At 59.1% G+C, this 54657-nt stretch carries 54 protein-coding genes and 3 tRNA genes (2 of these 57 running past the window's edge); 43 read left to right on the plus strand and 14 right to left on the minus strand.

The window, feature by feature from the left end; all coding sequences use genetic code 11:
• A protein-coding gene (locus ACTG2S_RS02820) for an outer membrane protein assembly factor BamD (protein ID WP_019446583.1) crosses the window boundary here: on the minus strand, positions 1–102 show its 5' portion. It extends 654 nt beyond the left edge of the window; the window shows 102 of its 756 coding nt (coding positions 1–102); it begins with the start codon at positions 100–102; its stop codon lies beyond the left edge, outside the window.
• A 117-nt stretch (positions 103–219) separates the two neighbouring features.
• On the opposite strand from ACTG2S_RS02820, the gene rluD reads away from it, so the two are divergent.
• The 3 genes from rluD (at position 220) to clpB (ending at position 4826) form a co-directional block, all read left to right on the plus strand.
• Entirely contained in the window at positions 220–1200 is a 981-nt protein-coding gene (gene rluD / locus ACTG2S_RS02825; RefSeq protein WP_005339771.1) for a 23S rRNA pseudouridine(1911/1915/1917) synthase RluD, read from the plus strand.
• A 112-nt stretch (positions 1201–1312) separates the two neighbouring features.
• A complete protein-coding gene (gene pgeF, locus ACTG2S_RS02830) occupies positions 1313–2050 on the plus strand; it encodes a peptidoglycan editing factor PgeF (protein ID WP_274160759.1) in 738 nt (245 codons plus the stop codon).
• 202 nt (positions 2051–2252) lie between these two features.
• Entirely contained in the window at positions 2253–4826 is a 2574-nt protein-coding gene (gene clpB / locus ACTG2S_RS02835; RefSeq protein WP_005339779.1) for an ATP-dependent chaperone ClpB, read from the plus strand.
• A 285-nt stretch (positions 4827–5111) separates the two neighbouring features.
• On the opposite strand, the gene asnA is transcribed toward clpB, so the two are convergent.
• The gene (gene asnA / locus ACTG2S_RS02840) at positions 5112–6104 is read right to left on the minus strand and encodes an aspartate--ammonia ligase (RefSeq protein ID WP_021231465.1); all 993 of its coding nucleotides are present in this window, start codon (positions 6102–6104) and stop codon (positions 5112–5114) included.
• A 154-nt stretch (positions 6105–6258) separates the two neighbouring features.
• Here asnA and asnC point away from each other — a divergent pair, with 154 nt between their 5' ends.
• Entirely contained in the window at positions 6259–6720 is a 462-nt protein-coding gene (gene asnC, locus ACTG2S_RS02845) for a transcriptional regulator AsnC (RefSeq protein WP_005339783.1), read from the plus strand.
• 7 nt (positions 6721–6727) lie between these two features.
• On the opposite strand, the gene ACTG2S_RS02850 is transcribed toward asnC, so the two are convergent.
• A complete protein-coding gene (locus tag ACTG2S_RS02850) occupies positions 6728–7492 on the minus strand; it encodes a substrate-binding periplasmic protein (protein WP_274160760.1) in 765 nt (254 codons plus the stop codon).
• 87 nt (positions 7493–7579) lie between these two features.
• Here ACTG2S_RS02850 and ACTG2S_RS02855 point away from each other — a divergent pair, with 87 nt between their 5' ends.
• Positions 7580–8116, plus strand: a complete 537-nt coding sequence (locus tag ACTG2S_RS02855; RefSeq protein WP_005357578.1) for a DUF2301 domain-containing membrane protein — start codon at positions 7580–7582, stop codon at positions 8114–8116.
• On the opposite strand, the gene ACTG2S_RS02860 is transcribed toward ACTG2S_RS02855, so the two are convergent.
• Entirely contained in the window at positions 8113–8517 is a 405-nt protein-coding gene (locus ACTG2S_RS02860; RefSeq protein ID WP_274160761.1) for a CBS domain-containing protein, read from the minus strand. The genes ACTG2S_RS02855 and ACTG2S_RS02860 overlap by 4 nt on opposite strands.
• A 161-nt stretch (positions 8518–8678) precedes the next feature.
• Between ACTG2S_RS02860 and ACTG2S_RS02865 the strand changes: the two genes are divergently transcribed.
• The gene (locus tag ACTG2S_RS02865; RefSeq protein ID WP_088870349.1) at positions 8679–9383 is read left to right on the plus strand and encodes an SDR family oxidoreductase; all 705 of its coding nucleotides are present in this window, start codon (positions 8679–8681) and stop codon (positions 9381–9383) included.
• On the opposite strand, the gene ACTG2S_RS02870 is transcribed toward ACTG2S_RS02865, so the two are convergent.
• Positions 9309–9884: a 2-amino-4-hydroxy-6-hydroxymethyldihydropteridine diphosphokinase gene (locus tag ACTG2S_RS02870; protein WP_274160762.1), complete on the minus strand. Its 576-nt coding sequence runs from the start codon at positions 9882–9884 to the stop codon at positions 9309–9311. The two genes, ACTG2S_RS02865 and ACTG2S_RS02870, sit on opposite strands and share 75 nt — an antisense overlap.
• Positions 9885–10008: 124 nt before the next feature.
• Between ACTG2S_RS02870 and cydH the strand changes: the two genes are divergently transcribed.
• The 4 genes from cydH (at position 10009) to ACTG2S_RS02890 (ending at position 13406) form a co-directional block, all read left to right on the plus strand.
• Positions 10009–10101 carry a cytochrome bd-I oxidase subunit CydH gene (gene cydH, locus ACTG2S_RS02875; protein ID WP_005339800.1) on the plus strand — a complete coding sequence of 31 codons (93 nt, stop codon included), beginning with the start codon at positions 10009–10011 and terminating at the stop codon, positions 10099–10101.
• A 103-nt stretch (positions 10102–10204) separates the two neighbouring features.
• Complete coding sequence (locus ACTG2S_RS02880; RefSeq protein WP_274160771.1) at positions 10205–11605, plus strand: sensor histidine kinase; 1401 nt, start codon at positions 10205–10207, stop codon at positions 11603–11605.
• 5 nt (positions 11606–11610) lie between these two features.
• Entirely contained in the window at positions 11611–12129 is a 519-nt protein-coding gene (locus ACTG2S_RS02885; RefSeq protein ID WP_040070048.1) for a hypothetical protein, read from the plus strand.
• Positions 12126–13406 (plus strand): sigma 54-interacting transcriptional regulator, encoded by a 1281-nt coding sequence (locus tag ACTG2S_RS02890; protein WP_005339807.1) that lies wholly within the window; start codon positions 12126–12128, stop codon positions 13404–13406. The genes ACTG2S_RS02885 and ACTG2S_RS02890 overlap by 4 nt, the downstream gene beginning before the upstream one ends.
• 1 nt (position 13407) lies before the next feature.
• On the opposite strand, the gene ACTG2S_RS02895 is transcribed toward ACTG2S_RS02890, so the two are convergent.
• Entirely contained in the window at positions 13408–13890 is a 483-nt protein-coding gene (locus ACTG2S_RS02895; RefSeq protein WP_005339809.1) for a DUF1097 domain-containing protein, read from the minus strand.
• Positions 13891–14258: 368 nt separating this feature from the next.
• Here ACTG2S_RS02895 and msrP point away from each other — a divergent pair, with 368 nt between their 5' ends.
• Entirely contained in the window at positions 14259–15260 is a 1002-nt protein-coding gene (msrP, locus tag ACTG2S_RS02900; RefSeq protein ID WP_005356348.1) for a protein-methionine-sulfoxide reductase catalytic subunit MsrP, read from the plus strand.
• Positions 15251–15877: a protein-methionine-sulfoxide reductase heme-binding subunit MsrQ gene (gene msrQ, locus ACTG2S_RS02905; RefSeq protein ID WP_439981954.1), complete on the plus strand. Its 627-nt coding sequence runs from the start codon at positions 15251–15253 to the stop codon at positions 15875–15877. Before msrP ends, msrQ begins: the two co-directional genes overlap by 10 nt.
• Here msrQ and ACTG2S_RS02910 read toward each other — a convergent pair.
• Positions 15874–16122 (minus strand): PepSY domain-containing protein, encoded by a 249-nt coding sequence (locus tag ACTG2S_RS02910; RefSeq protein ID WP_013724184.1) that lies wholly within the window; start codon positions 16120–16122, stop codon positions 15874–15876. The two genes, msrQ and ACTG2S_RS02910, sit on opposite strands and share 4 nt — an antisense overlap.
• A 63-nt stretch (positions 16123–16185) precedes the next feature.
• Here ACTG2S_RS02910 and ACTG2S_RS02915 point away from each other — a divergent pair, with 63 nt between their 5' ends.
• The 4 genes from ACTG2S_RS02915 to ACTG2S_RS02930 are packed head-to-tail and all read left to right on the plus strand — an operon-like array spanning position 16186 to position 19051.
• A complete protein-coding gene (locus ACTG2S_RS02915; protein WP_021231456.1) occupies positions 16186–16524 on the plus strand; it encodes a PepSY domain-containing protein in 339 nt (112 codons plus the stop codon).
• Positions 16525–16545: 21 nt separating this feature from the next.
• A complete protein-coding gene (locus ACTG2S_RS02920; protein ID WP_005339826.1) occupies positions 16546–17202 on the plus strand; it encodes a response regulator transcription factor in 657 nt (218 codons plus the stop codon).
• Complete coding sequence (locus ACTG2S_RS02925; RefSeq protein ID WP_005339828.1) at positions 17199–18548, plus strand: sensor histidine kinase; 1350 nt, start codon at positions 17199–17201, stop codon at positions 18546–18548. The genes ACTG2S_RS02920 and ACTG2S_RS02925 overlap by 4 nt, the downstream gene beginning before the upstream one ends.
• Positions 18549–18589: 41 nt before the next feature.
• On the plus strand, positions 18590–19051 hold the full coding sequence (locus tag ACTG2S_RS02930) for a hypothetical protein (protein ID WP_005339830.1): 462 nt from the start codon (positions 18590–18592) through the stop codon (positions 19049–19051).
• 82 nt (positions 19052–19133) lie between these two features.
• Here the strand turns inward: ACTG2S_RS02930 and torA are convergent, their stop codons facing one another.
• The gene (torA, locus tag ACTG2S_RS02935) at positions 19134–21614 is read right to left on the minus strand and encodes a trimethylamine-N-oxide reductase TorA (RefSeq protein ID WP_439981956.1); all 2481 of its coding nucleotides are present in this window, start codon (positions 21612–21614) and stop codon (positions 19134–19136) included.
• Positions 21615–21637: 23 nt separating this feature from the next.
• Positions 21638–22768: a NapC/NirT family cytochrome c gene (locus tag ACTG2S_RS02940; protein WP_005339847.1), complete on the minus strand. Its 1131-nt coding sequence runs from the start codon at positions 22766–22768 to the stop codon at positions 21638–21640.
• A 276-nt stretch (positions 22769–23044) separates the two neighbouring features.
• Here ACTG2S_RS02940 and ACTG2S_RS02945 point away from each other — a divergent pair, with 276 nt between their 5' ends.
• The 3 genes from ACTG2S_RS02945 to ACTG2S_RS02955 all read left to right on the plus strand — a co-directional run bounded on the left by ACTG2S_RS02945 (position 23045) and on the right by ACTG2S_RS02955 (position 27606).
• On the plus strand, positions 23045–25012 hold the full coding sequence (locus ACTG2S_RS02945; RefSeq protein WP_439981958.1) for an ATP-binding protein: 1968 nt from the start codon (positions 23045–23047) through the stop codon (positions 25010–25012).
• 55 nt (positions 25013–25067) lie between these two features.
• Positions 25068–25565 carry a response regulator gene (locus tag ACTG2S_RS02950; RefSeq protein WP_047440341.1) on the plus strand — a complete coding sequence of 166 codons (498 nt, stop codon included), beginning with the start codon at positions 25068–25070 and terminating at the stop codon, positions 25563–25565.
• Between the two features lie 67 nt (positions 25566–25632).
• Positions 25633–27606 (plus strand): DNA topoisomerase III, encoded by a 1974-nt coding sequence (locus tag ACTG2S_RS02955; protein WP_439981960.1) that lies wholly within the window; start codon positions 25633–25635, stop codon positions 27604–27606.
• Positions 27607–27646: 40 nt separating this feature from the next.
• On the opposite strand, the gene ACTG2S_RS02960 is transcribed toward ACTG2S_RS02955, so the two are convergent.
• Together ACTG2S_RS02960 and ACTG2S_RS02965 are read right to left on the minus strand one after the other, a co-directional pair.
• A complete protein-coding gene (locus ACTG2S_RS02960; RefSeq protein WP_439981962.1) occupies positions 27647–28087 on the minus strand; it encodes a DUF417 family protein in 441 nt (146 codons plus the stop codon).
• A 13-nt stretch (positions 28088–28100) separates the two neighbouring features.
• The gene (locus tag ACTG2S_RS02965) at positions 28101–28634 is read right to left on the minus strand and encodes a carboxymuconolactone decarboxylase family protein (RefSeq protein WP_439981963.1); all 534 of its coding nucleotides are present in this window, start codon (positions 28632–28634) and stop codon (positions 28101–28103) included.
• Positions 28635–28735: 101 nt separating this feature from the next.
• Here ACTG2S_RS02965 and ACTG2S_RS02970 point away from each other — a divergent pair, with 101 nt between their 5' ends.
• Positions 28736–29566: a cupin domain-containing protein gene (locus ACTG2S_RS02970; protein ID WP_439981964.1), complete on the plus strand. Its 831-nt coding sequence runs from the start codon at positions 28736–28738 to the stop codon at positions 29564–29566.
• 40 nt (positions 29567–29606) lie between these two features.
• On the opposite strand, the gene ACTG2S_RS02975 is transcribed toward ACTG2S_RS02970, so the two are convergent.
• A complete protein-coding gene (locus ACTG2S_RS02975; RefSeq protein WP_439981966.1) occupies positions 29607–30962 on the minus strand; it encodes a TrkH family potassium uptake protein in 1356 nt (451 codons plus the stop codon).
• Positions 30959–31612 (minus strand): potassium channel family protein, encoded by a 654-nt coding sequence (locus ACTG2S_RS02980; RefSeq protein ID WP_005339863.1) that lies wholly within the window; start codon positions 31610–31612, stop codon positions 30959–30961. The genes ACTG2S_RS02975 and ACTG2S_RS02980 overlap by 4 nt, the downstream gene beginning before the upstream one ends.
• A 127-nt stretch (positions 31613–31739) precedes the next feature.
• Between ACTG2S_RS02980 and murB the strand changes: the two genes are divergently transcribed.
• Together murB and birA are read left to right on the plus strand one after the other, a co-directional pair.
• Complete coding sequence (murB, locus tag ACTG2S_RS02985; RefSeq protein WP_439981967.1) at positions 31740–32777, plus strand: UDP-N-acetylmuramate dehydrogenase; 1038 nt, start codon at positions 31740–31742, stop codon at positions 32775–32777.
• Complete coding sequence (birA, locus tag ACTG2S_RS02990; protein ID WP_100647047.1) at positions 32774–33739, plus strand: bifunctional biotin--[acetyl-CoA-carboxylase] ligase/biotin operon repressor BirA; 966 nt, start codon at positions 32774–32776, stop codon at positions 33737–33739. The genes murB and birA overlap by 4 nt, the downstream gene beginning before the upstream one ends.
• Positions 33740–33819: 80 nt before the next feature.
• Here the strand turns inward: birA and coaA are convergent, their stop codons facing one another.
• Positions 33820–34758 carry a type I pantothenate kinase gene (coaA, locus tag ACTG2S_RS02995; protein ID WP_005339877.1) on the minus strand — a complete coding sequence of 313 codons (939 nt, stop codon included), beginning with the start codon at positions 34756–34758 and terminating at the stop codon, positions 33820–33822.
• 263 nt (positions 34759–35021) lie between these two features.
• On the opposite strand from coaA, the gene ACTG2S_RS03000 reads away from it, so the two are divergent.
• The 21 genes from ACTG2S_RS03000 to tuf (ACTG2S_RS03100) form a co-directional block, all read left to right on the plus strand.
• Positions 35022–35106 (plus strand) — tRNA-Tyr (locus ACTG2S_RS03000).
• Positions 35107–35144: 38 nt separating this feature from the next.
• Positions 35145–35219: transfer RNA gene (locus ACTG2S_RS03005), tRNA-Gly, on the plus strand.
• Positions 35220–35387: 168 nt separating this feature from the next.
• Positions 35388–36572: an elongation factor Tu gene (gene tuf, locus ACTG2S_RS03010; protein ID WP_005339879.1), complete on the plus strand. Its 1185-nt coding sequence runs from the start codon at positions 35388–35390 to the stop codon at positions 36570–36572.
• Between the two features lie 53 nt (positions 36573–36625).
• Positions 36626–36702, plus strand: a tRNA-Trp gene (locus ACTG2S_RS03015).
• A 60-nt stretch (positions 36703–36762) separates the two neighbouring features.
• Positions 36763–37134, plus strand: coding sequence for a preprotein translocase subunit SecE (secE, locus tag ACTG2S_RS03020; RefSeq protein WP_005306322.1), 372 nt, complete (start codon positions 36763–36765; stop codon positions 37132–37134).
• A gap of 9 nt (positions 37135–37143) precedes the next feature.
• Positions 37144–37695, plus strand: a complete 552-nt coding sequence (gene nusG / locus ACTG2S_RS03025) for a transcription termination/antitermination protein NusG (protein ID WP_005306318.1) — start codon at positions 37144–37146, stop codon at positions 37693–37695.
• Positions 37696–37829: 134 nt separating this feature from the next.
• A complete protein-coding gene (gene rplK / locus ACTG2S_RS03030) occupies positions 37830–38258 on the plus strand; it encodes a 50S ribosomal protein L11 (protein ID WP_005339887.1) in 429 nt (142 codons plus the stop codon).
• A 4-nt stretch (positions 38259–38262) separates the two neighbouring features.
• Positions 38263–38964: a 50S ribosomal protein L1 gene (rplA, locus tag ACTG2S_RS03035; RefSeq protein ID WP_005339888.1), complete on the plus strand. Its 702-nt coding sequence runs from the start codon at positions 38263–38265 to the stop codon at positions 38962–38964.
• Positions 38965–39220: 256 nt separating this feature from the next.
• Positions 39221–39721: a 50S ribosomal protein L10 gene (gene rplJ / locus ACTG2S_RS03040; RefSeq protein WP_005339895.1), complete on the plus strand. Its 501-nt coding sequence runs from the start codon at positions 39221–39223 to the stop codon at positions 39719–39721.
• Between the two features lie 51 nt (positions 39722–39772).
• On the plus strand, positions 39773–40138 hold the full coding sequence (gene rplL, locus ACTG2S_RS03045) for a 50S ribosomal protein L7/L12 (RefSeq protein WP_005306304.1): 366 nt from the start codon (positions 39773–39775) through the stop codon (positions 40136–40138).
• A gap of 224 nt (positions 40139–40362) precedes the next feature.
• Positions 40363–44391, plus strand: coding sequence for a DNA-directed RNA polymerase subunit beta (gene rpoB / locus ACTG2S_RS03050; protein WP_005339897.1), 4029 nt, complete (start codon positions 40363–40365; stop codon positions 44389–44391).
• Between the two features lie 91 nt (positions 44392–44482).
• Positions 44483–48787: a DNA-directed RNA polymerase subunit beta' gene (gene rpoC, locus ACTG2S_RS03055; RefSeq protein WP_005339899.1), complete on the plus strand. Its 4305-nt coding sequence runs from the start codon at positions 44483–44485 to the stop codon at positions 48785–48787.
• A gap of 194 nt (positions 48788–48981) precedes the next feature.
• Positions 48982–49698, plus strand: a complete 717-nt coding sequence (locus ACTG2S_RS03060) for a helix-turn-helix transcriptional regulator (RefSeq protein WP_005339902.1) — start codon at positions 48982–48984, stop codon at positions 49696–49698.
• Between the two features lie 24 nt (positions 49699–49722).
• Positions 49723–50103 (plus strand): RidA family protein, encoded by a 381-nt coding sequence (locus ACTG2S_RS03065; protein WP_005339904.1) that lies wholly within the window; start codon positions 49723–49725, stop codon positions 50101–50103.
• An 84-nt stretch (positions 50104–50187) separates the two neighbouring features.
• The gene (gene tusD / locus ACTG2S_RS03070; RefSeq protein ID WP_274160770.1) at positions 50188–50580 is read left to right on the plus strand and encodes a sulfurtransferase complex subunit TusD; all 393 of its coding nucleotides are present in this window, start codon (positions 50188–50190) and stop codon (positions 50578–50580) included.
• A gap of 8 nt (positions 50581–50588) precedes the next feature.
• On the plus strand, positions 50589–50948 hold the full coding sequence (tusC, locus tag ACTG2S_RS03075; protein ID WP_139472497.1) for a sulfurtransferase complex subunit TusC: 360 nt from the start codon (positions 50589–50591) through the stop codon (positions 50946–50948).
• A gap of 7 nt (positions 50949–50955) precedes the next feature.
• On the plus strand, positions 50956–51234 hold the full coding sequence (tusB, locus tag ACTG2S_RS03080; RefSeq protein WP_005339909.1) for a sulfurtransferase complex subunit TusB: 279 nt from the start codon (positions 50956–50958) through the stop codon (positions 51232–51234).
• A 182-nt stretch (positions 51235–51416) separates the two neighbouring features.
• The gene (gene rpsL, locus ACTG2S_RS03085; RefSeq protein ID WP_005306278.1) at positions 51417–51791 is read left to right on the plus strand and encodes a 30S ribosomal protein S12; all 375 of its coding nucleotides are present in this window, start codon (positions 51417–51419) and stop codon (positions 51789–51791) included.
• A gap of 93 nt (positions 51792–51884) precedes the next feature.
• On the plus strand, positions 51885–52355 hold the full coding sequence (gene rpsG / locus ACTG2S_RS03090; protein WP_005339911.1) for a 30S ribosomal protein S7: 471 nt from the start codon (positions 51885–51887) through the stop codon (positions 52353–52355).
• A gap of 75 nt (positions 52356–52430) precedes the next feature.
• Positions 52431–54536, plus strand: coding sequence for an elongation factor G (gene fusA, locus ACTG2S_RS03095; protein WP_439981969.1), 2106 nt, complete (start codon positions 52431–52433; stop codon positions 54534–54536).
• Positions 54537–54590: 54 nt separating this feature from the next.
• Positions 54591–54657: the beginning of an elongation factor Tu gene (gene tuf / locus ACTG2S_RS03100; protein WP_005339879.1), read on the plus strand. It continues 1118 nt past the right edge of the window; only the first 67 of its 1185 coding nucleotides appear in the window; it begins with the start codon at positions 54591–54593; its stop codon lies off the right edge, out of view.

A 54657-nucleotide genomic window follows, 5' to 3' on the forward strand; every position in this document is an offset into this window, starting at 1 on the left:
CTCCGGCGGTTCGTCGGGTACCTTGGGTTTGGTGCTGGAACAGCCTGTGATCAAGGTAGCGACCAAGGCGAGCGACATCAGCAGGTGAGACTTCTTTCCCATCAACAACATCCGGTCCATTTCCACGAAATTGGCAAAGTATCCGTTATGCTTGGCTAAAAGAAAAGCTAGAATACCCGGATTATTTCGAATTGATACCCCCCGCTCAAGAGACCATACATGAGCCAGCATATTGAACTGACAGGCGAATTCCAGGATCACCAATTCGGGCAGCGACTCGACCAGGCCCTGGCCGAATTGTTTCCAGACTACTCCCGCACCCGCATCAAGGAGTGGATTTTACAGGACAGAGTGACCCTGGACGGTCAGGTTGCCAACACCCCGCGCGAGAAGATTCTGGCCGGGCAGCAGGTGCATGTGAATGTCGAGCTGGAAGATGATACTCGCTGGGATGCCCAGGATATCGAGCTCAACATAGTTTACGAAGATGAACACATTCTGGTGATCGACAAACCGGCCGGTCTGGTGGTTCACCCGGGCGCAGGCACGCCGGATGGCACCATCCTCAACGCCCTGCTGCACCGCTACCCCGGCATTGCCGAGGTGCCTCGTGCCGGTATCGTGCACCGTCTGGATAAAGACACCACAGGTTTGATGGTGGTTGCCAAAACCGTACCCGCCCAGACCCATCTGGTGGAAGCGTTGCAGGCGCGCCAGATCACCCGTGAGTACGAAGCGATCGCCATCGGTCACATGACCGCAGGTGGTACCGTTGATGCGCCCATCGGTCGTCACCCGACCCAGCGTACCCATATGGCCGTGGTGCCCAATGGTCGTCCTTCCGTAACTCACTACCGGGTTCACGAGAAGTTCCGTGGCCATACCCGTCTGCGTCTGCGTCTGGAAACCGGTCGTACCCACCAGATCCGTGTCCACATGGCGCACATCAAACACCCGCTGGTGGGCGATCCCGCTTACGGTGGCCGTCTGCGCCCGCTGCGCAACGCGACTCCCGAGCTGACTCAGGCACTGCGCAACTTCAACCGTCAGGCGCTGCATGCCACCATGCTACAACTGGCTCACCCCATCACGGGTGAAGTGATGCAGTGGCATTCAGCTACACCGCAAGACATGGTGGAGCTGATGGAAGTGCTGCGCGCGGATACGCTCGCCAATCCGGATGATTTAGTCTGGAACTGATGCGATAGGGCCTGCTGCGTCGGTTTCTGGCGTCATCCGGCCCGAATAGATGCCAATCGGGGTTCCCTTGCAGGAGCCCCGTTTTTATATCGGTGAATTGAAGGAGTCACAGATGAAATGGATCGAACCCGACTGGCCAGCCCCGGCGTGTGTCAGGGCGTTGTCGACCACCCGGGATGGCGGCGTCAGTGAAGGGGTCTTTACCGGTCTCAATCTGGGCGCCCATGTGGGTGACGAACCGGCGCGAGTCGAGGCTAACCGGGCCCGGCTGCAGCAGGTGGCAGCCATCCCGGGGCCCCTCAACTGGCTCAATCAGGTGCACGGCACCGTGGTCCATCCAGTCAGCAGCCATTATCAGCAGGCGCCGGATGCCGATGCCGCCTGCGCCCATGAGGCGGATCAGGCCTGCATCGTGATGACCGCCGACTGTCTGCCAGTGTTGTTTTGCGATCGGGCAGGTACCGTGGTCGCAGCGGCCCACGCAGGCTGGCGTGGACTGAAAGAGGGGGTGCTGGAGGCAAGCATCGCCGCCATGGGCTGCGAGCCGGGCGAGCTCCTGGCCTGGATGGGCCCGGCCATTGGCCCCACTGCATTTGAAGTGGGGGGAGAGGTGCGCGAGGCCTTTATGGCTGAGCAGGCTGAAGCAGAAGCGGCGTTCGTCCCTTCGTCCAACGACGGCAAATGGTTGGCGGATATCTACCAGCTGGCGCGGTTGCGCCTCGCCCGTGCCGGCGTTACCGCCGTCTATGGCGGCGAATACTGCACCTTCAGCGATAGCGAGCAGTTCTACTCCTATCGTCGCGACGGCCAGACCGGCCGGATGGCCTCCCTCATCTGGTTGGCCCGCTAAGCAATCACCCGCCAAGTAATACCCCGTCTCTCTCAAGAGCAGAGCCGTATGAGAGAGGCGGGGCTCCTGCCCTCTCCCCGCTTTGCAGAAAAAATAACCAGTCCATGCCCTTGAAATAGCCCGTACGGGCCTCATCTTTCATCTCAGAAAGTTATGTTGTTTGCCGCGCAAGCGGCGTCTGCCTGTTTGAAGGGGGAGTGCAATGCGCCTCGATCGCCTTACCAGCAAATTCCAGATTGCTATTTCCGATGCCCAGTCTCTTGCGCTGGGTCGTGACCACCAATTCATCGAACCCGTTCACCTGATGACCGCGTTGGTCAATCAGGATGGCGGCTCTATCCGTCCGCTGCTCACCCTGACCGGGATGGATATCAACGCCCTGCGCTCCCGCCTTGGCGAGGAGCTGGATCGCCTGCCGCGCGTGAGCGGTGTGGAAGGGGACGTGCAGCTCTCCAACGGCCTCGGCCGCCTGCTCAACGTCTGCGACAAACTGGCCCAGCAGCGCAAGGATCAGTTCATCTCCTCCGAACTGTTCGTGCTGGCTGCCCTCGACGACAAGGGAACGCTGGGTGAGCTGCTGCGCGCCCAGGGGCTGACCAAGGAGAAACTCGAAGCGGCCATCGACAAGGTGCGGGGCGGCAAGAAGGTGGAAGATGCCAATGCCGAGGAGAACCGTCAGGCGCTGGAGAAGTACACCATCGATCTGACCGAGCGGGCCGAAATCGGCAAACTTGACCCGGTGATCGGCCGCGATGACGAGATCCGCCGTACCATTCAGGTACTGCAACGCCGTACCAAGAACAACCCCGTGCTGATCGGTGCTCCCGGTGTCGGTAAAACCGCCATCGTCGAGGGGCTGGCCCAGCGCATCATCAACGGTGAAGTGCCGGAAGGGCTGAAGAACAAGCGGGTGCTGTCGCTGGACATGGGGGCGCTGGTGGCCGGTGCCAAGTATCGCGGCGAGTTTGAAGAGCGGCTCAAGGCCGTGCTGACCGATCTCGCCAAGGAGGAGGGCAACGTCATCCTCTTTATCGACGAGCTGCACACCATGGTCGGCGCCGGCAAGGGCGAAGGGGCCATGGACGCGGGCAACATGCTCAAACCTGCGCTTGCCCGTGGTGACCTGCACTGCGTCGGCGCCACCACCCTGGATGAGTACCGTCAGTACATCGAAAAAGATGCCGCGCTGGAGCGCCGTTTCCAGAAGGTGCTGGTAGAAGAGCCGAGCGTGGAGGACACCATCGCCATCCTGCGCGGCTTGAAAGAGCGTTATGAGCTGCACCACCATGTGCAGATCACCGACCCCGCGATTGTGGCGGCGGCCCAGCTGTCGCACCGCTACATTGCGGATCGTCAGCTGCCGGACAAGGCTATCGACCTTATCGATGAGGCGGCAGCCAGCATCCGGCTGCAGATCGACTCCAAGCCGGAGGCGCTCGATCGCCTCGAGCGACGCATCATCCAGCTCAAGCTGGAGCAGCAGGCGCTGATGAAGGAGGACGATGACGCCAGCCGCAAGCGTCTGGAGCTGATCAATCAGGAGATTGGCGAGAAGGATCGGGAATACAACGAGCTGGACGAGGTATGGAAGGCCGAGAAGGCCGCCCTTGCCGGCACCCAGCATATCAAGGCTGCGCTGGAGCAGGCCCGTCAGGATCTCGATGTGGCGCGCCGGGCAGGCGACTTGGGTCGGATGTCCGAGCTGCAATATGGCCGCATTCCGGAGCTGGAGAAACAGCTGGATCTCGCCACTCAGGCCGAGATGCAGGAGACCAGCCTGCTGCGCAACCGGGTCACCGATGTGGAGATCGCAGACGTCCTGGCCCGCTGGACCGGTATTCCGGTCGCCCGCATGCTGGAAGGGGAGCGCGACAAGCTGCTGCGGATGGAAGATCAGCTGCACAGCCGGGTGATTGGTCAGGAGGAGGCGGTCGATGCGGTCTCCAACGCCATTCGTCGCTCCCGTGCCGGTCTCTCCGACCCTAACCGCCCCATCGGCTCCTTCCTGTTCCTGGGGCCCACCGGGGTGGGCAAGACCGAGCTGTGCAAGGCGCTGGCCGAGTTCCTGTTCGATACCCAGGATGCCATGGTGCGGATCGATATGTCCGAGTTCATGGAGAAACACAGCGTGGCCCGTCTGGTGGGGGCGCCTCCCGGATACGTGGGTTATGAAGAGGGTGGTTATCTGACCGAGGCGGTACGCCGTCGTCCCTACTCGGTGATCCTGCTGGACGAGGTGGAGAAGGCACATCCCGATGTGTTCAACATCCTGTTGCAGGTGCTCGATGATGGCCGCCTGACCGATGGTCAGGGTCGCACCGTCGATTTCCGTAACTCGGTGGTGATCATGACCTCCAACCTCGGGTCGGATCTGATTCAGGAGCACCACTCCGAGAAGGACTACGACGAGATGAAGGCCATGCTGATGGATGTGCTGACCCGCAGTTTCCGGCCGGAGTTTATCAACCGGATCGACGAGACGGTGGTGTTCCATCCCCTCGGCGAGGATCACATCAAGTCCATCGCCCGCATCCAGCTCAAGAGCCTGATGGGCCGACTGGAGGCTCAGGGCTACGAGGTGGAGGTGAGCGAAGCGCTGCTCGAGAAGCTGGTGCATGCCGGGTTCGACCCCGTCTACGGGGCGCGTCCCCTCAAACGGGCGATCCAGCAGAAGGTGGAGAACCCGCTGGCGCAGGCCCTGCTCTCCGGTCGCATCGTGCCGGGCAAAAAACTGGTGCTGGGGGCCGACAGCAATGGCCTGACCATGACCCAGTAACCAGTCTCGCATCTATGTTTGCAACGCCAGCCTTCGGGCTGGCGTTGTCATATCTGGTGGCGGGGATTCGGCAGAAAAAAACGGCAATCCGAAGATTGCCGGGAGGAATGTAGTGAAGCGACCTGACGTGGGTTGAGCGGGTCGCAGGGGCAAGCCCCCGATTTCGAAACAAAGCCGCTAACGGCCTTGCGTCTTACAGCCTGCCGGGGATGCGCTCGCTCAACCCCGACGGCCACCTGCCTGTTGCCATGCCGGCTGCGATGGCGCCGGCATGGCCTTCATTCGTTACAGCATGCCTTGCACGGCAGCTTTCATCTCGGCTGGCCAGACACCAACCTGCACCTGACCGATATGCTCTTTTTGCAGCAGCAGCATGGCCAGACGAGATTGGCCGATGCCGCCGCCGATGGTCTGCGGCATCCGTGCGGCCAGCAGATCCTGGTGCCAGTCGTACTGCAGGCGATCCTCGTCGCCGGTGATGGCCAGCTGGCGGCGCAGCGCCTCGGCATCGACCCGGATCCCCATGGAGGAGATCTCGAAGCTGTCTTGCAGCACCGGGTTCCACACCAGAATGTCGCCGTTCAGGCCTGCCAGACCCAGCTCGCTGTGGCTGCTCCAGTCGTCATAGTCCGGGGCACGCACATCGTGACGCTCACCGTGGGAGAGGGCACCGCCGATGCCGATCAGGAACACGGCCCCCAGCTCTTTGGCGATGGCACGCTCGCGCCCCTTGGCATCGAGGTCCGGGTAACGGGCCAGCAGCTCTTCGCTGTGCAGGAACTGGATCTCGGCCGGCAGGAAGGGGGTCAGCTCATGCTCGGCACAGACCGCGCGCTCGGTGGCCTTGATGGCGGCCCAGATGCCGCGCACGGTTTCCTGCAGATAGGCCAGATCGCGGCGCTCGCTCGGCATCACTTTCTCCCAGTCCCACTGATCCACGTAGACGGAGTGGATGGGGGTGAGCTTGTCTTCATCCGGACGCAATGCCTTCATGTGGGTGTAGATCCCTTCGCCCGGGCCGAACCCGAAGCGACCCAGGGTCTGGCGCTTCCACTTGGCGAGTGAATGGACCACTTCGTAGCTGTGCTCCGGCAGGGTTTTCACTTTGACCTGCACTGCATTCTCGTGGCCAGAGAGGTTGTCCTGAGTGCCATCACCGACCCGGCTCAGAATGGGGGCTTGCACCTCCATCAGACCCAGTTGCTGGGCGAGTTGGCGGGAGAACATCTCTTTGACGAAGCTGATCTGCTGTTGGCTGCGAATGTAGTGCTGTTTCATGCTGAATTCCTGTTTCAAACCCCGTTGGATGTGGTGATTCTTCAACGGAATGCCAACTAAATTCAATATTCGATAATAGAAATAGGCTTTGTGTATTTTTTTCTTCAAAATAAGCCGTTTTTTAATGAGGTATCGTCAACGGGAGTGCAAAAAAATGCCGGAAAATTACCGGATCGATAATCTCGATCAGGCCATCCTCACCGCTCTGATGGAGAATGCGCGGATCCCTTACGCCGAACTTGCGAAACAACTGGCGGTCAGCCCGGGCACCATCCATGTGCGGGTGGAGAAGATGAAACAGGCGGGGATCATCGAGGGGACACGGGTGCAGGTTAACCCCAAGAAGCTGGGTTACGACGTCTGCTGCTTTATCGGGATCAATCTGAAGAGTGCCAAGGATTACCCCTCGGCACTGGCCAAGCTGCAGGCGCTGGACGAGGTGGTGGAGGCCTACTACACCACGGGCCACTACAGCATCTTCATGAAGGTGATGACCCGCTCCATCGACGAGCTGCAGATAGTGCTGATCAACAAGATCCAGACCATCGACGAGATCCAGTCCACTGAAACCCTGATTTCACTGCAAAACCCGATCCTGCGGGATGTGAAACCCTGACCCCTGATCAGGGGTCGATATAGGGGATGGCGTACTTGTCGTAGAGGGCTTTGAGACTGCCGTTGCTTTTCATGCGCAGCAGTTCGGCATCGTAGGCCGCCATCAGGGCCGGCGTCTGTGCATCCGCTCGTGCGCGGGCCCAGGTGTTGAAGTAGGGGCTGCTCTTGAGCGGTTTGGGCAGGTAATCGACCTTGCCTGTCAGCCCCTCCTCCTTGATCTGGGTGAAGGCGGTGACCAGCGGCATGGGCACGGTATCGATCCGTCCGGCCAGCAGTTTGCGCAGTTGCAGCTGGTTCATGGTGATCTCCTGAAACTGATAGGCCGGGTCAGTCATGGCCGCTGCCAGTTCAGGGGTATAGGAGAAATCCTTGGTCACGCCGATGCGCCAGGGTTTGAGATCGGCCAGCGTTTCGTAGCGGATCTTCATCAGGTCCGCCTTACGCACGAAGAAGTGCCAGCTGTGGCGAAGATGGGCCTGTTGGGGATAGATGAGATAACTCTCCCGCTCTGCCTTGTAGGAGTGGGTCATCACCAGGTCGCAGGCGCCGGTTTCGGCGTTGCGGGTGAGGCGGGCGCCGGAGTCGGCCAGTTCGATCCGAAAGGGCGTCTCCAGCTTGTCGAAGATGGCGGTGACGATGTCGATATCGAGTCCGCGGGGTTTCTGATCGACATCGATAAACTTGAGCGGGGGCTCCATGGTGCCGCAGATCACCAGCTCTTTGGCGGGCAATCCGAGTGGAAACAGCAACCAAAACAGGGGGATCACACGCAAACTACGTCTCCTGAGCCCGTTTGAAGATATTCCAAGACCTGATTCCAGTATATTGGATGGCACCTGATCCGTTAGAAGCGACTGTTTATGGCAAATCCTGAAATCGAGAGCCCGCTGGACGGGATCGACAAGTTGACCGTCTCGCTCTACCGCCTTGGCTTGAGTGCAGCTGCCCTGTTGCTGCTTTGCCGCGGTGCGGCGCTGCTGAGCGGGATGGCACTGCTCCCGTCGGCACAATGGTTGATGTCGCTGGCAGTGGCAAGCGCAATCTGCGGCTTCTCGCTGCATATCTACGACAAGCGGATTCGCCTGATTCTGCAGGGGTTTGGTTGGGGCGCACTGGCCCTGGCTGCGGTAGGGGCGCCGGATGCGCTGGTGCTGGGAGCTGCGTTGGCGACCCTCTCCGGGCTGGCGTTCAAGGAGCAGTTTTGTTTCGCCATTCCCGGCATCAAGCTGGTGCCCGTATTGCTGCCGGCGTTATGGCTGCTGGAGTGGTTGCGGGTGGAGTGGGCCGCCGCACTGGTGGCGCTGGTTTGCGGGGCCCTGTTGACCTTGCTGGCGCTGGCCAAGTGGCGAATGCCCCTGCACTTCGATATCGGTGACAAGGGGCGTTACCAGATCTAGGTCTGCTGGCACACCTTCATCTGCTGATTGAGGGCCTGCATTACCTGACGGCGACTGATGATGCCGATCACCTTGCCCTGTTGCAGCACCGGGTAGATCTTGGGCTTGGCGTCGGCCATCTGGCGAGCCAGATCCAGAATGCTCTCATCCGGCCCGACCGAGAGGGGCGAGCGGTTCATCAGATCCTCCACCCGGGTGCGGGTATCGCAGTGGTAGCTGCCGGTGAGCAGGCTGGGGATGCAATCTTGTTCGGAAAGAAAGCCGATCAGCCGTTTCTGCTCATCCAGTACCGGCAAGCCGCCAAGACCCGATTGATGCAGGCGATCCAGCGCTTCTGCCAGGCTGAGTCCGGCAGTGAGGGAGTGGGTCAGGCGACCCATGTGGTGGTGTACTTTCAGCATGGTGGTGACTCCGCAAGAGGGGATGTCGCCACTATGACGCGGGCGAGTGGCCCGTGACCAATGGCTTGTGCCGCAGGGATTGATAGGCACAAGCCATCGGCGGTGATCCGCTGGCAGGCGGGCTTCGTTCATGCAAGACCATGAAAGGGAAAGGAGATCGTATGCGTGCATTGGTTACGGGCTGCGGCCGTCGACTCGGATTTTATCTCTGTGAACAGCTGGTGGCGGCGGGTTGGCAGGTGACGGGCAGTTATCGCAGCGAGCGGCCGGAGCTGGCCACGCTGGCGGCACTGGGGGTCGAGCTGGTGCAGGCGGATTTTGGTCGGGAAGAGGACGTTGGCAAGCTGATCGATGTGCTGGCGACCCATCAGGATCTGACGCTGGTGATCCACAACGCCTCGGCCTTCGAGCCGCAGGCAACTGATCCGGCTGCGCAACTGGCCCAGTTCGAGCAGTTCTACCGGGTGCACATGGCGGCCCCCTTCCAGCTAAACCGGGCGTTGGCCCCCCGGCTGGCCAGCAACCCCAACGCCAGCATCATTCACATCACCGATATCTATATCCATGCCCCGGCCCCCCGTTTTGCCAGCTATGTGGCCACCAAGGCGGGAGCCCATTCGCTGGCCATGAGCTTTGCCCGGGAGCTGGCGCCTGCGGTGCGAGTCAACACCATAGAGCCGGGGCCGATCCTGTTTCTCGATGAACATGACGAGGCATGGCGCCAGCAGGTGCTGGCGAAAACGCCGCTGGCGCGGGAGGGGGGGCTTGAGCCCATCTGGCAGGCGGTGCAGTTACTGATGGGGAACAGTTATATGACGGGGGCCAGCATCAAGGTAGATGGCGGGCGCGCGCTGGCCACTCTCTGAAGATTTGCCAAGCACCAGCGGCTCCAGCCCGACCTGCCGGGTCAGCAAGCCCTTGCCGGGTTTGAGCTTGCCCGACGGGGCGGGGAGCATCACTTGCAGCGCCACCTTGGGGTCATGCACCTCGCCATGGCCATAGAGCTCTGCCAGCAGCTCCGCCAGATAGGAATCGACCTCTGCCGAGGCAAAGTCACCGCTCCTGTTGCTGGCCAGAATATCGATGTCGAGCGGCCGATCGTGCACCTTGCAGAGCGGATCGCTGCGATCCCGGCCGTGAGCCACTTCAAGGGCGACAAAGTGCTGCTTGAGGCGGGTGGCATCGAGCGGGCTCTCCACCACCAGCAGGCAGTTGAGAAAGTCGTGGCTGGAGTGCATTCCCACCGGCTTGGTGCGGATCACCGAGCTCAGCCGCAGGGGGCCGACGTTCGCAAGCAGCTCGGCCAGCGCGTGGCTGACATGGATATGCGGGTCAATATTGGAACCAATGCTACACAGATAGAACATGCTCACCTTCCCGGGGTTGGGCTCATCTGAAATGTATACGCAGCTCACGGTTATCGGATTAACTATGGCTTAACATTGTCTTATCTATTGTGATCCGGCACTGATTGGCAGAAAGGAGGTTTGCATGAGTGTGGAGCTGAAATGGGCGCTGTTGACCGCCTCGGGCGCGCTGGCGATGATCATGATTATCTGTCTGGCCTCTGTCGCGTTGGCGTGAATCACCACAATCCAGATAATACAAACCGGCCTGTTGGCCGGTTTTGTTTTTTGGGGCGGTGCGGCTATGCTGGCGCACCGGTGAGAATGCAAGAGAAGAGATGATGACCAAGGTTCGCCCACGCTCCCTGCTGCAGGTGGTATTGATGGGATTTGTGCTGGTATTGATGCCGCTGGGCGGCATGATCTGGCACAACAGCACCTCCCTTGCCCACCTCAGTCAGCTCACCAGCGACGAGATGGAGCGGGCGGTCAAGGATACCCGCCGCGCCACCCTGCTGACGGCGCAAGCCATCGATATCGAACGCACTTTGCGCCGCTTCGCGGTGCTGGGGGATCGTCGTAGTCTCACCAGCTACCAGCAGCAACTCGACGGGTATCGGGTGTTGCTGGCGGAACACCGTAACTCCATCACCGACGGCCAGCTCTACAGCGGGCTCGATCAGGGGCTGGCCTGGCTCGATAGCCTGCAGGATGCCGCGCTGGCCCGGGCGGCGGTAGCGGGGGACAAGCTGGAGCAGTTCAACGATGCCAACAAGCAGCTCGAAATAGTCACCCGCAGCCGGGTTGACGAACACATGGATCGGGTGCAGCTCACCATCGCCGGACTGACCAGCGAGCTCTGGTGGGTGAGCGGAGCGGTGGCGGCACTCAGCCTGCTGATGGTCTTTATCTTCACCTACCTCATCATCCACCCGGTACGACAGATTGAGTCGCGCATCTTGAGTCTGGGTGCCGGGGTCGAACCCGATCCCAAGCCGGTTGACGGCCCTGCCGAGCTGGTATTGCTGGGGGAGCGGATCGTCTGGCTGCACGACAAACTCAAGGAGCTGGAGCTGCAGAAATACCAGTTTCTACGCCATGTTTCCCACGAGCTCAAGACCCCGCTGGCGGTGCTGCGGGAGGGGACGGATCTGCTCTGCGAGCAGCTGGTCGGGCCTTTGACGGCGGATCAGCTGGAGATCTGCCAGATGCTCGATGAGAACAGTCGGCGTTTGCAGACCCTGATCGAGCGGCTGCTCGACTTCAACCGGCTCAGTCAGCAGGAGGCCTTCGAACTGGAGCCCGTCCCCCTGCTGCCGATGTTGTCGGAACTTTCTGCCGAGTACCGGCTGGCATTGGAGTCCAAGCAGATCCGTGTACACTTGCCGACCGTGCCGGTTACCCTGTGGGCGGAGCCCTACCGGCTACGACTGATCCTCGATAACCTCTTCTCCAACGCCGTCAGTTACGGCGCCAGCGGGGGCAATATCTGGATCAGGGCAGGGCAGGATGAACAGATAAGCTGGCTGGAAGTGGCCAACGAGGGGCCCAAGATCCCCGTGGCCGATCAGCAACGCATTTTTGAACCCTTCGAGCAAGGCAGCACAGTGCGGCAAGGTCTCTTGAAAGGCTCGGGCATGGGCCTCTCCATCGCCCGCGAGTCTGCCAACAGCCTGGGGGGGGAACTGGTTCTGGTAGAGGATGAACAGGCGGATGTCTGTTTCAGGTTGACGTTGAAATGAGGACTATGAAGATACAACGCGTATTTCCAGCTCTGATGGCAGGGCTGCTCGCGGGTTGCTCCTTGCTGCCGCAACAGGCACAGCGGGAGTCCTCCGATATCGCTTTTGCCAAGCGGATGGAGTTTGCCAACAAGGAGATGCAGGTGCGTCTGCAATACTCCGACTGGCTGCTGGCCAGCCACCCCCAGCAACGGGTGCAGGAGCGTCAGCGTCTGAAAGGGGCCGACGATCTGGAGAGTCGGGTCAGTCTGGCGATGGTGGACTCCCACCCCGCCGAATCGGTGGCCAATCGCACCGCCGGTCTGGCGCGCCTGAAGCAGATGCTGCCCGAGCTGGGTCTCGATGCGCAGGCCTTTTTGCGCAGCTGGATCGCCCTCGGCGAACAGCTGCTGGCTCGCGACAGCCGTCGCGATGACCAGAGTCAGGAGATCCAGCGGCTGCGCCGCCAGATCGAGCAGCTGACCGCTATCGACGACCAGCTCAACCAGCGCAAGCTGAACGAGAATCGTGAGGTAATACCATGAGCCGGATCCTGTTGGTGGATGACGACGTCAGCCTGCTCAAACTGATGAGCATGCGGCTGCGCAGTCAGGGTTATGAAGTGGATACCGCCGACAGTGCGGAAGGGGCCCTCGACCGGTTGCGTCAGCAACGGGCCGATCTGGTGCTGAGCGATCTGCGGATGGCTGGCATGGACGGTCTGGCGTTGTTCGAGCGGATCCAGGCCCAGTGGCTGGGTTTGCCGGTGATCATCATGACCGCCCATGGCACCATCCCGGACGCCATTCAGGCGACCCGCTCCGGGGTCTTCAGCTTTCTGACCAAACCCATCAACAAGGATGAGCTGTTCGCCACCATCGAACATGCGCTGAGTCTGACGCGGCCGAAACAGCAGCAGGAGTGGCAGTCGCTGATCCTGACCCGCAATCCCCAGCTGGAACAGCTGCTGATCCAGGCTCACAGCATTGCCACCATGGAGGTGCCGGTGCTGATCATGGGGCCGTCAGGCTCCGGCAAGGGGGCGATGGCGCAGGCGCTGCATCAGGCCAGTCAGCGGCGCGACAAGCCGCTCCATACCATCAACTGCGCCGCCATTCCGTGGGCGTCACTCGACTTGCAGCTGTTTGGTGAAGATGGCCAGTCCGGGCTGTTCGAGCAGGCCAAGGGGGCGACTCTGTTTCTCGACGAGATTGGCAGCCTCTCCGAATCCCTGCAGGCCAAGCTGCTGCAGGTGATGGAGGAGTATGGTCAGGGCACGCCGGAGGTGCGGGTGCTCAGCTCCAGCCATCAGGATCTGGTCAAGGCGATGGAGGAGGGACGCTTTAGGGAAGATCTCTTCTATCGTCTCAACGTCGCCAATATCACCTTGCCGTCTCTCAGTGCCCGCAGCGAGGATATCCCCCTGCTGGCCCGACAGGCGCTCGACGATTACCGTAGCCGCCACAGCGACTGCGCCGCCATGGGTTTTTCGCCCGAATCGCTGGCGATGCTGGCGGCCGCTGCCTGGCCCGGCAACGTGCGCCAGCTCTGCAACGTGGTGGAGCAGCTCGCCAGCCTCTGTTGCAGCCCGGTGATCGGAGTATCCATGGTGGAGTCCGCCCTGAGCGGCGGTGGCGGTGGCATCCCCTCGTTCAACGAGGCGCGGGCCGAATTCGAGAAGGAGTATCTGATCCGTTTGCTGCGCACCACCGAGGGCAACGTGACCCTGGCGGCCAACATGGCGGGCAGAAACCGTACCGATTTCTACAAGTTATTGAATCGGCACGGTATCGAAGCTGCAAACTTCAAATCGAAGGGATAAATCAGGCGGGATCAACCACCGCCGGAGCGGCATCGGCTTTTTGAGTTTTATGGGAGAGCCAGAGGCCGCTCGCCTTCATCAGGTAACCGAACAAGGCGCCAATGATGAGGGAGGGCAGGATCAGCCGCCACTCGCCAGCCGCCCCGAAGGTGGCACAGCAACCGGCAAAGGTGCCGGGAATGTAGCCGAGCCACTGCTGCTTGGCCTGCACGCACATCAGGGTTGCGACTACCCCCGTCATCACATAACCCGCCACGCCCGCTCCCCACAGGCTGTCGCCATGGATCAGCAGCAGTGCCCACAGCATGCCGCTGGTGTTGCAGAAGATGGTCTGCAGCAGTGCCTTGTAGCCGCCGCTTGACGCGAAATAGCTGGTGCAGCCGAGAAAGCCGACCCAGGAGATAAGGCCGAACGCGACGGCAATCCAGCCCCAGACGGCGGAGAGAATTCCAGTGGTGATGGCGATGGCGATCAGTGGGCTCATGGGGCGACTCTTCAGTTGGCTTCGCAAAATGGGCAGCCTACCCCCGGCAATCGGGGCGGCAAGCGGGGGCCGAATTGTGTGTGATCTGCATCACCCTTTTCAACTCAGGAATACGCTTGCGCTCGCGAAAAAAATTCATTGGTGACCGGCCTGACAGTCGGCCATAGTTAGAGGCCCTGTCCTGCTCATGGAGTGAGTCTGATGGCGCCAAATGTGATCGTTCCCCTGCTGGTGTTCGTAGTCCTGTTTCTGGTCGGCACCATGGCCAAGGCACTGCCCCTGCACCACATGATGTAAATTTGTGTGAAATAAAAATCTGCCGGGGCGGGTCTTATCCATACTGCCTCACTCAGCCCCGGGAGTTTTTCATGTTGATCAAGCGTCGTACCGCCCACCCCCTTACCGAACAGGATGTCACCCCGGAAGCCGTCTATCAGGACCGCCGCCTTATTCTCAAAGGGCTGGGTCTGGGCGCAGCCACCCTGGCATTTCCCACTCAGGCCGGTGTACTCGATCTGCTGCGCGGTAAAGAGGATGCTCCCCAATTAGCCACCAAGCCGCTCAACAGCAAGCCTGCGGAGCGCCCGGCCAATCTGGTGCTGACACCGGAAGAGAAGGCAACCAGTTACAACAACTTCTATGAGCTGGGCACCGACAAGTCCGACCCGGCTCGCAACGGCCATTACCTCAAACCCGAACCCTGGACCCTCAAGGTGGAGGGGGAGGTGGCTAAGCCCTTTACCCTCGATGTGTGGGACCTCATCAACAAGAGCGAGCTGGAGGAGCGGATCTACCGGCTGCGCTGCGTTGAAGCCTGGTCCATGGTACTGCCCTGGAACGGCATCTCGCTGGCAGAGATCATCCGCCGTGCCGAGCCCACCAGTCGTGCCAAGTTTGTTGCCTTCGAAACCCTGTTTGATCCGAAACAGCTGCCGGGTCAGGCCTCCAGTCTGGGGGGCGGTATAGAGTATCCCTACGTCGAAGGGTTGCGTATCGACGAGGCGATGCACCCTCTCTCTTTCCTTGCGATGGGGCTCTATGGCAAGACCCTGCCCGCCCAGAATGGCGCGCCGATTCGGCTGGTAGTGCCGTGGAAGTACGGTTTCAAGAGCATCAAGAGCATCGTCTCGATCCGGCTGGTGGAGGAGATGCCGCCGACCACCTGGAACCTGCTGGCTCCCAACGAATATGGCTTCTACGCCAACGTCAATCCGCAGGTGGATCACCCGCGCTGGAGTCAGGCAAGCGAGCGTTTCATCGGTGAGGGCGGAGTGTTTGGCGCCAAGCGTCAGCCGACCCTGATGTTCAACGGCTATGGTGACGAAGTCGCCTCGCTCTATCAGGGGATGGATCTGCGCCAATGGTACTGAGATTGAAACCAGCCCATATCAGCGGTTTGCGGGCGCTGGTGCATCTGGGCTCCCTCGGCTTCCTGCTTTGGCTGGTTTTTGCCATTCCGGCAGGACTGCTGGGGGGGGATCCGGTGCCCGAGCTTATCCACTACCTCGGCAAGGGGGCGCTCAACCTGCTGCTGCTCACCCTGCTGGTGTCACCGCTGGCCAAGCGCTGGCGGCAGGGGCAGCTCATCAAGCTGCGCCGCCCCCTCGGGCTCTGGTGTTTTGCCTGGGCGCTGCTCCACTTTATGGCGTGGCTGGGGCTGGATCTGCAGTTTGACTGGGGCCTGATTGGCGGCGAGCTGGTCAAGCGCAGCTACATAGTAGTGGGGATGGTGGCACTGTTGCTGCTGGCCGCCCTCAGCATCACCTCGCTGCCCGCATTGCAGCGCCGCATGGGTGCCGCATGGCAGAAGCTGCACAACTGGGTCTATGCCATCGCCCTGCTGGTGCCGGTGCATTACTGGTGGTCGCTCAAGAGCGGTTGGGGGGAGCCTCTCATTTACCTGCTGCTGGCCTGCACCCTGCTCTGGCCGAGGCGGGAGAAGCTGCTGCGCCCCATGCGGGGACGCTGGAATGCAAAAGAGGCCTAATCGGCCTCTTGTTGTTTGATCTCGCCAGTGTAGGCATCGACGATGAGATGCACCTTCTGATCCTGGCGATTGAGGGTTTTGACCTCGAATTTGTCCCCTTCCAGCTCCACTTCCCGAATGTCGTGATACCCTTGCGCCAGCAGGAGTTTGACCAGCCCGGCCATGTCGAGACGGCTCTGGGCCGCCCAGCTTGTGGCACTCAACAGGCAAAGGATCAGCAGGAAACTGCGCGGGATCATATTCATTCCGGATTCATGGCTGGCAGACTATAAACGCCATTATGTTAGGTTTTTGGAGATGAATCATCCATGAATAGAGCGCTCCCTCTGCTTGGGTTATTGCTGCCGTTGCTGGCACAGGCGGTCACGCCTGATGAAGCCCAGCTGCAGCAAGCTGTCCATGAGGGACGGGTTCGGCCCTTCCATGAAATGATGGCGGTGGCGGCCAGATTGCCGGTGCGGGTGTTGCGGGTGGATCTGGGGGAAGAGGATGGTATCTGGCTCTATGAACTGCGAGTCATCGATCGGGAGAACAGCGTAATCAAGGTGGCCTATCGGGCTGACAACCTTGAGCTGGTGTGGGCCAAGGGCCACCATCTGGAGCGGTTGTTCGAACCGCCAAAGCCCCCGGTCGAGGATGATGAATAACCCCTGTGTGGAAGCCTGTTCATGCGAATTCTGATTGTTGAAGACGAAAAAATTCTGGCTGGCCAGCTGGCCGAACAGCTGCGCCTCTCCGGCTTTGTCACCGACCTCTGCCACGACGGCAACGAGGCCGGTTTCCTCGGTGAGACCGAACCCTACGACGCCATCATTCTCGACCTCGGCCTGCCGGGGCGCGATGGCCTGAGCGTGCTGAAAGAGTGGCGCAGCAAGGGGATCGATACCCCGGTGCTGGTGCTGACCGCCCGTGGCCAGCTGCACGAGAAGATCGAGGGGCTCAACGCCGGTGCCGATGACTACCTCACCAAGCCGTTCCAGGTGGCCGAGCTGGTAGCGCGGGTCCATGCACTGGTGCGCCGGGCAGCGGGCAACGCCAGCTCCATTCTGGAGATCGGCGGGGTGCGGCTCGACATGGCGGCGTCGCAGGTGTGGTACGAAGGGACTCCCATCAAACTGACCGCCCACGAGTTCCGGGTGCTCGGTTACCTGATGCAGCACAGGGGCAAGGTGGTGTCGCGCAGCGAGCTGATCGACCACATCTATGCTCAGGATTTCGACCGCGACTCCAATACCGTGGAGGTGTTCATCGGCCGGATCCGCAAGAAAACCAACCCCGATCTGATTGAAACAGTGCGCGGCCTCGGGTACCGGATCAACGAATGAGGCTGGTCAGAACCCTGCGGGGGCGACTGGTCGCCATCGCGCTGGTGTGGTGCGGGCTGTTTCTGTTCGCCACCGGTTTCAGCCTGCAGACCATGATGCGCAACTACTGGCAGGAGGCGGAGGCCGACGGTCTGCGCCTGCAGCTCTATGATCTGCTCTCCCGGCTGGAAGTGGCCAAAACCGGCCTGCCGGTGGTCACCGGCTCCCTCTCCGATCCCCGTTTCAATCAACCCTACTCCGGCTACTACTGGCAGCTGGAGCTGGGCCGCGATGTGGTGGGGCGCTCCCGTTCCCTGTGGGATACCAACCTGAAGAGCGATGGCCTCAAGTCCGCCTTTGGCGATCCCGACCTCTTCGTCGGCAAGGGGCCCAACAAGGAGCCCCTGCTGATCATGACCCGCACCGTGCTGCTGCCCGGTTCGGATCGGGTGTTCACTCTGGTGATGGCCAAGGACAGCAGTGCCCTGACCCAGACCCTCAACAAGACCCGCATCAGCCTGTTCCTCGGTCTCGGCTTTGCTGCCGCCGGTCTGGTGCTCGGCTTCATGTTCCAGATCGTCTACGGCTTGCGGCCGCTGCACCTGCTGCGCCGCGAATTGGGGCGGGTTCACGAGGGTCATCAGGAGGGGTTTCGGCTGCGCTATCCGCTGGAGATCCAGCCGCTGGTGGAGGATATCAACCGGCTGCTGCACCACTACGGCGAGCTGCTTCAGCGGGCGCGCTCCCACACCGGCAATCTGGCCCACGCTCTCAAGACGCCGCTCAGCATCATGCGCAATCAGGTGGCTCAATTGCCGCCGGAGGATCAGGCCGCCATCGGCGAGCAGCTCGACCAGATCCAGCGCCATATCGATTACCACCTCGGCAAGGCGCGGGTGACCGGCGCCGCCAAGATCCTCGGGGTCTCGACCCCGGTGCGGGCGCGGGTGGAGTACATCTGCCGCGCCTTCTCCCGCCTCTATCCGGGCAAGACGGTGGATCTGCAGGTGCCCGCCAATCTGGCGGTCGGGGTGGAGGAGCAGGACTTCGACGAGATGGTGGGCAACCTGTTGGAGAACGCCTTCAAGTGGTCAGCCAGCGAGCTGCGCATCTCCAGCGCCGAGCTGGGAGGCTGGATCACCTTGCGTATCGAGGATGACGGCCCCGGCATGAGCGAAGATCAGATCGCCAAGGCGGTGCTGCGCGGGGTGCGGCTCGACGAGAAGGTGCCGGGCTCGGGCCTGGGTCTCAACATCGTCTCCGATCTGGCTGAAGCCTATCGGGGCAGTTTCATCATGGGCCGCGCCGAACTGGGCGGTCTGGCCGCCTCCCTCTCGTTGCCCAAGGTGGCAAGAGTCGAGAGCTAGGCATAACATATGGCATTTGTTTTAGCCTGAGGAAGAGAAGCATGACCGACGATCCGTGGGCACTGTGTCACCTTGACGATTCGTTTGACGCCTCTGTGCTGGGGGTCAAGGGCGCCCAGATCCAGTGGTTTGAAGACAGGGATGGCCTGATCGCGTTCCTTCTGGAAGATTTTGTCGACCTGCTGGCCGATGTGGGCGAGCTGGACGAGGAGCAGACCGAGCAGGCGCGCGAGCGCTTCACCCTGTTGGTGGAGCAGAGCTTCGACGATCGCACCCTGATGGATGCCATCAACGATCTCGCCTCCGGCCTGCGCCGCATCGCCTGGTTGGGGCCGCTTTCGGAGCTGGCCGAGATCAGTGACGAGTTTGCCTCCGGCCTGCGCCGCTATTTCTGGAGCCAGTACGACGGGGACGAAGATGACCCGGACGCATGGGTGCCGGAAGAGCTGTGGCCGCAATTGGTGGAGTGCGCGCAGGAGTATATGGAGGAAGGGGAGTTCTAAACCCATCCCCATGCCTGCGCTTTGGCAGACAGATAAAGAAACGGCGCCTTGATGGCGCCGTTTTTATTGGGTGGCAATCGCCTTAGCCATTGGCCGGTACCGCGTGGGCGGTGTTGGCCAGCACAGGGCCTGTGTACTTCTCGATCTGCAGCTGGGCCATGTGGCCGCAGTTGCCTTGCGCCAGACTGGATGAGCCTTCGTCGAAGGTGAGGCAGTTGACGTTGCCGTTCTTGCAGATGCTGCCCGCTTCGCCCGGCTTGGCCGGGTCATACCAGGCCCCTTCGCAGATCCGCACCACCCCCTGACGCACATCTTCGGAGAGCAGGGCGCCCACCAGGATCTGGCCGCGCTCGTTGAAGGCGCGCACCAGATCCCCCTGGGCGATGCCGCGAGCCTTGGCATCGGCGGGATGGATCATGATCGCTTCGCGGTCGGCGATGGCGAACTTGTCCCGCAGTGGAGTGTTGTCGAGCTGGGAGTGCAGCCGCTGGGTCGGGTGGGAGGTGTTGAGCGACAGCGGATAGCGCGCCGCCACCTCGCTCTTCACCCACTCTTTGGGCTCATACCACTTGGGATGGCCGGCGCAGTCGGCATAACCCATCCCCGCCACCGTGTTGGAGAAGATCTCGATCTTGCCGGACGGGGTGCCGAGCGGGTTGAGCAGCGGGTTCTCGCGAAAATCGGCGTGACGGATCCACTGGCGGTTCGCTTCGGGGATCGGGAAGCGGATGTAGTTGTTGGATTCCCAGAACATGTTGAACGGCGGCAGCGCCACGCGGGCGCCGCGGGCCTGCGCTGCCATGCCGTCGTACATCTGCTTGAGCCACAGCATCTCGTCCTTCCCTTCTGTGTACTGCTCCTGCACGCCCAGCTTGGCGGCGATGGCGCTGAATATGTCGAAGTCATTGCGGGACTCGTGCTGGGGCGGCACGCACTGGTGCATCGGGAACACATAGCGCTGGGAGTAGTCGCCGCCCATCTCCAGATCGTTGCGCTCGTAGCTGGTGGTGACCGGCAGCACGATATCGGCGTGCTTGGCGGTAGCGGTCCAGTAAGGCTCGTGAACGATCACGGTCTGCGGCTTGCGCCACGCCTGCAGCAGGTTGTTGGTGTCCTGATGGTGGTGGAAGGGGTTGCCGCCCGCCACGTAGACCAGCTTGATGTCCGGATAGGTCACCTTGCGGCCGTTGAAGTCGATGGTCTTGCCCGGGTTGGCGAGACAGTCGGCAATGCGGGCCACCGGGATCGGTGCCGGGCTGTTCTTCGGTGCGTTGCCGGCGGAGATACCCGCCAGAATGCCGCCCTTGGCGGTGGGGCTGCCACCGGAGGAGTAGTGGTAGCTGAAGCCGTAGCCGCCGCCCGGCAGGCCGATCTGGCCCAGCATGGAGGCCAGCGTGACCAGCATCCAGTTCGGCTGTTCGCCGTGCTGCTGACGCTGCATGCCCCAACCGGCCATGATCATGGTGCGCTTGGCGGCCATGTCGAGGGCCAGCTGGCGGATCACCTTGGCATCGACGCCGCAGACGCTGCTCGCCCACTCGGCGCTCTTCGGTTGGCCGTCATCCTTGCCGAGCAGGTAGTTCAGGAACTTGTCGAAGCCGACGGTGTAGCGATCGAGGAAAGCCTGATCGTGCTTCTTCTCGCTGTAGAGGGTGTGGGCCACACCCAGCATCATGGCTACGTCGGTGTAGGCGTTCGGCGCAATCCACTCGGCGCCGACCAGCTTGGCGGTCTCGTTGTAGATGGGATCGATGCTGATGACGCGGGTGCCCTTCTCTTTCAGCTCCATGAAGCCGGCCTGACCTTCGTGATCCGGCATGTTCCAGCTGTTCTTCAGAGTTACTTGAGCGTTGACCCCCCACAGCACCACCAGTTCGGCGTTCTCCACCACGTTGGGCCAGGCGGTCTGCTGCTCGTACACCTCGATGGAGCCCATCACATGGGACATGATCACCTGAGCCGCACCGGTGGAGTAGTCACCGGCATAACCGGTGAAACCGCCGGAGAGGTTCATCAGGCGGTGCAGCAGGGTGCGGCTGTTGTGGAACATGCCGACGCTTTTCCAGCCATAGGAACCGGCGTGGATAGCCTGCGGGCCGAAGTCACTCTGAACCCGCTGGATTTCACCGGCCACCAGTTCGATCGCCTTGTCCCAGCTCACTCGCACCCACTCGTCGGCACCGCGCAGCTCGGGTTTGGCGCCCGGGCCATGCTCCAGCCAGCTCTTGCGTACCATGGGGTATTTGATGCGGTTCTTGGCGTGCACCTGGAACGGCGCCATGTCGATAAGATCGTTCGGCGCCGGATCATCGGCTACCGGCTGGACGCGCACCATGCGACCATCTTCGACGATCGCCTCGAAAGCACCCCAGTGGGCGCCGGTCAGAATGCCCTTCTGGGCGGGCACCAGAGTCGGGAACTGACTCAATGCGGTGCTGATGGCTTGTGCCAGCGCACTCTTGGGAAAAATGCCGCCGAGCAGGGGCAGGGCTGCGCAGGCGCCGAGCCCCTTGAGCAGGTTGCGGCGGGACAGATTGGTCTTCTTGTCATTGAAAAAAGTCATAACGGTTATCCTCTGTGCCAGCCTTAGTGGGCCGCGCTCATGTCACTGGCGTGTTTCTGGACATACTGGGTCAACATGCGAGCCTGTTCCGGGGTCAGGGAGGTACGAGATTCCATCCCCTTGATGACGCCGATCCACTGGTTGGCATTGAAGTGATCCAGCGCGGTGAGGCCGTGGCAGCCGGTACAGTTGTTGGACATCAGGGTGGAGGCGTATTGCCACAGCTTGCCCTGATCGCCGATGAGCTGGCTCTGGTCGACCCAGGCGGTCAGCTTGACCTGATGCCAGGTGAGGTTGGTGGCGCTGTCGGTTTCGCTCTGGCCGGTGACCAGCGCTTTCTTGGCGGCATCGCCGACCAGTACGCTGAGGATCCGTTTGCCCGGTGCGGCGTAGAATACTTCGCTCACACCATCCTGTTGCCAGCCTTCGATCTGCACCTTGGCGCGGCCGTTTTCGTTGGCCAGCACTTCCACCTTGGTGGATGGCATCAGGGTACCTTCGTCGGTCTTGGCTGCAGCATCGAGGAACAGCGGGGTGGTGGCGATGGCGTAGCGGGTGGTGACATTGGCCGGAGTCTGGGCCGCAGCCTGCGCCAGCTCGCTGGCACCGGCGGCAGCCAGGCCGCTCATGTCAGGCATGATGTGGGCGACACCACGGTGGCAGTCGATACAGGTCTGGCCCTCCTTGATGGCGACCGGGTGCTCGGCACGGGCATTGGGGCGTTGGGCCAGAATGTCCATCGCCTCGTAGCTGTGGCAGCTGCGGCAGGTGGCGGAGTCGTTGGCTTTCAGCTCGTCCCACACGGACTGAGCCATCCGCAGCTTGTGGGCTTCATACTTTTCCGGGGTGTCGAGCGTGCCGATCGCCTCGTGATAGATATCCTTCACGGCGCGGATCTTGGTCCACAGATAGGAGGTGGGGTCGCCCGGGATGTGGCAGTCGGCGCACTCGGCGCGGATCCCCTTGGTGTTCTGGAAGTGGACACTGCCCTGATACTCGGCGAGCGGAGTCTGCATGGAGTGGCAGGAGACGCAGAATTCGGTGGAGCTGGTCTTGTGCAGCACGGTCACGGTGACACCCAGTGCCGCGACACCCAGCAGGGCCCCGAGCAGCAGGAGCCAGAACCAGGTTTTTCTTATCAGTTTTCCAATCATGGCGGCGTTTTCCTACGGTCAATAATTACCTACATAGTACTAGTCCAATAGTAGTAGTAATGATAGGGATAAGGCGTTGACCTCCATCATGGTTTATATTTTTGATTGTTGTCACATTTTGTCTTTTGTTTTATTATTGGCACATTTATCGAATTAAATTCAGCTGTTTTCTGTTTTATCTATTTGTGCACTTTCCGCGACAGCTGTTAGCCCCCTCGCAAAACCCCACAAGATTCGCTGATATAGTGAGCAGTGAGCCTCAACGGAGTGTCGCTGATGAGCCCTTTCTCACTGCTGTGTGTCGCCGCCAACGTGCAACTGCTGGCCGAATTCGAACAGGAGTTGGCTCCGCTGCTCGGCCATTTCGCGTTGGTGGTGGTGGTCGGTCAGGGGTCGGCGGAGCTGGCCTTGGACGAGCTGGATCGAAAGGGGCAGCCACCCGCCGTGGTGGTGTGTGACAGCGAGCTGGGGGATGGGCGAGGGGCTGATTTTCTGATCCGCCTCGGCAGTCGTCACGAGGCGTGCCGCAAGATCCTGCTGGGCAGCCAGCCGGAGATGAAATCGATCATCGAGGCGGTCAATCTCGGTCGTCTCGACTACTACCTGCAACGCCCCTGGCGCGATGGCAGCCTGCGCCGGGCGGTGATCGAGCAGGCGAGCCACTTTGTATTGCAGCGTCCCGAGGCTGATCTGCTGAGCTATGCCGCCGTGCTCGACAACCAGAAGCTGCTGCGAGTCCACGTCGATCGCCAGTTGGCTGCCTATCGGCAAGGCTTTATGGATTACACCCACTGCAGCGATGAAGAGTTGTCGCGGGTGGTGATCGACGGCTTATATCAGTTTTTCGAGGGTAATGATGAGGAGCGGGTCTGCCGCCACTACAGTCCGGGCCATGTGCTGACCCGCGAGGGGGAGCCCAACAGCTTCCTCTGGTTTATCGCCAAGGGGGAGGTGGTGCTGCGCAAGCGGGACGAGCAGGGGATCGATCAGGAGGTGGTGCACTACCGTACCGGCTCGCTGGTGGGGGGCATGTCCTTCGTCACCGGCGAACCCGCCTTCACCACCGGCGTGACCCTGACCGGTGCCGAGGTGATCAAGCTCGACAAGCTGCAATTCTCCCGGGTGATGCAGGCGCGCAGCGAACTGCTCCCCTCCTTTACCAACCTGCTGCTGCGCCACTTCAACCGCCGTCTGCAAAACAGCATCCGCACCGAGATGCGGCTGCAACAGACCCTCAACTCACTCGATGCCGCTCACGCCCAGCTGGTGGAGAGCGAAAAAATGGCGATGCTGGGTCAACTGGTGGCCGGTGTCGCCCACGAGCTGAACAACCCGGTGGCGGCCATTATCCGTGGCAGCGAGACCCTGCGGGCCGCCATCCCCGATCTGGTCAATCTCGAGCTGCCAGCAACCATCAAGGGGCTGGGCAACCAGACCCTCTGTCAGGCGCTCTCCTCACAGCCGGTCTCGACCAGCGAGATCCGTGACAAGACCCGGCAGGCTGAGGGGCGCTTTGGTGATCGCCAGCAGGCGCGGCTGGCGGTGCAGATGAATCTGGATGACGAGCTGAACTGGCAGCGCTGGTTTGCCAGCCGTACCGCCGCTGAGCGGGAGGCGCTGCTCTCCCGGCTGGAGCTGTTCCAGCAGACCGGCAGCTTCCTGCGCAATATCGAGGTGTGCGCCCGCCGCATCGGCGATCTGGTCAAGAGCCTCAAGCAGTATGCCCGGCAGGATCGGGCCGAGCCCTCGCTGGTGGACCTGCACGAGGGGCTGGAAGATACCCTGATGATTTTCGAAAACCGCCTCAAGCATCATGAGCTCTGCAAGGAGTACCAGCCGCTGCCGCTGGTGCGCTGTCACCCCATCGCCCTGCAACAGGTGTGGACCAACCTGATCGCCAACAGTCTGGATGCCATGAGCGGCCCGGGGCGACTCACCATCCGTACCGGATTGCTGGATCCCGAGTGGGTCATGGTGGAGATAGAGGATAGCGGTTGCGGCATCGAGCCCGAGCTGTGGCAGCGGATCTTCGATCTCAACTTCACCACCAAGCGGGAGGGCCATTTCGGCCTCGGGATTGGTCTGAGCGTTTCGCTGCAGATAGTTCAGCAGCACCACGGCCGGATTGAGGTGGCCTCCGAGCCGGGCCGTTACACCCGGATGCGGGTCTGTCTGCCGCTGGATGGCATGGGGCAGGCCGGTTACGGGGGCGAACCTCATCACAACAAGGAGCATGCGGCCTGAGCCGTCGCCAGCATCAATCGCGCGGCGTGCCAAACCATGTCGCCAAGGAGGAGCAATGAACAAACACTATCTGATCCTGTGTGTGGACGATGAGCGTGAGGTGCTGGATGCGGTGATCCATGATCTCGCCCCATTCCGTTCCCACTTCGAGCTGGAGGCGGCCGAGAGCGTCGATGAGGCGCGAGCGGTGGTGGAGGAGTGGGAGCACGACGGCAACAAGCTGGCGCTGATCCTCTGTGACCACATCATGCCGGGAACCCTGGGGGTCGATTTTCTGGTGGAGCTGAACCGGCGAGCCTCCACCCGTGCCAGCCGCAAATTGCTGCTGACCGGACAAGCGGGGCTGGAGGCCACCGTTGAGGCGGTCAATCGTGGCGGGTTGCACTACTACCTTGCCAAGCCGTGGAAGCTGGAGATCCTGCAAGAAGCGGTGCGCGAACAGCTGACCGACTACCTGCTGGCGGAAGATGGCGAAAATGCCTTCCACTATGCGCCGCTGCTCAATCAGGCGCGGCTGTTTGCCGCCATCCACGATCACCCGTTCGACGAATAGGGGCAGTTGGGCTTTCGCGGTGGCAGTTGTATACTGTCTGCATATACAGTATTGCAGGTAGCCACCGATGCGACTCTTTATCGCCGAGAAGCCCACGCTGGGCCGCGCCATTGCCGATGCCCTGCCCAAGCCCCACAAGAAGGGCGACGGTTTTATCGAAACAGCCCAGGGGGATGTGGTCACCTGGTGCATCGGCCATCTGCTGGAGCAGGCCGAGCCCGATGCCTATGACGCCGCCTTCAAGCAGTGGCGGATGGAGCATCTCCCCATCATCCCCGCCCAGTGGCAGCTGGTGGCCAAGCCCAAGACCAAAACCCAGCTCACCGTCATCAAGCGGCTGATCAAGCAGGCCGACTGCGTGGTCAACGCCGGTGACCCGGACCGGGAAGGGCAGTTGCTGGTGGACGAGGTGATCGACTTTCTCGGCTACCCGAAGACCAAGCCGGTGCAGCGCTGCCTCATCAGCGATCTCAACCCGCCTGCGGTGCGCCGCGCCCTCGACAAACTGAGGGACAACAAGGAGTTCGTACCGCTGGCGGTCTCGGCGCTGGCCCGCAGTCGGGCCGACTGGCTCTACGGCATCAACATGACCCGCGCCTATACCCTGCTCGGCCGCAAGGCCGGTTGTAGCGAGCTGCTCTCGGTCGGTCGGGTGCAGACCCCGCTGCTGGGGCTGGTGGTGCGGCGGGATCTCGAGATCGAGGCCTTCGTGCCTAAACCCTTCTACGAGGTGCTGGCCCATCTGCTGACCGATAGCAACGAGCGCTTCACCGCCAAGTGGCTGCCATCGGAAGCCTGCCTGCCGTGGCAGGATGAGGAGGGGCGGGTGCTCAATCGGGCGCTGGCCGACAAGGTGGTGAACCGGATCAACGGCCAGCCCGCTCAGGTCGAATCGGTGGAGGAGCAGGCCCGCAAGCAGGCGGCGCCGCTGCCCTATAACCTCTCCAGTCTGCAGATCGATGCCGCCAAGCGCTTCGGCATGGATGCCAAGCGGGTGCTCGACATCTGCCAAAGCCTCTACGAGCGTCACAAGCTCATCACCTATCCGCGCTCCGACAGCCGCTATCTGCCGACCGACCACTTCAAGCGGGCCGAGCAGGTGCGCGGTGCCATCGCCGCTACAGCGCCTGCACTGGCCAAGGCGGTGAGCGAGGCAGACGGCAAGATCCGCAGCAAGGCGTGGAACGACAGCAAGGTGGATGCCCACCACGCCATCATCCCCACCGAGAAGCAGGGCAACCCCGCCACGCTGGGGGCCGACGAGGCGAAGCTCTATGGCCTGATTGCCCGCCAGTATCTGCTGCAGTTCTATCCCCTGTTCGAATACAACGACAGCAAGGTGCTGCTGCGCATCGCCGGTGGTCTGTTTCAGGCCAAGGCACGGCGCATTCTAAAAGCGGGCTGGAAGGCGCTGCTCGGGGTGGAGGAGGATGACGACGAAGAGAAGGCGGGCACGCTACCCGCGCTGAAGGAGGGCGAACAACTGTTCTGCGAGCGGGGCGAACTGCAGGAGAAGATGACCCAGCCGCCCAAGTCGTTCACCGATGCCACTCTGCTGGCGGCAATGACCGGCATCGCCCGCTATGTGCAGGATCCCGAGATCCGCAAGACCCTGCGCGACACCGATGGTCTCGGCACCGAAGCGACCCGAGCAGGCATTATCGACCTGCTGTTCAAGCGCCGCTTTCTGGTGCGTCAGGGCAAGAGCATCAAGGCGACCCCGACCGGGCGCGCGCTGGTGCAGGCGCTGCCTGCTACTGCCACCACGCCGGATATGACGGCGCTGTGGGAGCAGAGCCTCGGCCAGATCGCCGAGCGCCACGGCAGCTACCAGCAGTTTATGGGGCCGCTCACAGATCAGCTCAACGGCCTGATTGAAGGGGCGCGGCAGGACTCCGGCGCCAGCTTCAGCGCCCTGCCCAAGGAGGCGCCGGGTGCCGGCAAGCGGCGTTTTACCAGGCGCAAGAGTCCGGCGGCCAGCACGACTAGCGGGCCCCGACCGCGCAAGACGACCAGCAAGCGCCAGACCAGTGCTGCATAACGAAAAAAGGCGCCCATCCTGGGCGCCAAAGGCATTGTTGTCAGGCTGCCTGAGCGGACAAGCTGGCACGGATCCTGTGCTGGTAGTGCAGAACCACACCGAGAAACACCAGATCCTTGAACAGGAAGAACTCGGTGACTGGCACGCCGTCAACCATCTTCCAGACACCTGTCAGGGTCAGCAGGAAGCTCAGCGTCGCCAGGAAGGTGACGATAGCCCCCATGCTGCACCAGTAACCGATGCGAGGTTGCCATAGACCCACGACCAGTCCGATGGCGATCACTATCTCGACCACCCCGATCAGGTTCGATACGTTCTGTTCCGACAGGGGGCCATAGAGCCAGCTCATCAAGGGGTGGCTGGCTACCAGTGGTTTGATGGCGGCTGCCTCTGTCGGGGTAAACTTGAAGACGCCGATCCAGAGCAGGGTCAATACCACGCCCGCCAGAGCGACCAGAAAGCCTTTGTCATGTTGCTGCATGGGGGCTCCTTGTTTAAGGGGTCAGAGTGACAGGCGGGAAGTCGATCTCGGTCGCCGCCAGGTGGTTGCCATAGTTGGTCAGGGTATTGACCACCACCTGGCCGAGCACCTCCAGCAGCAGCTCATCATCTACGCCTGAGGCACGGGCGCTAGCAAGCTGCTCGTCACTGATCACCCCGCGCTGACTGACCAGCGCTGTTGCCAGTTGCAGCAGGGCGTGATCAAGGGGAGCCGAGGCCTGGCCGAGTCGGGCAGCCCGGATCTCCTGGGCCGAGAATCCGGCCTTGCCCGCGAGCAGTGTGTGGGCAGACAAACAGTATTGGCAGGCGTTGGCTTGACCTATGGCCAGTGCCAGCAACTCCCGTTGTGGGGCAGTGAGACGCCCCTTGCCAAGCGCCTCGGCAAAGGCCAGGAAACCATTGAGCAGGGCTGGCGAGTGGGCCAGGGTGGCGTAGAGGTTGGGCACCATACCCAGATTGCGGTGCAGGGTGGCCAGGGTCTGGGCGGCTGCGGGTTGCGGTTGGGATACGGGTTGGATACGGCTCATGATCTTCTCCTGTGGTAGTGAAGGTACGGGAGACAGTGTGCCGTTATTCGTGATACGGTTTATCACTCATCGTCTGCAAATAAATACTATTCGTCTCAAATATGGATCCGCTCTCTGCCCTGTTGGTTCATGCCTCCCCCGAAGCCAAGATCTTCTTCGCCGGCAATCTGTGCCAGAACTCCTCCAGTGATGATTACCCGAGTGGTGGACATCTTCATCTGCTGCGCAGCGGTGCCGTCATGCTGCGTGAAGAGGGGGGAGCCAGCGTGCTGCTCGAGGAGCCGACCCTGATCCTGTTCCCTCGGGGACGTCCCCACAAGCTTGAACCCAGAACGCTGGGGGGTTGTGATTTGGTGTGCGCCAATGTCGCATTCGGCAAGGGGGGCGCATCGCCGTTGCAACTGGCATTACCGGGCTCGCTGGTGCTGCCGCTAAGGGAGTTGCCTGCCCTGACGTCGGTGCTGAACCAGTTGTTTGATGAGGCGTTTCACCCCCGCTACGGGCAGGATCCGCTGATCTCCCGCTTGCTGGAGGTACTGTTGATCCTGCTGCTGCGTCATCTGGTCGAGCAAGGGGTGTGTCAGCAGGGGATGCTGGCAGGTATTTCCGATCCCCAGTTGGCCAAGGCGATCTCGGTGATGCATCAGCGTGGGGATGAACCCTGGACGGTGGCCACGCTGGCGCAGGAGGCCGGCATGTCGCGGGCCCGCTTTGCCGCGAGGTTTCAGGAGCGGGTTGGTCAAGCGCCGCTTGGTTATCTGACCCACTGGCGCATGGCGCGCGCCTGCCAGCAACTGCTGGCGGGGGAGCCCATGGTGCAGGTGGCGCTGGGGGTGGGGTATAGCAGCAGTGTTGCCTTTGGTCGGGCATTCGAGCGTGAGCTGGGGGTGAGCCCGGGGCGCTGGCTCAAGTCGCAACAACAAGCCGAATAAAAAACGGGGCAGCCAGTGGCTGCCCCGTGTTCATAACCGGTCAGCCGGTGTAGACGTTCTCTTCCGGATAACGGATGCGGGTCTCGACCGGGCGGGCCAGCATAAAGGCCAGGGTGAGGGGGCCGAGACGGCCGCAGATCATCACAAGCACCAGGATCAGCTTGCCCGGCTCGCTCAGGGAGGCGGTGATGCCGGTGGAGAGGCCGACGGTGGCAAATGCCGAGATGGTCTCGAACATGATTTTGTCGAACGGCAGATCCTCGGTCACCATCAGCAGGAACATCGCCAGCATCAGCACCATGGTACTGACGATGATGATGGCCAGCGATCGGGTCACGATCTGGGGCGACAAGGTGCGGCCAAAAGCGGTGACATGGGGTCGTTTGGTCAGAAACGCCTTGGTCGCCAGCAGCACAACCGCGAAAGTGGTGACTTTGATACCGCCACCGGTGGAGGTTGCACCGGCACCGATAAACATCAGCATCATCAGGAACAGCAACGCCGCCGGGGTCATCAGCCCGATATCTATGGTATTGAAACCGGCGGTACGGGCACTGGCAGATTGGAAAAAGGCCGCCAGCAGCTGGCCACCGATACCTGCCTTGCCGAGGGTGCCCGGGTTGTTGTGTTCCAGCAGCCAGAACATCAGGGTACCGGCCAGCAGCAGCGCCGAGGTCATCAGCAGCATCAACTTGCTGTGCAGCTTCAGCTTTCGCCAGCGGCGGTTGCGCACCAGATCGACGATGACGGTAAAGCCGATCCCCCCGAGGATCAGCAGACCGGCGATGGTCAGGCTGATGATGGGGTCGTCCCTATAGTCCATCAGGTTGTTGGCAAACAGCGAAAACCCGGCGTTGTTGAAGGCCGAGACCGCGTGGAAGAAGCTGACATAGAGGCCGTGCACCCACCCCATCTCGGGCACCCAGCGGATCGCCATGATGCCGGTACCGATCAGTTGGGCGATAAAGGCGAATAGGACGATCCGTTTGACCAGCTGGATGATGTTGACCGAGCCTTCCTGTCCCAGCGCCTCCTTGGCCAGCACCTGCTGGCGCAGACCGACCCGCTTGCTGAAGATGGCGATCAGCAGCAGGGTCATGGTCATCTGGCCCAGACCGCCGATCTCCATCAGCATCAACAGGAAAATCTGCCCCTGCAGGGTGAAGGCAGTGCCGGTATCCACCACGCCAAGACCTGTCACGCTGATGGCCGAGGTGGCGGTAAACAGGGCGTTGACGAAGGTAACCTCGCCATTGTGGCTGGAGGGTTGCACCAGAAAGATGGTGCCAATCAGCAGAATGATCAGAAAGCTGCCGAGGATCAGCCGGGCTTCGCTCCAGCGAGAGTCCTGCTCCCGATGGAGGGCGAAGGCGTAGCTGCTGCGCCAGTTGATCATAGGGTTTCGAGCCAGTGGTCGATGGCGTGCTTGTTGCCCGCCAGGATCAGGATGTCGCCCAGTTGCAGCTCCATCTTGCCGGTCAGCACGTTGTGCAGCACATCACCACGCTTGATGGCGAGCAGCTGGAAATCGCTCTGTTGCAGCAGGTGGAAGTCGCCTAGTTCCCGGCCGTTCTGTTGCAGGCCGATCACGAACTCGGTCAGCACCATGTCGTGGCCCAGCTCCAGATAGTCGAACAGCCGGTTGTCCAGCATGCTCTGGGCGACCCGGCGGCCCATGTCCCACTCCGGGTTGATCACCTTGTCGGCGCCCACTTTCTGCAGGATCTTGGCGTGGAACTTGTCGCGCGCCTTGACCCACACCTTCTTCACGCCCGCCTCTTTCAAGACGAGGGTGGTGAGGATGCTGGTCTCCAGGTTGTCACCGATGGCAACGAAGACGATATCGAAATTGGCCAGACCCAGCTCGGCCACGGTAGCCTCATCGGTGGCATCCGCCACGATAACGTGATTGCAGAGGGCGGCGATTTGCCGGGTCTTGCTCTCGTCGATATCGATGGCCAGTACTTCGGCATCTTGCCGTTGCAGCTCTTCGCACAGCGCGCTGCCAAACAGGCCCAGGCCGATGACGGCAAACTGGTTGTTCATGAGTTGTTCCTCAGCAGTTGAAGTCGCCTACTCTAAACCACTGCTATTCCCCCGAAAAGGGCTCGGGTTTTTCGTGATGGGGTAACTTGAGGTAGACTGCGCCCTTGCACCAAGCCGGGATAGACCGATGAAACTGAATGCCAACGCCTCCTTGTTGAAGCTCAACACCCTTGCCCTCGATGCGTACTGCCTCTGGCTGGCCGAGGTGGAGCAGATTGCCGATCTGGCGACCCTGCGTGCCGATCCACAGCTCAACCAGTTGCCACGCCTCAATCTGGGCGGCGGCAGCAACATGCTCTTCACCACCGATTTTCTCGGCCTGGTGGTGCTCAACCGGCTCAAGGGGATTACCGCTGAAGATGGTGGCGATCACTGGTTGCTCCATGTGGCGGCGGGTGAAGATTGGCATCAGCTGGTGCGTCATACCTTGCAACAGGGCTGGTTCGGGCTGGAGAATCTGGCGCTCATTCCCGGTACGGTCGGTGCAGCGCCGGTGCAGAACATCGGTGCGTATGGCGTTGAGCTGGCCGACTTCTGCGCCTATGTCGAGGCGTTCAACTGGCAGAGTGGCGAGATTGAACGGATCGCGGCGGCAGAGTGCCGCTTCGGTTATCGCGACAGCATCTTCAAACACGAGTATCAGGATTCCCACCTGATCACCGCCGTCGGGCTCAAACTGCCCAAGGCGTGGCAACCTGTGTTGGGCTATGGCCCACTGGCGGCGCTCGGTGACGCGCCTTCGGCGCAGGCCATCTTCGATACCGTCTGTGCCACCCGCATGGCCAAGTTGCCGGATCCCGCCGTGCTCGGCAATGCGGGCAGTTTCTTCAAGAATCCGGTGGTGCCTGCCGCGCTGGCGGAGAATCTCAAGGTGCGCTATCCGCAGATGCCCTGCTATCCGGCCGGAGAAGGGCAGGCCAAGCTGGCTGCGGGCTGGCTCATCGATCAGTGCGGTCTGAAAGGTTTCGCCATCGGCCGCGCCGCTGTTCATCAGGAGCAGGCGCTGGTGCTGGTCAATCTGGGGGGCGCCAGTGCCATGGAGCTGATCGCGCTGGCGGCTCATGTCCGTGACAGCGTGGAGCAGACGTTCGGCGTGGTGCTGGAGCATGAGGTGCGTTTTATGGGGGCGCACGGTGAAACCTGGCTCGACGAGGTGCTCTCATGACGTTGACTCCCATCAGACAGACCCTGATCACTCTGCTTAGCGACGGCCAGTTTCACTCCGGCGAACAGCTGGGTGAGCAGCTCGGCATCAGCCGGGCTGCGGTAAGCAAACACATGGCGGCGCTCAAGGAGCTGGGGCTGGATCTCTTTAGCCTGACCGGTAAGGGCTACCGGCTGGCGGTGCCGATGGCGCTCTATGATCAGGCTACCTTGCAGGCACTGGCCCCGATGGCGCCGGTGCACTGTTTTCCGGTCATTGGCTCGACCAACCAACACCTGCTTGATCGGGTCAATGAGCTGCGCTCTGGCGAGAGCTGTCTGGCCGAGTGTCAGACAGCCGGGCGCGGTCGTCGTGGCAAACCCTGGATTTCGCCGTTTGGTTGCCAGCTGATCCTCAGCATGTACTGGCGGCTGGAACAAGGCATGGCGGCGGCCATGGGGCTGAGTCTGGCGGTCGGCGTGGCAGTGGTTGAAGCGCTGGAGTCCCTTGGTTATCAGGGGGTCGAGCTCAAGTGGCCGAACGACCTCTACTATCAGGGCCGCAAACTGGCGGGGATACTGGTGGAGATGAGCGGTAGCGCCGGCGCCAGCTGCCATCTGGTGATCGGCATCGGTCTCAATCTGGCGATGCCTGCCCGCGAAGGGGAGAAGATCGATCAGGCCTGGGCCGAGCTGCGCCACATCAATCCGGAACTGGTGGATCGCAATCAGCTGGCAGCCCGGATGATCGTCCATTTGCAGCGGGCGCTGCACACCTTTGAGCAGCAGGGGCTGGCAAGCTTTGTTGATGAATGGAACCGGCTCGATCACTTTGCCGGTCGCCCGGTGCGCCTGCTGATGGGGGATCAGGAGATCCGTGGCATCGCTCGTGGTATCGACGATCGCGGCGCCCTGCGACTGGAGACAGCTGAAGGGATCAAATTCTATCTGGGCGGCGAACTCTCCCTGCGCCGGGGCGACTGAGGGTCAGCAAGGCCGCTCATGATACAAAACAGAAGAGGGGGCCCGCGGGCCCCCTCTTCGTTATCCGGCAACCGCCGTCATCATTTGCGCAGCTTGATCTGCTCGATGGCGTGCTCATGGCCCTTGGTCATGATCAGGTTGGCACGCTCACGTGTTGGCAGGATATTCTCTTGCAAATTCAGATAGTTGATATCTTGCCAGATGTTGCTGGCGATCTGGGTCGCCTCACTCTCCGCCAGCTTGGCGTAGTTATGGAAGTAGGAGTCGGGATCCGAGAAGGCGCCGCTGCGGAATTTCAGGAAGCGTTCGATATACCAGGTACGCAGCAGTTCGGCATCGGCATCCACATAGATGGAAAAGTCGACGAAGTCCGACACGAAGACCCGATGGGGCTCCTGAGGGTAATCCATGCCGCTTTGCAGCACATTGAGCCCTTCCAGGATCAGGATGTCCGGCTGCTCCACCACCTTCTTCTCATCGGGAATGATGTCGTAGATAAGGTGGGAGTAAACCGGCGCTTCGACCTTCTCGTGACCGGCGCGGATGTTGGCGACAAACTCCACCAGATGGCGGATGTCGTAGGATTCCGGGAACCCCTTGCGGCGCATCAGGCCGCGCTCTTCCAGTACCTTGTTGGGATAGAGGAAGCCGTCGGTGGTGACCAGTTCTACCCGCGGGTGTTCCGGCCAGCGCTCTAGTAGGGCCTGCAGAATACGGGCCGTGGTGCTTTTGCCCCCCGCCACGCTGCCGGCAATGCTGATGATATAAGTGCCCTTGCCGCGGGACTGGCCGAGGAACTGCTCCAGCACCCGGCTGCGGCGCTGTTTGGCTTTGACATAGAGATTGAGCAGGCGGGAGAGAGGCAGATAGATCTCTTCCACTTCCCGCAATGACACCTTCTCGTTGATCCCGCGCAGGGTCTGCAGATCGTGTTCGGTCAGGGTCAGGGGGACCGAATCGCGCAATAACGCCCATTGTTCGCGGGTGAATTGCAGATAGGGGTTATGCTCTGTCGTCATGGTGTCATCACTGTTTCTTGGGCACGGCGACCATACACCAAGGGTGGGGGAGCGACAAGGGACGCAGCAGGATTGGCTTGTTTGCCCCCGCTTTTTTGCAAACTTCCCAGCAATAAAGCATATTTTGCCGGGTTCAATGGTTGCATCCCCCAAAACCTTACAATAAAATGCGCGACGCTTGACTGTCTGTCGTCTATTTGCCGTGCAAAAGCGATAAACACAACGGGTGCAAGCAGAATTACCGTTGTGACAATCTGGCGTCTGGAGGGGTTCCCGAGCGGCCAAAGGGATCAGACTGTAAATCTGACGGCTCTGCCTTCGAAGGTTCGAATCCTTCTCCCTCCACCATATTTCTCTGCGGTTTGAGTTCTTTGGGTTAGAGAAATGCGGGCATCGTATAATGGCTATTACCTCAGCCTTCCAAGCTGATGATGCGGGTTCGATTCCCGCTGCCCGCTCCAAGATGCTGATATGGCTCAGGCGTTAGCAGAGCCGCACCCTAGGGTGAGCTCGGCAAGCGAACCAGCCATCAGTACCTCTCTCTTTCCCACCAGATTCAAATCCATCATATAAACTGTTCTGTGGTTAGCTTGCCACCGCGTACTCAGCGTTAGTTTAGAGGGACGATCATGTCTAAAGAAAAATTTGAGCGTAATAAACCGCACGTTAACGTGGGTACCATCGGCCACGTTGACCACGGTAAAACCACCCTGACTGCAGCTATCACCAACGTGCTGGCCAAGCACTTCGGTGGTAAAGCTTTCGCCTTCGACCAGATCGACAAGGCACCGGAAGAGCGTGAGCGTGGTATCACCATCAACACCTCCCACGTAGAATACGACACCGCTACCCGTCACTACGCTCACGTAGATTGCCCGGGTCACGCCGACTACGTTAAAAACATGATCACCGGTGCTGCCCAGATGGACGGCGCGATCCTGGTAGTAGCTGCGACTGACGGCCCGATGCCGCAGACTCGTGAGCACATCCTGCTGGGTCGTCAGGTTGGTATCCCGTACATGATCGTGTTCATGAACAAGTGTGACATGGTTGATGACGAAGAGCTGCTCGAACTGGTTGAAATGGAAGTTCGTGAACTGCTGACCGAGTACGACTTCCCGGGTGATGACCTGCCGGTAGTTCGTGGTTCTGCACTGAAAGCGCTGGAAGGCGACGCTCAGTGGGAAGAGAAGATCATCGAGCTGGCTGGCCACCTGGATACCTACATCCCGGAGCCGGAGCGCGCGATTGACCAGCCGTTCCTGATGCCTATCGAAGACGTATTCTCTATCGCTGGCCGTGGTACCGTAGTTACCGGTCGTGTAGAGCGCGGTATCGTTAAAGTAGGTGAGACCGTAGAAATCGTTGGTATCAAAGATACCGTTTCTACCACCTGTACCGGTGTTGAAATGTTCCGTAAGCTGCTGGACGAAGGTCGTGCAGGCGAGAACATCGGCGCGCTGCTGCGTGGTGTTAAGCGTGAAGACGTAGAGCGTGGTCAGGTACTGGCCAAGCCGGGTTCTATCAAGCCGCACACCAAGTTCGAATCTGAAGTGTACGTACTGTCCAAAGAAGAAGGTGGTCGTCATACCCCGTTCTTCAAAGGCTACCGTCCGCAGTTCTACTTCCGTACTACCGACGTGACCGGTACCATCGAACTGCCGGAAGGCGTAGAGATGGTAATGCCGGGCGACAACATCAAAATGGTTGTTACCCTGATTGCCCCGATCGCGATGGACGACGGCCTGCGTTTCGCTATCCGTGAAGGTGGCCGTACCGTAGGTGCCGGTGTTGTAGCCAGCGTAATCGCTTAATCTTTGGCTTACATAAATAAAGCAAAGCCCCTATAATAGGGGCTTTCTTGTGTAGGGGCGTAGTTCGAATTGGTAGAACAGCGGTCTCCAAAACCGATGGTTGCGGGTTCGAGTCCTGCCGCCCCTGCCATATACCTCGTCTCGTACGGGGCTTTTGTGTCTTTGGTTACGTCAGATACAGGTGGGTTGTATGAGTGTTAGTTCTGAGAGCCAGGGCGGAAGCAAGGATACCCTGCTTTGGGGCCTGGTTTTCATTATCCTGGCGGCCGCTGTAGTGGGTAATTACCTGCTCAACGATGTTGTCGCTGCCGTCCGCGCCCTGGGTGTGGTCGTTGTCATTGCTGCTGCTGGTGCAGTAGCCCTGCAAACCACCAAGGGAAAGGCAACACTGGCATTCGCCCGTGAGTCTCGCCTGGAAGTCCGCAAGGTCGTATGGCCGACCCGTCAGGAAGCCATTCAGACAACCCTGATTGTGCTGGCGGTGACCGCCGTGATGGGGCTGCTGCTGTTCGTTCTGGACGGTGCCTTGGTCTGGTTGGTCAACCTGATTACCGGTGTGTAAGGATAAGCCATGACTGAACAACGTGAACAACGTATGAGATGGTATGTCGTGCAGGCTTTTTCCGGCTATGAAGGCCGTGTAGCCAAGTCCCTGCGTGAACATATCAAGATGCATGGCATGGAAGACATGTTCGGTGAAGTACTGGTCCCGACCGAAGAAGTGGTCGAGATGCGTGCTGGCCAGAAGCGCAAGAGTGAGCGCAAGTTTTTCCCGGGTTATGTCCTGGTCCAGATGATCATGGATGAAACCACATGGCACCTGGTGCGTAACGTACCGCGTGTCATGGGCTTCATCGGCGGTACTTCCGACCGTCCGGCACCGATCTCCGACAAAGAGGCCGATGCCATCTTGAACCGTCTGCAGGATGCCCACGACAAGCCGCGTCCGAAAACCCTGTTTGAACCGGGTGAAATGGTGCGGGTTGCTGATGGTCCGTTTGCAGACTTCAACGGTACCGTTGAAGAGGTCGATTATGAGAAGAGCCGCGTGAAGGTCTCTGTACTGATCTTCGGTCGTTCTACTCCTGTTGAACTGGATTTTGGTCAGGTCGAAAAAGGCTGATTGAATTCTGTACGTTTAACGGTTGTCAGGGGCAGCGAATATCTCTATAATTCGCTGCCCCTTTATTAGTTGGGGAGCCGTTTGCAGGAGCAAGTCTCCGAGGCGCTAGAACCCATTTTTGAGGTATTTTCCTAATGGCTAAGAAAGTCACAGCTTATATCAAGCTGCAGGTTGCTGCTGGTGCAGCCAACCCGTCTCCTCCCGTTGGTCCTGCACTGGGTCAACACGGTGTTAACATCATGGAATTCTGTAAGGCGTTCAACGCTCGTACAGAGAAGCTGGAAAAAGGTTCACCGACTCCGGTCGTGATCACCGTTTACAGCGACCGTTCCTTCACCTTCGAAACCAAGACTCCGCCTGCTTCCTTCCTGCTGAAGAAAGCTGCTGGCATCAAGTCTGGTTCTTCCAAGCCGAACAAAGACAAGGTTGGTAAGGTGACCGTTGCTCAGCTGCAAGAAATCGCCAAGACCAAAGAGCCGGATATGACTGGTGCCGATCTGGATGCAAAAGTACGTTGCATCGCAGGCTCCGCTCGTTCCATGGGTCTGGTAGTGGAGGATTAAGACAATGGCTAAACTTTCCAAGCGTATGCGCGTTATTCGCGAAAAAGTTGACGGTACCAAAGAGTACTCCATCAACGAAGCCATTGCCCTGCTGAAAGAACTGGCTACCGCCAAGTTCGTTGAAAGCGTTGACGTTGCTGTCAACCTGGGTATCGACGCTCGTAAATCTGACCAGAACGTACGTGGTGCTACTGTACTGCCGCACGGTACCGGTCGTGATGTACGCGTTGCCGTATTTACTCAAGGTGCAAACGCCGAAGCAGCTAAAGCTGCCGGTGCTGACCTGGTAGGTATGGATGACCTGGCCGATCTGGTTAAGAAAGGCGAGATGAACTTCGACGTAGTTATCGCATCCCCGGATGCCATGCGCGTTGTTGGTCAACTGGGTCAAATCCTGGGCCCGCGCGGCCTGATGCCGAACCCGAAAGTTGGTACTGTAACTCCTAACGTTGCCGAAGCAGTCAAGAACGCCAAGGCTGGTCAGGTTCGTTACCGTAACGACAAGAATGGTATCATCCATACCACTCTGGGTAAGGTTTCTTTCAACGAAGTTCAGCTGAAAGAAAACTTGGAAGCTCTGCTGGTTGCCCTGAAAAAAGGCAAGCCCTCTTCCGCCAAAGGTCAATTCATCAAGAAAGTCAGCATCTCCACCACCATGGGTGCCGGTGTTGCCGTAGACCAAGCTTCTCTGGAAGCTCAGGCCTAATTGATGGGTTTTACAAGGCGCAAAATTTAATCTATAATTTTGCGCCTTGATTGGTTGGGGGTTTCGACCTCCGTCCAAGACCGCAGGAGGCTGCAAAGCCTTAATGTTTCCTGCGTAGACGGTGCCGGAAACCCAGCGAGAAAGATTCTTTCTCTTCTGGAATCCTGCTACCGCATCGTTCCCCTCTGTTGTGAAGGTAGGGGGGATGTGTCAGTACTGGGTCAATAGACCCGGATTCAATCCAGGAGTTAAGCCAATGGCATTGGGACTCGAAGACAAAAAGGCAATTGTTGCTGAAGTCAACGAAGCTGCCAAAGGCGCTCTTTCTGCAGTTGTTGCCGATTCTCGCGGTGTAACTGTAGACAAGATGACCGTCCTGCGTAAAACCGCTCGTGAAGCCGGTGTGTACATGCGCGTTGTGCGTAACACCCTGCTGCGTCGCGCGGTAGAAGGTACCGAATACGAGTGCCTGAACGACGCATTTACCGGTCCTACCTTGATTGCTTTCTCTAACGAACACCCGGGCGCAGCTGCTCGTCTGTTCAAAGAGTTTGCCAAAGCGAACCAAAAGTTCGAAATCAAGGCTGGCGCTTTTAACGGTGAGTTTATCGCCGCAGCACAAATTGATCGTCTGGCCACGCTGCCGACTTACGAAGAAGCAATTGCGAAGTTGATGGCGACTATGAAAGAAGCCTCTGCTGGCAAGCTGGTTCGTACTATCGCTGCTGTTCGCGACCAGAAACAAGCTGCTGCTTGATTCTCGCCTATTTAGGCTGTTTGAGTTTATTCAACATCAGGAATTTTTGTCATGTCTATCACTAAAGACCAAATCATCGAAGCCGTTGCTTCCATGTCCGTAATGGAAGTTGTTGAGCTGATCGAAGCTATGGAAGAGAAGTTCGGTGTTTCTGCCGCTGCTGCCGTAATGGCTGGCCCGGCTGCTGCTGAAGCAGTAGAAGAGAAGACCGAGTTCGACGTAGTTCTGACTGCTGCTGGCGCCAACAAAGTTGCCGTTATCAAAGCCGTTCGTGGCGCTACCGGTCTGGGCCTGAAAGAAGCCAAAGATCTGGTAGAAGCTGCTCCGGCTAACCTGAAGGAAGGCGTGTCCAAGGACGAAGCTGAAGCTCTGAAGAAAGAGCTGGAAGCTGCCGGTGCTTCTGTTGAGATCAAATAATCTGCATTTATGTAGATTAGCCTGATAAAACAGGCTAGGGCTGGTGAATTTTTGTTCACCAGCCTTTTTGCGCTGTAGACTGAGAGCATTTCACACCGTTTACGACTCTCGGTGCACCAGCAATCCGGACTGTCTTCTTTCGTCCGGGCCAACACAAAACGGTGTTGAGACAGAGCTGTCCCGCGGGACAGAGTGGGTCACTTATCAGCGAGCTGAGGAACCCTATGGTTTACTCTTATACCGAAAAAAAACGCATTCGTAAGGACTTCGGTAAGCGAGACCAGGTACTGGACACGCCTTATCTGTTGTCCATTCAGCTGGACTCCTTCAAGCAGTTCATCGAGGCTGACCCGGAAGGTGAATATGGCCTAGAGGCCGCTTTCCGTAGCGTTTTCCCGATCACCAGTTACTCCGGTAGTGCTGAGCTTCAGTATGTCAGCTATCGCCTGGGTGAGCCGGTATTTGACGTAAAAGAATGCCAGATCCGTGGAGTGACCTACTCCGCGCCGCTGCGTGTCAAGCTTCGTATGGTTCTGTACGACCGTGAAGCAGCTGCCGGCACCGTCAAAGACATCAAGGAACAAGAAGTATACATGGGCGAAATTCCGCTCATGACCGAGAACGGCACCTTTGTTATCAATGGTACCGAGCGGGTTATCGTCTCCCAGCTGCACCGCAGCCCGGGCGTCTTCTTCGACCACGATAAAGGCAAAACTCATTCATCCGGTAAGGTACTGTATAACGCTCGCGTTATCCCCTACCGTGGCTCCTGGCTGGACTTCGAGTTCGATGCGAAAGACAACCTGTTTGTCCGTATCGACCGTCGTCGCAAACTGCCAGCATCCATTATTCTGCGCGCCCTGGACTTCACTTCCGAACAAATCCTGGCCACCTTCTTCGAGACCATCGGTTTTGAAGTAAAAGATGGCAAGTTGATGATGGATCTGGTGCCGGAGCGTCTGCGTGGTGAAACTGCGACCTTTGACATCGTGGCCAATGGCGCCGTGGTGGTTGAGACCGGTCGTCGTGTGACTGCGCGTCACATCCGTCAGTTGGAAAAAGACGCCGTTACCCAGATTGAGGTACCGGTTGAGTATGTTGTTGGCAAAGTTGCTGCCAAGGACTACGCACATCCGCAAACTGGCGAGATGGTCGTGACCGCCAACCAGGCACTGAGCCTGGAAGCGATCGCCAACCTGTCCCAAGCCGGCTTCAAGCATTTCGAGGTTCTGTTCACCAACGAACTGGATCACGGTGCTTACATGTCCGAGACCCTGCGTGTCGACTCCAGCTCCAACCGTTTGGAAGCGCTGGTCGAGATCTATCGCATGATGCGTCCGGGCGAGCCGCCTACTCGCGAAGCTGCAGAACAGCTGTTCGAAAACCTGTTCTTCTCCGCCGAGCGTTACGACCTGTCTACCGTAGGTCGGATGAAGTTCAACCGCCGTCTGGGTCGTGAAGACGAGACTGGCGCAGGTGTACTGACCAAAGACGACATCGTCGATGTGATGAAGCGCCTGATCGACATCCGTAACGGTAACGACGAAGTGGACGATATCGACCACTTGGGTAACCGTCGTATCCGTTCTGTCGGTGAAATGGCTGAAAACCAGTTCCGCGTCGGTCTGGTGCGTGTCGAGCGTGCGGTCAAGGAGCGTCTCTCCTTGGGCGACCTGGACACCCTGATGCCGCAGGATCTGATCAACGCCAAGCCGATCTCCGCCGCAGTCAAAGAGTTCTTTGGTTCCAGCCAGCTGTCCCAGTTTATGGACCAGAACAACCCGCTCTCCGAAGTGACCCACAAGCGTCGTATCTCCGCGCTGGGCCCGGGCGGTTTGACTCGTGAGCGTGCCGGCTTTGAAGTCCGAGACGTACACCCGACTCACTACGGTCGTCTGTGCCCTATCGAGACTCCTGAAGGTCCGAACATCGGTCTGATCAACTCTCTGTCCGTGTACTCTCGTACCAACGAGTACGGTTTCCTCGAGACCCCGTACCGTAAGGTCATTGACGGTGTGATCACCGACGAAGTGGACTACCTGTCTGCTATTGAAGAAGGCAAGTACGTGATCGCACAGGCTAACGCCGCGACCACCGAAGATGGCCGTCTGAAAGATGAATTGATCCCGTGCCGTCACAAAGGTGAATCCACCTTTATGAACGCCGACCAGATCCAGTATATGGACGTGAGCCCGCAGCAGATCGTATCTGTGGCAGCGGCTCTGATCCCGTTCCTGGAACACGATGACGCGAACCGCGCATTGATGGGTTCAAACATGCAACGTCAGGCTGTACCGACTCTGCGTGCTGACAAGCCGCTGGTAGGTACCGGTATGGAACGCGCTGTGGCCGTTGACTCCGGTGTAACCGTAGTAGCCAAGCGTGGCGGCGTAATCGACTATGTCGATGCCTCCCGTATCGTCCTGAAGGTCAATGAAGATGAGCTGATGCCAGGCGAAGCCGGTATCGACATCTACAACCTGACCAAGTACACCCGTTCCAACCAGAACACCTGTATCAACCAGCGTCCTTGCGTGATGTTGGGTGAGCCGGTCATGGCTGGCGACGTACTGGCTGACGGCCCGTCCACCGATCTGGGTGAACTGGCTCTGGGTCAGAACATGCGCGTCGCGTTCATGCCGTGGAACGGTTACAACTTCGAAGACTCGATCCTGGTGAACGAGCGTGTTGTTCAGGAAGATCGCCTGACCACCATCCATATCCAGGAACTGGCCTGTATCTCCCGTGACACCAAGCTGGGTCCGGAAGAGATCACTGCTGACATCCCGAACGTGGGTGAAGCCGCTCTGTCCAAGCTGGACGAGTCCGGTATCGTCTACGTGGGTGCCGAAGTGAAGGGCGGCGACATTCTGGTCGGTAAGGTAACCCCGAAAGGTGAAACCCAGCTGACGCCGGAAGAGAAGCTGCTGCGCGCCATCTTCGGTGAGAAGGCGTCCGATGTGAAGGACTCCTCCCTGCGTGTACCGAACGGTGTGTACGGTACCGTGGTTGACGTGCAAGTCTTTACCCGCGATGGCGTGGAAAAAGACAAGCGCGCCAAAGAAATCGAAGAGATGCAGCTGAAGGAAGCGAAGAAGGACTTGACCGAAGAGTTCAAGATCCTGGAAGACGGCATTTTCGGCCGCTCCCGCAACCTGCTGCTGGCCGCCGGTTACAGCGAAGATCGTCTGAACAAGCTCGATCGCTCCAAGTGGTTTGAACTGGCCATCGAAGACGAAGGCAAGCAGACCGAACTGGAACAGATCGCTGAACAGCACGTTGAGCTGAAAGCCGAGTTCGACAAGAAATTCGAGAACAAGCGTCGCAAGATTATCCAGGGTGATGATCTGGCGCCGGGCGTACTGAAAATCGTCAAGGTTTATCTGGCAGTCAAGCGTCGCATCCAGCCGGGTGACAAGATGGCGGGCCGTCACGGTAACAAGGGTGTTATCTCCAAGATCTGTCCGGTCGAGGATATGCCTCATGACGAGTTCGGCCGTCCGGTCGACATCGTACTGAACCCGTTGGGCGTACCATCCCGTATGAACATCGGTCAGATCCTCGAAGTGCACCTGGGTCTTGCGGCCAAGGGTATCGGCGAGAAGATCGATCGCATGGTCAAAGAGCAGCGCGAGCTGCACGAGATGCGCAACTTCCTGCAACAGGTCTATGACCTGGGCGAGAAGGACACCCAGCAAGTGAACATCGCCGAACTGTCTGACGACGACGTACGTACCCTGGTGGGTAACCTGCGTAAGGGTCTGCCGGTTGCTACTCCAGTGTTTGATGGTGCCAAAGAGCGCGAAATCAAAGCCCTGCTGAAGCTGGCCGATCTGCCGGAGTCCGGTCAGATTGATCTGTTCGATGGCCGTACCGGTAACCGCTTCGAGCGTAAAGTAACCGTTGGTTACATGTACATGCTCAAGCTGAACCACTTGGTCGACGACAAGATGCACGCGCGTTCTACCGGTTCTTACAGCCTGGTTACCCAGCAGCCGCTGGGTGGTAAGGCTCAGTTCGGTGGTCAGCGTTTCGGTGAGATGGAAGTGTGGGCCCTGGAGGCTTACGGTGCGGCATATACCCTGCAGGAAATGCTGACCGTCAAGTCTGACGATGTGAATGGCCGTACCAAGATGTATAAGAACATCGTGGATGGCGACCACCGTATGGAGCCGGGCATGCCCGAATCCTTCAACGTATTGCTGAAGGAAATCCGCTCTCTGGGTATCAACATCGAGCTGGACGAAGAGTAAGAGCTCGCTCTTATTGTTCGAGAATTGACGTGGGCGCCCCGCTGTTTTGGCAGCCGGGGCGCCGAGGTTAGACTCCTGACAGGGGAAACACGTGAAAGACTTACTCAAGTTTTTGAAGGCTCAGACCAAGACCGAAGAGTTTGACAGTATCAAGATCGGTCTGGCCTCTCCTGACATGATCCGCTCCTGGTCATTCGGTGAGGTCAAAAAGCCTGAGACCATCAACTACCGGACTTTCAAGCCGGAGCGTGATGGTCTGTTCTGCGCCCGTATCTTCGGACCGGTGAAGGACTACGAGTGTCTGTGCGGCAAGTACAAGCGCCTGAAACACCGTGGTGTGATCTGTGAGAAGTGCGGCGTTGAAGTGACCCAGACCAAGGTCCGTCGTGAGCGTATGGGCCACATCGAGCTGGCCAGCCCGACTGCCCACATCTGGTTCCTGAAGTCCCTGCCGTCCCGTATCGGTCTGCTGCTGGACATGACCCTGCGCGACATCGAGCGTGTGCTCTACTTCGAATCTTTCGTGGTAATCGAGCCGGGCATGACCAACCTCGAACGCAGCCAGATGCTCTCTGAAGAGCAGTACCTGGATGCGCTGGAAGAGTGGGGCGACGAATTTGACGCCAAGATGGGTGCCGAAGCAATCCTGGCATTGCTGCGCGCTATCGATCTGGAAGGTGAAGTCAAAACCATGCGTGAGGAGCTGGATCAAACCAACTCCGAGACCAAGCGCAAGAAGACCACCAAGCGTCTGAAGCTGATGGAAGCTTTCCTGCAGTCCGGCAACAAGCCGGAGTGGATGATCATGACAGTGCTGCCCGTGCTGCCGCCGGACCTGCGTCCGCTGGTACCGCTGGACGGCGGCCGTTTCGCGACTTCCGATCTGAACGATCTGTACCGTCGCGTGATCAACCGTAACAACCGCTTGAAGCGTCTGCTGGATCTGGCTGCTCCGGACATCATCGTGCGCAACGAAAAGCGTATGCTGCAAGAGTCCGTCGATGCGCTGCTGGATAACGGCCGTCGCGGTCGTGCCATCACCGGTTCCAACAAGCGCCCGCTGAAATCCCTGGCCGACATGATCAAGGGTAAGCAGGGTCGTTTCCGTCAGAACCTGCTCGGTAAGCGTGTCGACTACTCCGGTCGTTCCGTTATCACCGTAGGCCCGACTCTGCGTCTGCATCAGTGCGGTCTGCCGAAGAAGATGGCGCTGGAACTGTTCAAGCCGTTCATCTATGGCAAGCTGGAAACCCGCGGTCTGGCGACCACTATCAAGGCCGCCAAGAAGATGGTGGAGCGCGAGGAAGCTGTCGTTTGGGATATCCTGGACGAAGTGATCCGCGAACACCCGGTTCTGCTGAACCGTGCACCGACTCTGCACCGTCTGGGTATCCAGGCATTCGAACCGACTCTGGTCGAAGGCAAGGCAATCCAGCTGCACCCGCTGGTTTGTGCTGCGTATAACGCGGACTTCGATGGTGACCAGATGGCGGTCCACGTACCGCTGACCCTGGAAGCCCAGCTGGAAGCGCGTGCGCTGATGATGTCTACCAACAACATCCTGTCGCCTGCCTCCGGTGAGCCGATCATCGTTCCTTCTCAGGACGTGGTCTTGGGTCTGTACTACATGACCCGTGCCCGTATCAACGCCAAAGGCGAAGGTATGGTGCTGGCCGGCCCGAAAGAAGCCGAGAAAGTATATCGCGCCGGTCTGGCCGATCTGCATGCTCGTGTGAAAGTACGTATTACCGAATACCTGCGTCAGGAAGACGGTTCTCTGCGTGAACACACCGAGATGAAGAACACCACCGTTGGTCGTGCGATCCTGAGCCTGATCCTGCCGAAAGGCATGGAATACGCCCTGATCGACGAGCCGAAGGTGCTGACTGCTGCAGAACAGGCTGATCTGGATGCCAATCCGCAGAACTGGATCAAGTGCGTATCCAACAAGGCGCTGGGCAAAAAGCTCATCTCCCGTCTGCTGAACACCTGCTATCGCAAGCAGGGCCTGAAGGACACCGTTATCTTCGCTGACCAGCTGATGTATACCGGTTTCCACTACGCGGCCCTGTCCGGTGCTTCCGTTGGTATCGATGACATGGTCATCCCGGATGCCAAGAAAGACATCATCGCAGCAGCCGAAGCCGAAGTTGCCGAGATCCAGGACCAGTTCCTGTCAGGTCTGGTAACTGCGGGCGAGCGTTACAACAAGGTTATCGATATCTGGGCCAGCGCCAACGAGCGCGTCTCCAAGGCCATGATGGAGAACTTGTCCAAAGAGCGTAACGTCAACTCGCTGGGTGAAGAAGAAGAGCAGGCCTCGTTCAACAGCATCTTTATGATGGCCGACTCTGGTGCGCGTGGTTCCGCCGCCCAGATCCGTCAGCTGGCCGGTATGCGTGGCCTGATGGCCAAGCCGGATGGCTCCATCATCGAGACCCCGATCATCGCGAACTTCCGCGAAGGTCTGAACGTACTGCAGTACTTTATCTCTACCCACGGTGCTCGTAAGGGTCTGGCGGATACTGCACTGAAGACTGCGAACTCCGGTTACCTGACTCGTCGTCTGGTAGACGTGGCGCAAGACATGGTGATCACCGAGGACGATTGCGGCACTACCGACGGTCTGTGGATGACTCCGCTGATCGAGGGTGGCGACGTGGTCGAGCCGCTGCGTGAGCGCGTGCTGGGTCGTGTGGTGGCAGAAGATGTCATCAAGCCGGGTACCGAGGACGAGATCCTGGTTGCTCGCAACACCCTGCTCGACGAGCAGCTGTGTGACCTGCTGGAACGCAACTCCGTTGACCGTGTGAAGGTACGTTCTGCCATCACCTGTGAAACTGACTTCGGTAACTGTGCTCACTGCTACGGCCGTGATCTGGCCCGTGGTCACCTGGTTAACAAGGGTGAGGCTGTCGGTGTTATCGCCGCCCAGTCCATCGGTGAACCGGGTACCCAGCTGACGATGCGTACTTTCCACATCGGTGGTGCTGCATCTCGTGCCGCTGCTGAAAGCAGCATCCAGGTCAAGAACACCGGTACCATCAAGCTGCAGAACGCCAAGTTCGTTCACAACAGCGATGACAAACTTGTTATCACCTCACGTTCTACCGAACTGACCATCATGGACGACATGGGCCGTACCAAGGAAAGCCACAAGCTGCCTTACGGTTCCGTGCTGGAAGTGAAGGACGGCCAGGCCGTGAGTGCTGGCGAGACCGTTGCCAATTGGGATCCGCACACCCACCCGATCATCACCGAAGTGGCAGGTCGCCTGCAGTTCGAACACATGATCGATGGCGTGACCATCACTCGTCAGACCGACGAGCTGACCGGTCTCTCTTCTATCGTTGTTCTGGACGTCAACGAGCGTCCGAGCGCCGGTAAAGAGATGCGTCCGACCGTTAAACTGGTCGACCTGAACGGCAAAGACGTGATGATCCCGGGTACCGATGTAGCCGCCCAGTACTTCCTGCCGGGCAAGGCGATCGTGAACCTGGAAGATGGTGCCAACGTGGGCGTGGGTGACGCGGTAGCGCGTATCCCGCAAGAGTCCGGCGGTACCAAGGACATCACCGGTGGTCTGCCGCGCGTTGCGGATCTGTTCGAAGCACGTCAACCGAAGGAACCGGCAATTCTGGCCGAGATCTCCGGTACCATCTCCTTTGGGAAAGAGACCAAGGGCAAACGCCGTCTGGTCATCACCCCGACTGATGGTGGCAACGTCTACGAAGAGATGATTCCGAAGTGGCGTAACCTGAACGTGTTCGAAGGTGAAAAAGTTGAGAAGGGTGAAGTGCTGGCGGACGGTCCTGAGTCTGCTCACGACATCCTGCGTCTGCGCGGTATCAGCCCGGTCGCCAACTACATCGCCAACGAAGTGCAGGACGTTTACCGTCTGCAAGGCGTTAAGATCAACGACAAGCACATCGAAGTCATCGTTCGTCAGATGCTGCGCAAGTGTGAGATCCTGAGCGCTGGCGATACCGATCTGATCGAAGGCGAACAGGTTGAAGTTGCTCGTGTGAAGATTGCCAACCGTAAGCTGGTTGCCGAGGGCAAGACCCCTGCGACCTACCGTCATGTACTGATGGGTATTACCAAGGCATCTCTGAGCACCGAGTCCTTCATCTCTGCGGCTTCCTTCCAGGAAACCACTCGCGTTCTGACCGAAGCCGCCGTAGGTGGCAAGCGTGATGAACTGCGTGGTCTGAAAGAGAACGTCATCGTGGGTCGTCTGATCCCGGCTGGTACCGGCTTTGCCTACCACCACAGCCGGATCAACCAGCGTGCTGCCGCAGCTCGTGCTGTTGGTACCCCGCAGGTGACCGCTGATGAAGCGGAGCAGAACCTGGCGGATCTGCTGAATGCAGCCGGTAGCTTCGACGAAGAGTAACTCGTCATCCGTGATTAAAAAGGGCTCCTTCAAGGAGCCCTTTTTGTTGGCCAATTCCTCGGCAAAGGTAGACGCAGCGCGGGTTTCAGGATGATCCAGAGCAAAGTTGTAGAGTAAAAAATCAAAAAAAGTTGACTTTACTCCCCTGCAATTTAAAACTCGGGAAAGTTGAATGGTTATTACAGGGGTAGAACATGACTGTCGGTATCGAGGAAGCCATGCTTCCCGAAGAACAGCTGATCAGCCGCACTTTTACAGATGAAGACAGGGAATTGTTGCGCTCATACGATGGGCTCATCGATGGCTTGGCCGAGCTGTTCGGCAAGCATTGTGAAGTGGTACTCCACTCCCTGGAAAATCTGCACGAGTCGGTGATCAAGATCGCTAACGGCTTCAATACCGGACGCACCCTCGGGGCGCCCATCACCGATCTCGCCCTGCGCATGCTCAAGGATATCGAGAGCACCGGCCAGGATTACACCCAGAGCTATTTCGCTCGCAGCCGTACCGGCGCGCTGATGAAGTCGAGCACCATCGCCATTCGCAACAGTGAGCGGCAAGTGGTGGGGCTGATCTGCATCAACCTGCACATCAATGCGCCTTTCCACGAGTTCGTGGCCGAATTTTTCCCGACGCCCCAGCAGGCGGCGCGCCAGTCACCAGAGACCTTTGCCAACAGCGTGGAAGAGCTGGTTGCCCAGACGGTTGATAACACCATCGACGAGATCAATCGCGATCCCACCGTGGCCAACAATGCCAAGAATCGCTTCATCGTGACCCAGCTGTTCGAGAAGGGCATTTTCGATATCAAGGATTCGATCAATCTGGTGGCGGACAAACTCAATATTTCAAAACATACCGTTTATCTTTACATCCGACAGCGCAAGCAGGGTGAAGACGAGAACGAGTAACTCATTCCAGAAGGGGATAGATGAATGGCTAAAGAAGTGATTGCAACCGACAAGGCGCCTGCCGCGATTGGTCCGTATGTTCAGGCTACCAAGGTTGGCGAGATGATCTTCACCTCCGGGCAGATCCCGCTCGATCCTGCCACCATGGAAATCGTGGCTGGCGGCATCGAAGAGCAGGCCGAACGGGTGATGAAGAATCTGGTTGCCGTGTTGCACGCTGCGGGTGCTGATGCCAGCAAAGTGGTCAAAACCACCTGCTTCCTGAGTGACATGAACAACTTCGTTGCCTTCAATCAGGTCTATGCCCGCTACTTTGGCGATGCAGCACCAGCCCGCTCCTGCGTAGAGGTGGCCCGTCTGCCGAAAGATGTGCTGGTCGAGGTCGAGGCGATTGCCCATCTCTGATCAACAGATCGAATCAAGCCCCTCCTGGCAGGGGCTTTTTTGTTTTTGGCGTAAAATGGACCGGGTCTGCACAGGAGTCCTGCTATGAGTCTGAGTTTTGCCATCCTGGTCACGGGGCCCGCCTATGGCACCCAGTCGGCCAGCACCGCCTATCGTTTTGCCCGCACCTTGTTGGCACAGGGGCATACCTTGTCCCACCTGTTCTTCTATCAGGATGGGGTCTGCAACGGCAACGGTCTGCATCTGCCTGCATCCGATGAGACTGACCTGGCGCGTCTGTGGCGAGAGCTGGCAGAAGAGCAGGGGATCCGTATCGACGTCTGTGTCGCCGCCGCCATGCGGCGCGGTGTGCTCGATGAACAGGAAGCCAAGGGGGCAGGGCTGGAGCACTTCAATCTGCAAGCGCCATTTTGCCTGAGCGGTCTGGGCCAGTTGGCCGAGGCGGCGCTCACAGCCGATCGGCTGGTTCAGTTTTAGGGGGAGTCATGAGCAAGAAAATCGCCTTTATCTGCAGTCGTGGTCCCCATGGCCATGCCGCCGGCCGGGAAGGACTGGATGCCTTGTTGGCCACCTCGGCCATGACCGATGAGCTGGCCCTCTTCCTGATTGGGGACGGCGTGCTGCAACTGCTCAAGGAGCAGCAGCCTGCCGCCATTTTGCAGCGCCACTACGCGCCCACCTTCAAAATGCTGGAACTCTACGACATCGAAGAGGTCTATGTTTGTGCTGACTCGCTGGCAGAGCGTGGCGTGACAGTGGATGATCTGCTGATCCCCGTCGAGAGTCTGCCGCGCCAGGAAATGGCTCGGCGCTGGGCACAGTGTTCGACTCACATCAGCTTTTGAGGTCTCCATGTTGCATCTGATATTGAACTCTCCCTTTCAGAGTCAGGCTCTGGCAGAGGCGCTCTCATACCTTCAGCCCGAGGATGAGCTGGTACTGATGCAGGATGCCGTGATTGCGGCATCGGCTCCCCAGTGGAGCGCGCGGCTGGCGGGTATCCCGCTTTATGTGATGCAGGAAGATCTGCAAGCTCGCGGTTTGCAGCATCGGGTGGGCAATGTGCTCGATATGGCGGGTCTGGTGGCACTGATTGCGCAAAAAGGTTCCCCGCGCACCTGGGGTGGCTGATAAGCACATTTCCAAGAAAATTCAAGGAGATGTCGTGAAATCAAACGGATCCGAATTGCCCTTTTGTGACGCAAATTGTATAAATCTTGACTCCCCAGACAACAGGGCATAAAATTTCGCGTCCCCGTATCTGCGGGGAGGATTTTCCACACGTTTATGAAGTCATTATCAGGAGCCTTTTGATGGCAACTATTAACCAGTTGGTTCGCAAGCCACGCATCAAGCTCGTTGTGAAAAGCAACGTGCCGGCGCTGGAAGCGTGCCCTCAGAAGCGTGGCGTATGCACTCGTGTATATACCACCACCCCGAAGAAGCCTAACTCTGCACTGCGTAAAGTGTGCCGTGTACGTCTGACCAACGGCTTCGAAGTCACCTCCTACATCGGTGGTGAAGGTCACAACCTGCAAGAGCACTCTGTTGTTCTGATCCGTGGCGGTCGTGTAAAAGACTTGCCAGGTGTTCGTTATCACACCGTTCGTGGTGCGTTGGACTGTGCCGGTGTTAAAGACCGTAAGCAGGCTCGCTCCAAGTATGGCGTGAAGCGTCCTAAAGCTTAATGGTTCTCCGTTAAGTAAGGCCAAACGTTAATTCGTTTCTAGTTAGATAGCTTTCTAGTTTTGGGTAATCCCTGAAGTTACGGAGAATTTGAAATGCCAAGACGTCGTGTTGTTGGTCAGCGTAAAATCCTGCCAGATCCCAAGTTCGGATCAGAGCTGCTGGCTAAATTTGTCAACGTAGTAATGGTTGACGGTAAGAAATCTGTTGCAGAAGCCATTGTTTATGGCGCCCTGGACATCATTGCCACCAAATCTGGCAAAGAGCACCTGGCCGTATTCGAAGAAGCTCTGGATAACATTCGTCCGGCGGTCGAGGTTAAATCTCGTCGCGTCGGTGGTGCAACCTATCAGGTGCCGGTAGAAGTTCGTCCGGTACGTCGCAATGCCCTGGCAATGCGCTGGTTGGTTGATGCCGCTCGTAAACGTGGTGAAAAATCAATGGCTCAGCGTCTGGCTGGCGAGCTGCTGGATGCCGCTGACAATAAGGGTTCGTCTGTCAAGAAACGTGAAGACGTTCACCGTATGGCTGAAGCGAACAAAGCCTTCGCTCACTTCCGCTGGTAATCCGCTTGCGCAGGGTCTTTTGACTCTGCGCACCTTTAATTATCTAGGGACAAGCGCCTTAGTAAGAGGATGACAATGGCTCGTACAACCCCCATTGAGCGTTATCGTAACATCGGTATCTCCGCTCACATTGACGCCGGTAAGACTACTACTACCGAGCGCGTACTGTTTTACACCGGTGTAAGTCACAAGATCGGTGAAGTTCACGATGGCGCTGCCACCATGGACTGGATGGAACAGGAACAAGAGCGTGGTATCACAATCACCTCCGCCGCGACCACCGCTTTCTGGTCCGGTATGGGTAAACAGTTCCAACCGCACCGTATCAACATCATCGATACCCCGGGCCACGTTGACTTTACTATCGAAGTAGAGCGTTCAATGCGTGTTCTGGACGGTGCCGTGATGGTGTACTGTGCCGTAGGTGGCGTACAGCCACAGTCTGAAACCGTATGGCGTCAGGCTAACAAGTACAAGGTTCCCCGTATCGCGTTCGTCAACAAGATGGACCGTACCGGCGCCAACTTCCTGCGCTGCGTTGAGCACATCAAGACCCGTCTGAAAGGTACTCCGGTTCCCCTTCAGCTGAACATCGGCTCTGAAGAGAACTTCAAGGGCGTTGTTGACCTGGTCAAGATGAAAGCCATCAACTGGAATGAAGCTGATCAGGGCGTATCCTTCGATTACGAAGACGTCCCGGCCGAGTTGCTGGAACAGGCGCAAGAAATGCGCATGAATCTGGTTGAAGCCGCTGCTGAAGCGTCTGAAGACCTGATGGAAAAATACCTGGGCGGCGAAGAGCTGACCGAGGAAGAGATCAAAGGTGCTCTGCGTCAGCGCGTGCTGAACAACGAAATCATCCTGGTAACCTGTGGCTCCGCGTTCAAGAACAAGGGCGTACAGGCCATGCTGGATGCCGTGATCGAGTACCTGCCGGCTCCGACCGACGTTGCTGCTATCGACGGCCTGAAAATGGACGGCGAGACCAAAGACGAGCGTCACGCTTCTGATGACGAGCCGTTCTCTGCTCTGGCGTTCAAGATCGCTACCGACCCGTTCGTTGGTAACCTGACCTTCTTCCGTGTCTACTCTGGCGTGATCAACTCCGGTGACACCGTGCTGAACTCTGTCAAGGACAAGCGCGAGCGTTTTGGCCGTATCGTTCAGATGCATGCCAACAAGCGTGAAGAGATCAAAGAAGTACGCGCTGGTGACATTGCTGCTGCTATCGGTCTGAAAGACGTGACCACTGGTGACACCCTGTGTGACCCGAACGCACCGATCATCCTCGAGCGTATGGAATTCCCAGAGCCGGTAATTTCTATCGCTGTTGAGCCGAAAACCAAGGCTGACCAAGAGAAGATGGGTCTGGCACTGGGCCGTCTGGCTCAGGAAGATCCGTCCTTCCGCGTATGGACTGACGAAGAGTCAGGTCAAACCATCATCGCTGGTATGGGTGAGCTGCACCTGGACATCATCGTTGACCGTATGCGTCGCGAGTTCAAGGTTGAAGCCAACGTAGGTAAGCCGCAGGTTGCCTACCGTGAAACCATCCGTACCACCGTTAAAGACATCGAAGGCAAGCATGCCAAGCAGTCTGGTGGTCGCGGTCAGTACGGTCATGTTGTTATCGACATGTACCCGCTGGAAGAAGGCAAAGCCTACGAATTCGTCAACGACATCAAAGGTGGTGTCATTCCTGGTGAATTCATCCCGGGTGTTGATAAAGGTATCCGTGAGCAGCTCAAATCTGGTCCGCTGGCTGGTTACCCGGTTATGGATCTGGGTGTGCGTCTGCACTTCGGTTCTTACCACGATGTCGACTCTTCCGAACTGGCGTTCAAAATCGCTGCTTCCATGGCCTTTAAGGCTGGCTTCATGAAAGCCAACCCGGTTCTGCTCGAACCGATCATGAAAGTAGAAGTTGAAACTCCGGAAGATTACATGGGCGACGTTATCGGTGACCTGAACCGTCGTCGTGGCCTGATCGAAGGTATGGAAGATGGCCCGTCCGGCAAGATCGTTCGTGCTCTGGTGCCGCTGGCCGAAATGTTCGGTTATGCAACTGCACTGCGTTCCGCTACCCAGGGTCGTGCTTCCTACGCCATGGAATTCGCCAAGTATCACGATGCACCGACCAACGTTGCACAAGCTGTGATCGAAGAGCGCAAAACCAAGTAATTTAAGATTCCCCGCCTACGACGGTAGGCGGGTTTAACCTAGAAGGACTACGTCGTGTCTAAAGAAAAATTTGAGCGTAATAAACCGCACGTAAACGTCGGTACCATCGGCCACGTTGACC

This window comes from Aeromonas sp. 82P (assembly GCF_051919365.1).
In the GTDB taxonomy this organism is placed as follows: Bacteria; Pseudomonadota; Gammaproteobacteria; order Enterobacterales; family Aeromonadaceae; genus Aeromonas; species Aeromonas veronii.

Coding starts and splice junctions, on each gene's coding strand:
- pgeF (WP_274160759.1), top strand. CDS start 1,313: ATGAAATGGATCGAACCCGACTGGCCAGCCCCGGCGTGTGTCAGGGCG.
- ACTG2S_RS02865 (WP_088870349.1), top strand. CDS start 8,679: ATGCGTGCATTGGTTACGGGCTGCGGCCGTCGACTCGGATTTTATCTC.
- tusD (WP_274160770.1), top strand. CDS start 50,188: ATGAGTCTGAGTTTTGCCATCCTGGTCACGGGGCCCGCCTATGGCACC.
- ACTG2S_RS02945 (WP_439981958.1), top strand. CDS start 23,045: ATGAGCCCTTTCTCACTGCTGTGTGTCGCCGCCAACGTGCAACTGCTG.
- ACTG2S_RS02855 (WP_005357578.1), top strand. CDS start 7,580: ATGGCAAATCCTGAAATCGAGAGCCCGCTGGACGGGATCGACAAGTTG.
- asnC (WP_005339783.1), top strand. CDS start 6,259: ATGCCGGAAAATTACCGGATCGATAATCTCGATCAGGCCATCCTCACC.
- msrQ (WP_439981954.1), top strand. CDS start 15,251: ATGGTACTGAGATTGAAACCAGCCCATATCAGCGGTTTGCGGGCGCTG.
- tuf (WP_005339879.1), top strand. CDS start 35,388: ATGTCTAAAGAAAAATTTGAGCGTAATAAACCGCACGTTAACGTGGGT.
- rluD (WP_005339771.1), top strand. CDS start 220: ATGAGCCAGCATATTGAACTGACAGGCGAATTCCAGGATCACCAATTC.
- ACTG2S_RS03060 (WP_005339902.1), top strand. CDS start 48,982: ATGACTGTCGGTATCGAGGAAGCCATGCTTCCCGAAGAACAGCTGATC.
- ACTG2S_RS02890 (WP_005339807.1), top strand. CDS start 12,126: ATGAGCCGGATCCTGTTGGTGGATGACGACGTCAGCCTGCTCAAACTG.
- ACTG2S_RS02940 (WP_005339847.1), bottom strand. CDS start 22,768: ATGATTGGAAAACTGATAAGAAAAACCTGGTTCTGGCTCCTGCTGCTC.
- ACTG2S_RS02910 (WP_013724184.1), bottom strand. CDS start 16,122: ATGAATATGATCCCGCGCAGTTTCCTGCTGATCCTTTGCCTGTTGAGT.
- clpB (WP_005339779.1), top strand. CDS start 2,253: ATGCGCCTCGATCGCCTTACCAGCAAATTCCAGATTGCTATTTCCGAT.
- ACTG2S_RS02915 (WP_021231456.1), top strand. CDS start 16,186: ATGAATAGAGCGCTCCCTCTGCTTGGGTTATTGCTGCCGTTGCTGGCA.
- tusC (WP_139472497.1), top strand. CDS start 50,589: ATGAGCAAGAAAATCGCCTTTATCTGCAGTCGTGGTCCCCATGGCCAT.
- nusG (WP_005306318.1), top strand. CDS start 37,144: ATGACTGAACAACGTGAACAACGTATGAGATGGTATGTCGTGCAGGCT.
- rpsL (WP_005306278.1), top strand. CDS start 51,417: ATGGCAACTATTAACCAGTTGGTTCGCAAGCCACGCATCAAGCTCGTT.
- ACTG2S_RS02860 (WP_274160761.1), bottom strand. CDS start 8,517: ATGCTGAAAGTACACCACCACATGGGTCGCCTGACCCACTCCCTCACT.
- rpoB (WP_005339897.1), top strand. CDS start 40,363: ATGGTTTACTCTTATACCGAAAAAAAACGCATTCGTAAGGACTTCGGT.
- birA (WP_100647047.1), top strand. CDS start 32,774: ATGACGTTGACTCCCATCAGACAGACCCTGATCACTCTGCTTAGCGAC.
- ACTG2S_RS02895 (WP_005339809.1), bottom strand. CDS start 13,890: ATGAGCCCACTGATCGCCATCGCCATCACCACTGGAATTCTCTCCGCC.
- fusA (WP_439981969.1), top strand. CDS start 52,431: ATGGCTCGTACAACCCCCATTGAGCGTTATCGTAACATCGGTATCTCC.
- ACTG2S_RS02980 (WP_005339863.1), bottom strand. CDS start 31,612: ATGAACAACCAGTTTGCCGTCATCGGCCTGGGCCTGTTTGGCAGCGCG.
- rplL (WP_005306304.1), top strand. CDS start 39,773: ATGTCTATCACTAAAGACCAAATCATCGAAGCCGTTGCTTCCATGTCC.
- murB (WP_439981967.1), top strand. CDS start 31,740: ATGAAACTGAATGCCAACGCCTCCTTGTTGAAGCTCAACACCCTTGCC.
- cydH (WP_005339800.1), top strand. CDS start 10,009: ATGAGTGTGGAGCTGAAATGGGCGCTGTTGACCGCCTCGGGCGCGCTG.
- rplK (WP_005339887.1), top strand. CDS start 37,830: ATGGCTAAGAAAGTCACAGCTTATATCAAGCTGCAGGTTGCTGCTGGT.
- torA (WP_439981956.1), bottom strand. CDS start 21,614: ATGACTTTTTTCAATGACAAGAAGACCAATCTGTCCCGCCGCAACCTG.
- ACTG2S_RS02870 (WP_274160762.1), bottom strand. CDS start 9,884: ATGTTCTATCTGTGTAGCATTGGTTCCAATATTGACCCGCATATCCAT.
- msrP (WP_005356348.1), top strand. CDS start 14,259: ATGTTGATCAAGCGTCGTACCGCCCACCCCCTTACCGAACAGGATGTC.
- ACTG2S_RS02960 (WP_439981962.1), bottom strand. CDS start 28,087: ATGCAGCAACATGACAAAGGCTTTCTGGTCGCTCTGGCGGGCGTGGTA.
- rpsG (WP_005339911.1), top strand. CDS start 51,885: ATGCCAAGACGTCGTGTTGTTGGTCAGCGTAAAATCCTGCCAGATCCC.
- ACTG2S_RS02930 (WP_005339830.1), top strand. CDS start 18,590: ATGACCGACGATCCGTGGGCACTGTGTCACCTTGACGATTCGTTTGAC.
- ACTG2S_RS02970 (WP_439981964.1), top strand. CDS start 28,736: ATGGATCCGCTCTCTGCCCTGTTGGTTCATGCCTCCCCCGAAGCCAAG.
- ACTG2S_RS02880 (WP_274160771.1), top strand. CDS start 10,205: ATGACCAAGGTTCGCCCACGCTCCCTGCTGCAGGTGGTATTGATGGGA.
- rplA (WP_005339888.1), top strand. CDS start 38,263: ATGGCTAAACTTTCCAAGCGTATGCGCGTTATTCGCGAAAAAGTTGAC.
- ACTG2S_RS02885 (WP_040070048.1), top strand. CDS start 11,611: ATGAAGATACAACGCGTATTTCCAGCTCTGATGGCAGGGCTGCTCGCG.
- ACTG2S_RS02975 (WP_439981966.1), bottom strand. CDS start 30,962: ATGATCAACTGGCGCAGCAGCTACGCCTTCGCCCTCCATCGGGAGCAG.
- coaA (WP_005339877.1), bottom strand. CDS start 34,758: ATGACGACAGAGCATAACCCCTATCTGCAATTCACCCGCGAACAATGG.
- ACTG2S_RS02955 (WP_439981960.1), top strand. CDS start 25,633: ATGCGACTCTTTATCGCCGAGAAGCCCACGCTGGGCCGCGCCATTGCC.
- ACTG2S_RS03065 (WP_005339904.1), top strand. CDS start 49,723: ATGGCTAAAGAAGTGATTGCAACCGACAAGGCGCCTGCCGCGATTGGT.
- tusB (WP_005339909.1), top strand. CDS start 50,956: ATGTTGCATCTGATATTGAACTCTCCCTTTCAGAGTCAGGCTCTGGCA.
- ACTG2S_RS02925 (WP_005339828.1), top strand. CDS start 17,199: ATGAGGCTGGTCAGAACCCTGCGGGGGCGACTGGTCGCCATCGCGCTG.
- rplJ (WP_005339895.1), top strand. CDS start 39,221: ATGGCATTGGGACTCGAAGACAAAAAGGCAATTGTTGCTGAAGTCAAC.
- asnA (WP_021231465.1), bottom strand. CDS start 6,104: ATGAAACAGCACTACATTCGCAGCCAACAGCAGATCAGCTTCGTCAAA.
- ACTG2S_RS02950 (WP_047440341.1), top strand. CDS start 25,068: ATGAACAAACACTATCTGATCCTGTGTGTGGACGATGAGCGTGAGGTG.
- ACTG2S_RS02965 (WP_439981963.1), bottom strand. CDS start 28,634: ATGAGCCGTATCCAACCCGTATCCCAACCGCAACCCGCAGCCGCCCAG.
- ACTG2S_RS02920 (WP_005339826.1), top strand. CDS start 16,546: ATGCGAATTCTGATTGTTGAAGACGAAAAAATTCTGGCTGGCCAGCTG.
- secE (WP_005306322.1), top strand. CDS start 36,763: ATGAGTGTTAGTTCTGAGAGCCAGGGCGGAAGCAAGGATACCCTGCTT.